Origin of the sequence: Methyloterricola oryzae, from assembly GCF_000934725.1 — a bacterium.
In the GTDB taxonomy this organism is placed as follows: Bacteria; Pseudomonadota; Gammaproteobacteria; order Methylococcales; family Methylococcaceae; genus Methyloterricola; species Methyloterricola oryzae.
On the sequence record NZ_JYNS01000023.1, the window covers coordinates 1 to 40,552 of the forward strand.

A 40,552-nucleotide genomic window follows, 5' to 3' on the forward strand; every position below is an offset into this window, starting at 1 on the left:
CGAACGCTTCCATAAAACCCTGTTGCAGGAGTTTTATCAGGTCGCTTTCCGCAAGAAGCTTTATCTCTCCGTGGACGAACTGCAGGCCGACCTGGATGCCTGGATCGAGCACTATAACCAGGAGCGAACCCATCAGGGTAAGATGTGTTGCGGTCGCACTCCCCTACAAACGCTTCACGCTGGAAAGGAGGTGTGGAACCAGAAAGTCGGTCAGTTGAATCTGATCTGACAACCCAGCGCACCCAAAACGGGTAACTGTCAGATCAGGTCGCGACTTCTACATATCATATGTCTCGCAAAGGGAACGCAGAACGCGAATCCGCGCGAAATTCTTGTCATTGGCTTCCACCAGCCGCCAGGGTGCGAATTCGGTACTGGTACGTGTGATCATCTCGTTCACGGCAGCTTCGTATTGATCCCATCGATCCCGGTTACGGTAATCCTCATCGGTGATCTTGTAACGCTTGTAGCTGGTCTTCTCCCGGAGCTTGAATCGCCGCAGTTGCTCGTCCTGGCTGATGTGCATCCAGAACTTCAGTAGGATGATGCCATGATCGGTTAATTCTTCCTCAAAATCGTTGATTTCCGAATACGCGCGCATCCATTCGTCCGGCCTCGCGAAGTTTTCCACCCGCTCAACCAGTACCCTACCGTACCAGCTACGATCGTAGATGGTTACGTTGCCATCCCGCGGCAAATGCCGCCAGAAGCGCCACAGGTAATGATGGGACTTTTCTTCGTCGGTAGGCGCAGCGATGGGGATGACCCGGTAGAGCCGCGCATCCATCGCCTGGGTGATACGCCGGATGACTCCGCCTTTCCCTGCTGCGTCCCAACCTTCGAATACGAGAATTGTGGAACGCTTTTTTTGCCGCGCCATCCGGGTCAGTTGGTTGATTCGCCCCTGGTGCAGAGCCAATTGCTCCTGGTAGACCGGCTTTTCGAGCTTCTGGTCCAGATCGAGGGAATCAAGCAGATTGGCGCCGGTTCCTACGAAAGGTTGAGGATTAGTCTGCCTCGGTTCGCCGTCCTGAGCCGCCGTTAATCTCGCATTCACCCGCTCGATCAGGTGCCTGGCGATAGTCAGCCGCCGGTAGTGGGGATCGTAACCGTTGATGATCAGCCAGGGCGCTTCGCCGGTGCTGGTCTCACGCAAGACGCGCTCGGCGATACCAATGAACTTTTTGTACAACTTCAAGTGCTTCTTGTCGGTCTCCGTCACGCGCCAGCGAGTTTCCGGATTCTCCTCCAGCTTTTCCAGCAAATGCTTTTGTTGCTTTTTGGACAGATGCAGCCAGCACTTGATGATCAGTGCGCCGTCATCGGTGAGTTCCCTTTCCAGCTTATTGATATGCACGAGCTCCGCATCCAACTGCGCGTTGTCCAGTTTCTCTCGGATCCGGTTGGCCATGGGTGGGCCATACCACCCGACAGCGTAGATGCCGATTCGCCCCTTCGGCGGCAAAGTCATCCAGTAACGCCAGTGATGCGGGCGCTCGGATTCCTCATCCGATGGCATACCGAAGGCATGGGTGCGCATGAAGCGCGGGTCCAACCATTCATTGAGCTTGTTGAGTACATCGCCTTTACCTGAACCGTCGACACCGGCGATCAGGATGACGACGGACGTCCCCGAGGATTCAAGCCGCTCCTGCATTTCCAGCAGTTCGTTGCGGAGCTGCGCGATTTCGCCGTCGTATTCCTGTTTGGCAATCTTGCTCTTCAATTCAGCGACTTCAAACATTCCATGCCTCCTCAACGCCTCAAATCAAAACACCGCATTGGAACACCACTTGACCTCGAAAAGCCGGACAAGCATGTGGAAAACCTGTACTGCCGCCGTGCGAAAAACCAAGTGCCTACGTTATCCACAGCCTCCCCACACAGCAGCCCTATGCCTGCTCACATCATTGTCTATTCATATTGCTTTGAAATATAGAAATATTTCGTGCTTATACCGGAAACGTCACCGACTAATAAAAGTCATAAAGCTTTTTCTAAACCAATTTTATTGATGGCACTGTTGAAAACCTGGATCAAGAGCTAATCTGAACGCCAGCAAAGCCTTGCCTCAACAGCGTTTTGCCTATCGGACTATCACCACCAGGGGGTTCCCGCCATGACCGGCTTCTCGCTCTTTGTGCTTTTCCTTTTCGGACTTTCCATCGTGCTAGTGGTGATGAGCGTCAAGTTCGTGCCACAGGGCAGGGAGTTCACGGTCGAACGCTTTGGCAAATACACCGCGAGCCTGAAACCTGGCCTGAACATCATCATGCCGGTCATAGACCAGATCGGCGCTCGTCTTAACATGATGGAGCAGGTTCTCGACGTACCCTCCCAGGAAGTGATCACCAAGGACAATGCCATGGTCCGTGTGGACGGCGTGGTGTTTTTCCAGATCATCGACGCCGCCAAGGCCGCCTATGAAGTCAGCAATCTGCATCTGGCCATCAACCAGTTGACCATGACCAACATCCGAACCGTCATGGGTTCCATGGATCTTGACGAACTCCTTTCCAAGCGCGACGAAATCAACATACGCCTGCTGACGGTGGTGGATGAAGCGACCACGCCTTGGGGTGTCAAGGTAACCCGCATCGAGATAAAGGACATTGCCCCGCCCCAACACCTCGTGGACGCCATGGCCAGGCAGATGAAGGCCGAGCGCGACAAGCGCGCCGCCATCCTGGAAGCGGAAGGTTTGCGGCAGGCAGAAGTTCTGAAGGCGGAAGGCCAGAAGCAAGCGGCCATTCTGGAGGCGGAAGGTCGCAAGGAAGCCGCATTCCGAGATGCCGATGCCCGAGAGCGCCTGGCAGAGGCGGAAGCCAAAGCCACCTTGATGGTCTCCGAAGCCATCGCCAAAGGTGATGTCCAGGCCATCAACTACTTTGTGGCGCAGAAATACGTGGAAGCCTTACAGAATATCGCTTCTGGGCCGAGCAACAAGGTGGTAATGATGCCTTTGGAGGCCAGCAGCCTGATCGGTGCCCTGGGAGGAATCGGAGAACTGACCCGGCATCTATTTGACAAGAAGCCGGACGCCTAGCCATGTGGCTCGTGCAGATCGTCTTCTGGCACTGGTGGGCATTCGCCGCCTTGCTGCTCATCGTGGAGCTCTTGGCTCCAGGCATGTTCTTTCTTTGGATGGCGGAGGCCGCATTTGTCACCGGAGCCTTGCTCTGGCTCATGCCTGCCATGTCGCTGGAAGGCCAGTTGATCGCCTTCTCTGTGCTCGCGGTCGTCAGCATCGTGTTGGCACGACGTTTCTACAAGACAAATCCCATCAAGAGCGAACAGCCCCTGCTCAACCAGCGGACTGCGCAATTCGTCGGAAGGGTGTTCGTTCTGGAACATCCCATCGTCAACAATTTCGGGAAGATACGGGTGGACGACTCCCTGTGGAAAATCCAGGGCGATGATTGCCCTGAGGGTAGCCGGGTCAAGATCGTCGGTGTCGAAGGCTTGGTACTGAAGGTCGAGAAAATCGTTCCACCGGCTACCTGATTAAAACAAGATAAAAAAGAAATTAACGCTTGTAACTAGTTGCCGAAAATCGCTGAACAAATGGATTATTTATTTATAATTCATTATCTTGTATAAATTCTAGTCTGTGGAATACGCCCAATTGGCGGCTGCTGAACCTGTGGATAAACAGCCTGGTCATCCTTGTCCAGGTAGTGGTGAGTCTCCATCCACAGGCTTTTCCAGGGTCACAGGGAGAGTTGACGTACCAATTTCCGCAGTGATTTGAGGGTCTGGAGCGAAGCGGGCCGTCCGTATCGAAGAACCTGGAAGAGGTCGGTGATGCGGCGGAACTGCTCGGCGTGTTCGGGAAAGAAGGGGCTAACGCGCTGGCAAAAGCTCGAAGCGCCCTCCGCCGGGCGCTTTTCGAAGCCCCGCCTGGCCAGTTTTTTCAGGAACTTCCCATAAGCGATTTGCACCGGGTCATGGGTTCTGACGCGGCGTGGAATAATCAGCAGGGCAAGTGCCAGCAGCGGTAAGCCACCAAGGATCGCAAGCCACCCGGCGAGACCGCGCCAGTCAGCGATGCCCAGCAAGCGAAGCAGGTTGTCTTGGTTCTGCGGGCCGTAGCTCAAGACCCAAAGGTTCCATTGATAGTCGAGGCTGTTCCAAAGCAGCCGAGCTTGCTGGAGCGCGGATCCCAAATCAAACTGACCTTCCCCTGAGCGGGAGCCGAACGGGTTGAAGCGGATCTCGCCGGCGGCTACCTGCGTGTCCACATCCAGGCCAAACTCGATACGCTCCGGCGCTACGGCCGCGGTGGGGTCGATTCGGGTCCAGCCCGTTTCTTCCAGCCAGACCTCGGCCCAGGCATGGGCATCGGCCTGGCGGACTTCGATGAATCGCCCCACGGGATTCCAGAGCCCGCCCTGATACCCGGTGACCACCCGTGCCGGTACGCCCGCCAGGCGCATGAGAATCACGAAGGCGGTGGCGTAGTGCTCGCAGAATCCCTTGCGGGTGTCGAACAGAAAGCTGGCTACCGGATCTCCCGTGGTGAGCGGTGGGTTCAGCGTGTAGTAAAAGGGCTGCTGCCGGAAATACGCCAGGGCGCGATTTACCAAATCTCGGTCGCCAGGACTGGACTTTCTCCAATCATGAATCAGTTCGGCCAGCTGCGGATCGATGTGGTCTGGCAATTGCGTGCCACGTTCTTTTTCCGTTTCGCTCAGGGGACCCGTGGAATACTGCGTGTGGGAGGCCAGTCGAAATTGCCGGCGTTCCGTGATCTTGTTGCGATCATGAAGGACGAATTCCGCGCTGCGTTTGATATCTGACGGAAACTCGTTGGGCAGGTCCAGGGCGAAAACCCAACGCTGCTGACTGGGCTCGAGAATTACGGAGTAGCGCACGGCCGGCCCCGACATGACGATCTGGGGACTGGTGTCTTTAAGGGGCTCCCGTGATAGCACCCAGCGCCGCCCGTCGGTCTGCCAGAAAACCGGACCCCGCCAATAACGCAGTTGGGGTGGAGGCGGCTGACCATCGAACCGCGCCCTGAATGCCAGTTCCAGCGACAAACCCAGCTTTCCGATAGAACCTGGCTCGATCGTGTCGGACAGCCCCGTGGTGGCGCGCGGTTCATCGTCGGGAAGCTTCCACAGAGGGCCCGGGATCCTTGGAAACAGCACGAAAAGCAGCAGCATAAGCGGCATCGCTTGCAGCACCATCAAGCCCGCCATGCGCAGTTGTTGGGCCGGCGTAAAATCGGGCGTGCTGTTGAGGCTGATCAAGGTCGTCACCAGCAGGACCGCGACCATCAGCGTATACAGCGCCATGGGAATGCTTTGGGAAAACAGATATTGCGTAACCGCAACGAAGAACGCCAGAAAGATCGCGAGGTAAGCGTCGCGATAAGTTCGAAGCTCCATCAGCTTGAGCCCCAAGCCGACGGTGAACAGGGCCGCTCCGGCTTCCCGCCCATAGAATTTGTGGTACTCGCCGAACACGAGCGCGGCTCCCGCCACGGTCACCAACAGCAGAACCCAGCGTCCGGGCAGCTGCAGCATCCGGTGCGCAGCGGCCAGCCGCCACGTCACCAGGCTGGCGAAGAACGCCATCACGGGCGCTGCCAGGTTGAATACATGGGGTGCCGCCACCAGCGCCACTGCGATGGTCAGCAGTTCGATGCTGCGGCGGTTGGCTTCGACGGAAAATTCCGAGGGGTTCATGCAGGAAACAGGGCCAAAACTTCCAGGCAACGCAAGCGATGCGCCGAACCCAAGCTGGCCGGCACGGTCAGGTGGGGAAGCCGCAGGGTGTAGCGCAGACCGGCCTGTTCCGCTTCCAGTATCCATCGGCATAGCTGGCTCAGACGTTCTTCCACGGAGCCTGCCACCGTGGAAAAATCCAGAAGCAATTCCCCGTTTCTGGCATTTTCATAGGCTTTCACGTGCACGCCCTGACCTTTGGCGACCCCCTTCCAGTGAATGCGGCGCAGCGGGTCGCCCGGTTGGTAGCTCTGAAAGCCGCGAAAATCATCAGCTTCGCTGAGCTGCGTGCCCTTGCCCCAAGCGGTTTCGGGGAACGGCATGCCGGCCTTGGCGGGGCGCGGGTAGACCAGTATTTCCACCGCCAGATTATTGGGTGACCACGATCGGAACAGCCCCAGGGGAAAGCGGCTGGATACCGTCACCCTGGGCAGGCGCATCCTTCCTCGTCGCGGAGCGGGCACCGCCAGCCGGATACGCGCATTGGACATCGCCGGGACATCGGTCGTGACGGGATCGATCGAGGCGGTTTGCAACTGCAGGGCGATGCGCGGAAAGCGGGAGGGGTTGGACAGGTATACATCGAATCGGGCCAGTTCGCCGGCGAATACGGCCTTGCCGCGCACGGCGCTGAGTTCCAGACCAGCCAGATTGCGAAATCCGTAAAGTATGCCCAGCACGGCGATACTGACCATCAGGAAGCTGAGAATGAAGGCCAGATTGTTGCTGTAGTTGGTGGCCACCAGCAGTTGGACCAGCAGCACCGCGGCCAGTCCAAAGCCTCGACGGTTTGGAAGGATAAAGACCCGCCGCTGGTTCAGCATGATGGGCCCCTCGACGGGATTTTCACCGCGAAAGAAGCGGCTCAGCGCTAGCCGTTCACGCAGGCGCATCATGAGGCTCTCAGGGAATGGGCACCTGGGTCAGGAGGGGCGTAACGCAGTCGCGGGCAGCGTTCAATACGGCTTCAACCGGGTGCAGCCGATGTCCGGCCACCGCCGGCAGCACAGCTTGCACGTCTTCCGGCAGCACCGATTCGCGGCGGTCGATGAAAGCCCACGCCTTGGCGGCATGGAGCAGAGCCAGTCCCGCGCGCGGCGACAATCCGGCGAGGTAGGAACCTGATTCGCGCGAGTAGCGGATCAAGGCTTGCACATAGTCGATCAACGCATCCGCGACATGCACACGCTTGGCCCTCTCCATCAGATCGTGCAGTTGGGATTCGTCGAGACAGGGGTTCAACTGTTCCAGCAGAGTGCCGCGATCTTCACCCTTGAGCAGGGCGCGCTCGGACAGGCTGTCAGGGTAGCCAAGCTCGATGCGCATGAGGAAGCGGTCCAGCTGAGATTCGGGCAGGGGGAAGGTGCCGATCTGCGTGTTCGGATTCTGTGTGGCAATGACGAAGAAAGGCTCGGGCAGTGGCCGAGTTTCCCCTTCCACCGTCACCTGACGTTCCTCCATGGCCTCGAGCAGGGCGCTTTGCGCTTTTGGGGTGGAACGGTTGATCTCGTCCGCCAGGATCATCTGGTGAAAGATGGGGCCGGGCTGGAAGCGAAAACTATGGTTGCGACCATCGTAGATCGAGGAACCGACGATATCGGCGGGCAGCAGATCGCTGGTGAACTGGATGCGCTGGTACTTGAGGCCGAGCAGGTTGGCGAGGGTGTGGGACAGCACAGTCTTGCCGACCCCGGGAACATCCTCGATGAGCAGGTGTCCTCTGGCCAGAAGACAGCAGACCGCAAGCCGGATCTGGTGGTCCTTGCCCAGAATGACGGTACCGGCGGTTTTCAGGAGGGAGTCGAGGAGAACAGGCATCGCGGCGGGTCCAGCGACATTTTCAGAGACAGTATAGAACCTGTCTGGAGACCAAGGTTCCTGATGCTTTGAGGCCGTCAGCGCCAAGAGTGTCTATTCGGATGTCGATGCGCTATTCTTTCCCTTCAGGATGAATTCCGCAATGTAATCGCGGGCCTGAAGTTAAGTCCTGCAGCAATCCTGATTAGAAGCTGCTTCGCAGAGTCGATGACACCGGTTTGTATTGAAATTTCCCCCACACACGCAGCAAAGCTTCTCGCAGCCATCGTGTGTTTTCTCGGATTGATGCACATCGCCGGTAAGATATCGGCGCTCGCCTTTGGCCATTCCTATTGGCACGGTCTGATTCCACTGTTCGATCTGGACGAGGAATTCAATGTACCTTCCGTCTACTCGGGCCTTGCACTGGCACTTTCAGCGGGTCTTCTGGCGATTACGGCTTTCGCCGAGGCCAAGCTTGGTCGCATCGGCCACCTAGCTTTCTGGGCCTTTCTCGCGTTGGTGTTCCTCTTCCTGGCAACCGACGAGCTTTTTGAGCTGCATGAGCGTTTGGCAAAGCCGGTGCGGAGTGCGCTGAATACCACTGGCGCCTTTTACTACGCCTGGATCATCCCTTATGGCACCGTGGTGTTGCTATTCGGCATATTCTGCTTGCGCTTTCTTGCCCGGTTGCCAAGGAACATCAGTGTCCCCATGGTTTTGGCCGGAACTGTCTATTTGTCGGGTGCCATTGGTATGGAGATGATCGGCGGAGCCTTGGCCGAAGAATTGGAGAGGCCCGAACAGAATCCCGGCTATGTGATTGCCAGTACCCTCGAGGAGTTACTGGAGATGGCCGGAGTCGTCATCTTCATTCATACGCTCCTGCGCTATTTGGCCTTGTTGGGCGTCCGCATCGAGTTCGGGAGCGGGGTAACTGCCGATTGAGGACTTGGGTCGGGCGGCTCACCACTCGTTTTTCATGCCCCAGGGCGTCGATCCATCCACAAGGGGTGCCTTGATGCCCTTTTTCTCCATAGCTTCCAGCGTCTTGTAATAAGTGGCTTCGTGCATCAGGGAGCCGCCTTTGGAGTAAAGGGCGACATAGCGTGCCACCATGTCTACTTCGACGCGAAAATCACCGCCCGCGTCCTCCGTACGGCGCGCGTTGCCATTCCAGTCCACGAAAAAACCAGGTTCTACCGACATCTGTAAAAACTCCCGACAAGTTGAAAACGGTCTTCCGGGTCGTTTGCAAGATGTAAACCAGTTTTCGAATATCCTGTCCAAGGCATTGAAAATAATTGGGTGTCAGCGAACCCGGCAGGAAAATCAACTGTCGCAAAGACAGCAATCAGCGCGCTTCAGCCGGTGCTTTGTTACGAATGGGTAAAATGCGGCGTGTTGGCGACCGGGTTAAACTCACATGCGGTTCTAAAACGAACTTTTAGCGGGGGTTGGGTATGTGGCGGATTTTGATGGTGTCGGCTCTCTTCGTTTTTCTCAGTGGCTTCCGGGCGCCCGATGGCGAGATCATTTCCGAGGGGGACCCGGTGAGCAAAGTCCTCGAGCATCTAGGGCAGCCGCTGCACGTGTCGGAAGATGCCGTACGCCAGATCGGCAGCGACTGGGTCAAGCGCGAGACCTGGACATACAAACTGGAACGGGAAACCTATTACCTGACCGTAGAGGGAGGCAAGCTGGTGGCCGCGCGCTGGAGCCGGGTTCAATGAAGCGGCGAAACCCGGCTCCAAGGCGGGTTTATTCGAGTGTGGCGTGGGTTCCGTCGCAGACGGGCTGATCCTTGGTGTGTTTGCAGCCGCAGAACCAGACTTTCCTGGCTTCCGTCACCTCGTAGGGAACGGGGGAAAACGGGCTTCCCTTGTGGGAGCCGTCGCAGAAAGGCTGGTTGGCTGAACGACCGCAGGCGCACCACCAGTATTTCCCAGGCTCCAGATCGATTCCGTAAGGGCCTTTCTTCGCAACAACGGGTTCGCTCATTCGCGTTTCCTCCAGAATCTGATAAGACCGGCCCAGTGCCGGACGCACGCAGTGTAGCGAAAGTGTCGGCTCGCAGCTACAACGAGCCAAGGCCCCTGTTTGGCGGCGACAAAAGCGCGTTTCAGATCGCCTGCAGGTTGGCGTAAGCCAGCATCAACCACTTGGTCCCGGCGTCGGCGAAATTGACCTGCACCCGGGCCTGGGCCCCGTCGCCTTCTGCCTGCAGAATCACACCCTCGCCGAATTTGGCGTGGCTGACGCGCTGCCCCAGCTTGAAGCCACCCGCACCGCCCTCAGCCTGCGGCACCGCGACGACGGGGCGGCTGACGTTGCCGCGCATGCGTATCTCCTGAACGTGTTCCGGGGGGATTTCGCGCAAGAAGCGCGAAGGTCTGGGATAGGATTCCTTGCCGTAGAGCCGGCGCGATTCCGCGTGGGTCATGTACAACTGGCGGCGCGCGCGGGTGATGCCCACGTAACAGAGCCGCCGCTCCTCTTCCAGGCGTCCGGTTTCCTCCAGCGATTGCATGCTGGGAAATAAGCCTTCCTCAAGGCCCACCATGAACACCAGATCGAACTCCAAACCTTTGGCGGAGTGCAGGCTCATGAGCTGCACGCAGTCCTCGAAGGGATCGCCCTGGCTTTCACCCGCTTCCAGCGCCGCGTGGGCCAGGAACTGGTCGAGGCGGCTCAGGCCCTCGTCCGCTTCCGCCTCGTTTTCGAACTGGCGGGCGGCATTGACCAGTTCTTCCAGGTTTTCCACCCGAGTCTCGGCCTGCTCGCTCTTTTCCTTGCGGTAGTAATCGATGAGGCCTGAATGCTGAATGACCTGATGCACCTGCTCGAACAAGGGCCGCTCCCGGGCCTGCCGAGCCAACTCATCCGCGAGCGCGAGAAAACCGGCGAGCAATCCGCGCGCGCGCGCCGGCAGGGATCCGCCCTGGCTGAGCAGTTGCGCCGCCTGCCACAGCGAGCAGGCCTGATCCCGCGCCAGTTCACGCACCGCATCCAGCGTGCGTGCACCGATGCCGCGGGTGGGGGTGTTGATGATGCGCTCGAAGGAAGGGTCGTCGTCCCGATTGGATAGCAGCCTCAGATAGGCCAGCGCGTCCTTGATCTCGGCGCGCTCGAAAAAACGCAGACCGCCGTAAACCCGGTAAGGAATGCCCAGCGCCATGAGCTTTTCCTCGAACTGGCGCGACTGGGCGTTGGAACGGTAGAGAATCGCCGCTTCGGATCGCCGGTGACCCTCCTGCGCCCACTGGCGGATGCGGTCCACCACAAAATAGGCCTCATCCTGTTCGTTGAAGGCCGCATACAGCCGGATGGGCTCGCCGCCGCCACCGTCGGTCCAGAGGTTCTTGCCTAGGCGGCCCTCATTGCGGGCGATCAGGGCGTTGGCCGCGCCCAGTATGTTGCCGGTTGAGCGGTAGTTCTGTTCCAGCCGCACCAGCTGGTGGGCCGGGTAATCCTGCTGAAAGCGGTACAGGTTCTCGATGCGCGCGCCGCGCCAGCCATAGATGGACTGGTCATCATCGCCCACCACGAAAAGGTTGTTCCGGTCCCGGGTCAGCAGGTTGAGCCAGGCATACTGGATGCTGTTGGTGTCCTGGAACTCGTCCACCAGTACATGACGGAAGCGCCTCTGGTAATGGGCCAGGGGCTCCGCGTTATCCCGCAGGAATTCATGGGCGCGCAGCAGCAGTTCGGCGAAATCCACCAGGCCGGTGCGATCGCACTGTTCCTCGTACACGCGGTAGACGCGCTGCAACTGCCGTTCGAACGGATCGTAGCTTTCCGCCAGGTGGCGCGCGCGCAGGCCTTCGTCCTTCTGCGCATTGATGTACCACTGGATCTGACGGGGCGGCCAGCGCGCCTCGTCCAGTTCCAGATTCTTCAGGATGCGGCGGATCAGCCGGTACTGGTCGTCCGAGTCGAGTATCTGGAAGGTCTCGGGCAAGCCGGCTTCCCGGGCGTGCCGGCGCAGCAGCCTATGCGCCAGCCCGTGGAAAGTGCCCATCCACATGCCGCCGGCCGGGAAATTCAGCAGGGTTTCGATGCGTCCGCGCATTTCCCGGGCGGCCTTGTTGGTGAAGGTAACCGACAGAATGCTGTTGGGTGAGACTGCCTCGACTTGCATCAGCCAGGCGATGCGGTGCACCAGCACCCGCGTCTTGCCGCTGCCGGCGCCCGCCAGTACCAGCATGGCGGTGGGCGGCGCGGTGACCGCCATGCGCTGCGCGTCGTTCAGCGGCTCAATGATGGGGGTAATATCCATGGGTCCATTTTACCGGAATCGTCTTGCGCTATTTCATTTCAGCCTGCACAATCGAAAAGCTGTCCCAATACATAAAAGAGGAGGATTGTGCGATGAATTTTGATTTCAAGAAGATGACCAAGAAAGAGATCAACGTCGGCCTGAAAGACCAGAAGATTCGCTATGGAGCCGGCGCCGCGCTGATTCTGCTGTCGGTAGTGATGGGCAATGTGCTCTTGTTGATCGTGGGTGGCGTCCTGGTGGCCACCGGATTCATGCGCTGGTGCCCCGCGTATTCCGGGATGGGCAAGAGCACCGTCGATCCCAACGATCCTGTACCTGCTCCAAGTGTCCCTCATGGCGAGGGAGAACAGCACTAAACGGATTCCGGGGCAGGTTTTCGGGCCTGCCCCAACGCATCAATCCTCGCGTCTGTATTCCCCTTCTATGACATTGGTCGTCTGGCCTCCAGCCTGCTGTGGGTCCACGCCGTAGCGGTGTTTGACCAGATAGGCGGCGAGGGTTTTGCGCGTGGACGGAATTAGGCAGATGAGGGCCATCAGGTCCGAGAGAAATCCGGGCACCAGCAAAAGAACGGCACCGGCCATGATCAGCATGCCGTCCATCAGTTCCGCGGCTGGCAATTCACCCCGCGCCAGACAGGCCTGCACCTTTTGCCAGGCTGCCCAGCTTTGAGTCCTGAGCAGATATCCGCCCGTTGATGCCGCCGCGAGCAGCAGCAATAGGGTGGGCAGAAAGCCCAGCGTGCCCGCCACCTTGATCAACAGGTAAATCTCCAGGATGGGCAGGGCAAGCAGGGCGATGAGCAGCCCTTGCGCTATGTTCATTCGAACCTCGCTGTGTTTACAATGCAAGCCGAGACTTTTGCCATGAGCCCGGAATATTGTCTAGTCCTGTCTACCTGTCCAGTCGGTGATACGGCCACCAATCTGGCCCGCCTGCTGGTGCAAGAACGGCTCGCTGCCTGCGTTAACGTACTGCCTGGCCTGACTTCCATCTACCCCTGGCAAGGGGCGATCGAAAGTTCGCAGGAAGCGCTGTTGTTGATCAAGACCGAGAAAGCCCTCTACACCCGACTGGAAACCCGCCTGCGCGAGCAACACCCGTATGAACTGCCGGAGATCGTCGTCATTCCGGTCGAACGCGCCCTACCCGATTACCTGCAATGGATAAGCCAATGGCTGCACGACACGCCTTCTCCCTGATCCTGTTTCTGCTGGCCGCCTTGTCCGGCCAGGCCTACGCGCTGGATGAAAAGGACGTGTTGCCGCAGGAGCAGGCCTACCCCTTCGCCGCGCGCATCGACGCGGAGGGGCGTTTGCTGCTGACCTGGGACATTGTTCAGGGCTATTACCTCTACCGCAACAAGTTCAAGTTTACCCCAAAAACGCCCGGCATCAGCCTGGGCGATCCCATCTTCCCCCCCACCGAGAAGAAGCATGACGAGTTTTTCGGGGAGATGGAAATCTACCGCGGGCATCTGGCGATTCCGGTGCCTTTGACTCGTGAAGACCCGTCAGTCCGCCAACTGGAACTGGAGGTGCGCTGGCAGGGTTGCGCCGATGCAGGCATCTGCTATCCGCCCTTTAAACAACGGGTGACGGTCGATCTGCCGCAAGGCGCTGCGCCGGCGGACACGGGCTCTGGAAATGCCTTATATAAGTTGATCCAGCCGGCCCGCAAGGCCGGTGGCGGGCTCCAGCCGGACGATCTGCTGTCGGCTGACCAGGCCTTCCAGTTCCTGGCGGAGGTCAAGGACGAGAGGACCCTTCGGGTCAGCTGGCAGATCGCGAAAGGCTACTATTTGTATCGGGATCGCTTCCGTTTTTCCCTGGCAGGCAACAAGGCTGTGACCTTGGATGAACCGAGCCTGCCCAAGGGAACCATGAAGCAGGAAGAGGACGGGCCGGTCGAAGTGTTTTACGGCGAACTCGCCTTCGACTTGCCCTTGCGCAGGGCCGACAGCACGGCGACCACCATAGAGCTGAATGCCCGCTATCAAGGCTGTGCCGAAAAGGGTGTGTGCTATCCGCCCGTGAATAAAACCGTGTCACTGGAGATTCCGCCTGGCGGGACCACCGGGGCTTCAACGCAAGCTAGCGGACCCAAAGAGGAACTCGCCGCTCCCGAACAGGATCGCATCGCGGCCTCACTCAAGACCGATTCCACCTGGCTGGTGGTGGCGAGTTTCCTCGGCTTCGGCCTGTTGATGGCCTTTAGTCCCTGTATCTTCCCGATGATACCGATCCTGTCCGGCATCATTGTCGGGCAAGGGCATGCCGTCAGCACCGGCCGCGCCTTCATGCTGTCCCTCAGCTATGTGCTGGCCGCGGCAGCGGCTTACACCGTATTCGGCGTGCTCGCCGGCCTGTTCGGCAGCAACTTGCAGGCGATCATGCAGGCGCCGGCCGTGATCGGATCGTTCAGCGCGCTGTTCGTGGTCCTGGCTCTGTCCATGTTCGGCCTGTTCGAACTGCAGGTGCCGCTGTTCATTCAGGAACGGGTGGCCTTACTCAGCCGCAAGCAGAAAGGCGGAACCTTGCTGGGGGCCGCCGTCATGGGCGCATTGTCGGCTCTGCTGGTGGGCCCTTGCATGGCGGCACCCCTGGCCGGGGCGCTGATCTATATCGGCCAGACTGGCGATGCCGTGCTGGGTGGTCTGGCTCTATTCGCCCTGGGCCTGGGCATGGGCGTGCCGCTCCTGATCATCGGCGCGTCGGCCGGCAAGTTGCTGCCCAAGGCCGGAGTCTGGATGGAAGCGGTCAAGTCCGTCTTTGGCGTGGGCATGCTAGCGGTGGCCGTGGGGCTGCTCGAGCGCATCCTTCCGACAGCCCTCAGCATGCTGCTGTGGGCCCTGTTGTTGATCGTGTCCGCCATCTACATGCACGCCCTCGATGCACTGCCACACGGCGTTTCCGGTTGGCGCAAGCTGTGGAAGGGCCTGGGCGTGGCCATGCTGGCCTACGGCATCCTGCTGCTGATCGGCGTCGCCACCGACAGCGACGATCTGCGCCAGCCCTTGCGCGGTCTGGCCATGACTGGAGGAAAGGAGCAGCCGGCGACAGGCCTGCAGTTCAGGCGTGTAAAATCGGTGGCTGAACTGGATGAGCAGCTGGCTGCCGCCAAGGCGGCCGGCCGCTGGGTAATGCTCGATTATTACGCGGACTGGTGCGTCTCCTGCAAGGAAATGGAGCGCTACACCTTTCGCGATGGACGCGTGCAAGCCCGCTTGGCCGACGTCATCTTGCTGAAAGCCGATGTGACGGATAATAGCGATGACGATTCCAGCCTCCTGAGTCGCTATCGGCTGCTCGGCCCGCCCGCGACCCTGTTTTTCGCGCCGGACGGCAACGAGCGCAAGCAAGCCCGCCTGGTCGGTTATCTGGAGGCGGACCCGTTCTTGAGTCATTTGCAAAAGGTACTGCTATGATGCGCGCCCTTCTCGTCGTCCTTGTTGCGTTCCTGGCTCTTGCGGCCGGCGTCATGGCACGTTCGCGCCAGGGCGAGACGCCGCCCAAAGTAACCACGGTGGACTTGGCTGCCCTGAGTTTTCCCGACCTGAACGGGCAATCCGTGCGGATGGATCTATGGAAAGGCAAGATCCTGGTGGTGAATTTCTGGGCCACCTGGTGTCCCCCCTGTCTGGAAGAAATGCCGGCTTTCGTGAAACTGCAGGAGGAATATGCCAACAAGGGCCTGCAGTTCGTCGGCATTGCCATCGACGACGGCGATTCGGTGAAGGACTATCTCAAGGTCACCCCGGTCAACTACCCGATTCTCATCGGCGAGAATGGCGGTGAGGACTGGGCCGCGAGCCTGGGCAACCACGCGCATGTGCTGCCGTTTTCCGCCGTGTTCGATCCGGCGGGCAAGCTGCTCCACGTGGAAGTCGGAGCTTTTGACCGTGAAGAAGTCATCAAGGCGGTGGAGCCTCTGCTTAAGGCCAGCGCGCCTTAAGGCGGGTACATCGTATCTCTATCCTGCAGCCCTCGTCAGCTCAGAACCTGGCCTGAACGGCACCGTTGTGGACAAGTTCACTGCCATTCGGCAAAATAACCTTGCAATTTCTGGGAGCTGCCCTAGATTGGGCTGATCCCTCGGCGCAGGTCCGTGCCGACACGATCGATGACCTCAGGTCGTCGATTCGGAAATCGCCGGCAAATGCGAGTTTTTCGGCGAAAACTGCTGAAAGATCCATGAAGGATCGGATTCAGTGACCACCTACGCCAACGTGCAGAAATTCGGACGAACGGTTCATTCATCCATGACTAACATCCTGGTGCTCAACGGCCCGAACCTGAATCTATTGGGCTTTCGGGAACCGGCAATCTACGGTAGCCAGACCCTTGGGGACATCGAAAACCGATTGGCGGCGATGGCGCAGCGCTTTGGAGCAGTCATCAGCTTTCTGCAGAGCAACGCAGAGCATGTCCTCATCGATCGCATACACCAGGCATTTCGGGAACAGGTGGATTTCATCCTGATCAATCCCGGCGCTTTCACGCACACCAGCGTGGCGCTACGCGACGCCCTGCTCGGAACCAAGATTCCGTTCATCGAGGTGCACATGTCCAATGTCCATGCGCGCGAACCGTTCCGAAAGGTTTCCTATTTGTCCGATATTGCCAAGGGCGTTATTTGCGGGCTTGGTGCGCTGGGTTACGAGCTGGCGCTGCAGGCTGCCCTCCACGCCATTCAAGAAAAGAGCTGAGAGTCATGGATATTAGAAAAATAAAAAAGCTGATCGAGTTGATCGAAGAGTCCGATATCGCTGAAATCGAGATCAAGGAGGGCGAGGAATCGGTGCGGCTGAGCCGCTATTCCTCATCCCAGCCGGTGATGATGACCGCGCCGGCCACCATGGTGAGCCAGGCGGTTCCAGGGCCAGCGCCCGTTGCCGCTGCGGAGAGCGCTCCGGCAGAGGAGGCGATCAGCGGCCATGTGGTACGTTCGCCCATGGTGGGGACCTTCTACCGTTCGCCGTCGCCCGGCGCCAAGACCTTCGTCGAGGTAGGGCACCGGGTCAATGTGGGCGATACGCTCTGCATCATCGAGGCCATGAAGATCCTGAACCAGATCGAGGCCGACAAAGCCGGGGTGGTCGCCAAGATCCTGGTGGAGAATGCACAGCCTGTGGAGTACAACGAGCCGCTTTTCGTCATCGAATAAGCCTCGCTGCCGCTGGCGCGTGAACCCCTTAGACTCCATCAGGTAATCAGTCATGCTTGGTAAAATCGTTATCGCCAACCGGGGCGAGATCGCCTTGCGCATATTGCGCGCCTGCCGCGAACTTGGCATCAAGGCCGTGGCCGTGCATTCCGAGGCGGACCGGGATCTCAAGCACGTTCGTCTGGCCGACGAATCCGTGTGCATCGGGCCCGCGCCTTCGCGGGAAAGCTACCTCAATGTTCCAGCCATCATCAGCGCCGCCGAAGTCACCGACGCCGTCGCCATCCATCCGGGCTATGGCTTCCTGTCGGAAAATGCCGACTTCGCCGAGAAGGTGATACAGAGCGGCTTCGTATTTATAGGTCCCAGGCCCGATACCATCCGCCTCATGGGCGATAAGGTTTCCGCCATCGAGGCTATGAAGAAGGCAGGCATTCCCTGTCTGCCCGGCTCCGACGGGCCACTGGGCGAGGACTTTGACGAGACCTTGAAGATCGCGCGCCGCATCGGTTTTCCGGTCATCATCAAGGCGGCCGGCGGCGGCGGTGGGCGCGGCATGCGCGTCGTGCACAGCGAGGCGGCGCTGCATAGCTCCATCAGCCTGACCAAGGGCGAGGCCGCGGCCGCATTCGGCAACGATATGGTGTACATGGAGAAATTCCTGGAAGATCCGCGCCACGTCGAATTCCAGGTGATCGCCGACACCCACGGCAACGTCATCCATCTGGGCGAGCGTGACTGCTCCACCCAGCGCCGCCACCAAAAGGTGGTGGAAGAAGCGCCGGCGCCGGGCATCAGCGAGGAGAAGCGGCGCGCCATGGGCCAGCGCTGCGTGGAGGCCTGCCGCGAGATCGGCTATCTGGGGGCGGGGACGTTCGAGTTCCTCTACCAGGACGGGGAGTTCTATTTCATCGAGATGAACACCCGCGTGCAGGTCGAGCATCCCGTAACCGAGATGGTCACCGGCTTTGATATCGTCAAGGAACAGCTGCGCATCGCCGCCGGCGAAAAGCTGTCCATTACCCAGGAGGACGTGCAGCTCTGCGGGCACGCCATCGAGTGCCGGATCAACGCGGAGGACCCATCCACCTTCATGCCCTCCCCCGGGCTGATCGAACAGTTCCACATGCCGGGCGGGCCGGGAATACGGGTGGAGACGCACATCTATAATGGCTACAAGGTGCCGCCCTACTACGACTCCATGATCGGCAAGCTCATCGCCCACGGCGAGACGCGCGCCAGCGCCATCGCGCGAATGCGCACGGCGCTCAACGAGATGGTGATCGCCGGCATCAAATGCAATATTCCCTTGCTGCTGGACATCATCAACGACAAGGCTTTCCAGGAAGGCGGGCAGAACATCCATTATCTGGAGCAGAAGCTCGGGCTCAAGCACTGATGTGGCGACAGCTCTCGGTGGCGACGGAGGAGCGCCTGGCCGATGCCGTGGCGGACGCCATGAGCGGCCTGGGGGCCTTGTCCGTCAGCCTGCAGGATGAGGGCGATCAGCCCCTGTTCGAGCCCAAGCCCGGGGAAACGCCCGTCTGGCAGGATACGCGGGTCGTGGCTCTGTTCGAGCCCGATGTGCAGCCGGAACTATTGCGGGCTGCCCTGGAGAGTCGTTTCGGGGCCCACTCCCTGCATGCCTGGCGCGTCGAAGAAATACAGGATCAGGCTTGGGAGCGGGCTTGGTTGGAGCATTTCAAACCCATGCGCTTCGGCCGGCGACTGTGGATCGTTCCCACCGGGTTCGCCGCGCCGGAACAGGAGGATGCGGTATGCGTGGCGCTGGACCCGGGGCTCGCGTTCGGCACCGGCACCCACCCAACCACGGCCTTGTGCCTCAGGTGGCTCGACGGAATGGATCTGAAGGGAAAGACCCTGATCGATTACGGCTGCGGCTCGGGTATTCTGGCCGTGGCAGCGCTGCTGCTGGGTGCGGAAGGGGCTGAAGCGGTGGACATCGATCCCCAGGCCTTGACCGCCACCCGAGACAATGCCGAAAAGAACGGCGTCGCCGGGCGCTTGCGCTGCCGCTATCCCAAGGAGATTGGCCCGGTCCAGGCGGACATGCTGGTGGCCAACATACTCGCCAACCCGCTGCTGGAACTGGCGGAAGAATTGGCCGCGATGGTTCGCCCTGGCGGAGCGCTGGCCCTCTCCGGTATCCTGCGCGAGCAGGCGGATGCGGTGAGCCAGGCCTATGCACCTTGGTTCCGTATGGACCCGCCGGAATTCGAGGAGGACTGGACGCGCCTGAGCGGTGTCCGGCGCGAGGAGTGACCCATGTACACACAGTGCCCGACCTGCCGCGCGACCTTCCGCATCGACATCAACAAGCTGCGCGAATCCCGTGGCAAAGTGATTTGCCGGGATTGCCAGACCCCGTTCAACGCACTGAATGCCTTGGCGGAGAGTCCCAAGGACTTCCCCAAGGCGCCGCCAATCCGGAGGCCGGTTGCATCCCCGGCAGCCGGCGTCGAAGGTCAGGATGCCCAGCACGCAATGCTCCCGCCGTTGCGGGGGGGCGGATTGCCGTCCTTGCGCGCTGTCGGCGGCTTGGTTGCCAGGCCGCAGCGGACTGAGCGCGATAGGGAAGATGAGGAGCCGCGCGGTCCCGAACTGGGCAGCGGCCTGTGCTGGTGGCTGGGCGCTCTGGCCATGGCGGTCCTGCTGGTGTGGCAGGTGAATGTGTTCGAAGGCGCGCGCCTGGCTCAAAATGAGCGGGTCCGGCCTTGGTTGGAACTGATGTGTGAAAGCCTGGGTTGCGAACTGAGCCCCTACAAGGACACGCGCCAGATTCAGGTGGTGGACCGCGCCTTGCTGCCAGCGCCGGATGATGTCGATGGCTATGAGTTCCGTCTCATCATTGCCAACCAGTCGGCCTTGGCGCAGGCGTTTCCCTCGATCCGCCTGGTGCTTTCGGAACTCGGGGGCCGCCCATCCGCGAGTCGTACCTTTTCTCCTGATGAATACCTGGAAGCGCCGCGCCCCGGTAAAATGCCGGTGGGGAAACCCTTCGAGATCCGCCTGCTGATCGCCAAGCCCAGCAGCGAGGTGGGCGGGTTCAGTTTCGAACTGATTTGATGCCATCCATGCCACATGCCATAAGGCGAACCGAATCCATCGGGGATTTGAAAAACATGAATTACGATGCTTGTGTTGCTGCAAACCGCTCTAGCCTGTTACGGGTCCTGCTCGTGCCCATGCTTCTGGCGCTACTCACCGCGTGCACCAAGGTGCCGGAGGGCGTGCAGCCGGTCGATGGCTTCGAATTGCAGCGCTTTCTCGGTAAATGGTACGAGATCGCCCGCCTCGATCATGGCTTCGAGCGGAACCTGCGTAACGTCACCGCCGAGTACGTCGCGGCAGATGGCGATGAGATCAAGGTCATCAACCGTGGCTATAACGAAAAGAAGGGTGAATGGACCGAGGACGACGCGGTGGCCAAGATGCTGGACGACCCGACTATCGGCAGCTTGAAGGTTTCCTTCTTCGGGCCGCTGTGGGGCGGCTACCACGTCATTGCCCTGGACAAGCAAAATTACCGTTATGCCATGGTCACAGGTCCCAGCAAGACCCTGTTATGGATACTCTCTCGCGACAAGACCCTGGACGACAAGGTCATGGGTGATCTGATCAATCAGGCGGGCAAGGCGGGCTACGATACCAAGCGGCTTATCTTCGTCAAGCAGGATGACCCGCCGGCCGAGGATACGGTCGATGCGGCGCCCGCGGGCGACAAATAAGGCTTCCGGGCGCGGAAAGCAAGGCTAAGCCAGGAAGCGTCCGGGGGATTTTGCCTCGGCTGCCTGGCGCTTTTCCTCCGCGCGCCTGTGGTCCTCGGAGTAGACCAGAAACACGAACAAGCCGATCAGCCCCATCAGGATCCAGTACTTCACCCAGAACAACAGGTGCATGAGGCGCAGCAGGTGCGGGTGGTGCACCAGAAAGGTATTGATGGAATAGACGAGTTGTTCTAACACCCGGAGACCTCCCGCGCCTGAATTCCGGCGACGTCCGATTGTGACAAGTGGGCGCGACCAGGGCAAGCCGCCTGAATTCGACCCCCGCTTACCGGCATAAAGTTCCCTTCGTCTTTCGCTTTCACCCCAGGTGTACCGATGCATGAATTGAAGCTCAAGAGAAACGAAGAGAAGCGCCTGCGTTCTGGGCATTTGTGGATCTTCAGCAACGAGGTGGACATTGCCCAGACGCCGCTCAAGGGCATGCCAGCAGGGGAACTGGTGCAGGTGCTCGATTCCCGGGGCGCTGGCCTGGGCGTGGCCTATGTCAACCCGGATACGCTGATCTGCGCCCGCTTGCTGACGCGCCGCCAGCACGCGAAAATCGATGAGGCCTTTTTTCGCGAGCGGATCCAGACTGCCCTGCACCTGCGCGAGCGCGCGTTTGCGAAGCCCTACTATAGGCTGGTCCACGGCGAGAGCGACGGCCTGCCGGGATTGGTGGTGGATCGCTTTGACCGTGTCTTCGTGGTCCAGACCAACACCTTGGGGATGGAACGCCTGCAGCCCCAGGTTTTTGCGGCCCTGGAGGCCCTGTTCGATCCCAGCGCGCTGCTCCTGAAGAACACCTCGGCCCTCCGGAGCCTGGAAGGTCTTTCCGACGAAACCCGCTTGGTGAAGGGCGAGTCCCTGCAGCCCTTTGTCATGGAGGAAAATGGCGTCCGCTTTCAGGTGGACCCGGTGTCCGGGCAGAAGACCGGCTGGTTCTTCGATCACCGCAGCAACCGCGCCCTGGCCGCCAGTCTGGCCAAGGGCCAGCGTGTGTTGGACCTGTTTTCCTATTCAGGCGCCTGGGGCATCCAGGCTGCGGTGGCCGGCGCTACCAGGGTGGATTGCGTCGATGCCTCGGAGTCGGCTCTTGGCCTGGCCCGCGAGAATGCGCGCCTCAATGGCGTGGACGACCGGTTGACCGTGGAGCGGGAAGACGCCTTCGAATTTCTCAAGCGCGCGCGCGAGGAGCGGCGGCACTATGGGCTGATCCTGCTGGACCCCCCGGCCTTGATCAAGCGCAAGAAGGACGCCAAGGCCGGCATCGAGGCTTATCGGCGCTTGAACCAGGGTGCCCTGCAGTTACTGGAGCCCGGTGGCATCCTGGTTTCGGCATCCTGCTCCTACCACCTGCAGCGGGAGACGCTGCACGATCTCCTGCGCGCAACCGCCCGTCATGGCGACCGTCACCTGAGCTTCATCGCGGAAGGCAGCCAGGCTGCGGATCACCCGGTGCATCCGGCGATCCCGGAAACCCAGTATCTGAAGGCCTTCTTCTGCGCTGTATCCGCCAGCCTATAGCTCATGGCCGGAGCGAACTCAGAGGCCAGGTTCCCTGGCCAGGGCCGGGCTGATCTTCTCCTTGAGTTCCTTGTTTTCGCCGTAGATGAACAGGGCGCGCAGGCCCTCCGCCTCCGCCGTCTTGTAGCCTTCCTCCTCGCCCAGGCACAGCAGCGCAGTGGACCAGGCATCGGCCCAGGTGGGATCGTCGTGCAGCACGGTCACCGACAGCAGCTTGTGGTTGACGGGCTTTCCGGTCTTGGGATTAATGATATGCGAATAGACCTGCCCGCCCTGCTCGAAGAAATTGCGGTAGGTTCCCGAGGTCATCACCGCCACGCCGGCCTGCTGGTGCAGTGACAAAATCCTCTGCACCTCGCGTGTGAAGGGCGTCGGCTTCTCCACCGCGATCCGCCAGTCTTCGCCGTTGGCCTTGCGGCCGCGCACTTTCATCTCGCCGCCGATTTCGTCCATGTAGTTCTGGATGCCGCGCGACTCCAGGATCTTTGCGACGGCGCCCACCGTGTACCCTTGCGCGATAGAGGAAAGGTCCACCGCAAGATCCGGGTCGCGCTTGCGCATCCTGTTCTGGCCGGCGTCCAGTTCCAGCTTGTCCATGCCGATGTGCGGCAGCAGGGCCGCGATCTCCCGGGGCTCCGGCACCCGGGTCTGGTGCCGCGAGAAGCCCCACAAGTCGAATAGCGGCTTCACGGTCAGGTCGTAGCAACCCGCCGATTTGGCATGAACTACTTGGGCAATCGACACAAGGTTGAAGATCTCCGGCGAAACCGCCTGCCATTCGGTGGTCTTTTGCCGGTTGAAGCGCGTGATTTCGGAGTCTTCGCGGTAGTTGGACAGTTTCAGGTCGATGTCGGCAAAAGTTGCCTCCACCTGTTTCTGAAGGTCTGCGACCGTCTCCGCCGGCGCGTCGGTGACGGACTTGATGTGGTAGGTGGTGCCCTGAACGGAACCGGAGATCTCGACTTCTTTCGGGCCTTGCTGGCATGCGGCGAGAAGCGCCGCCATAAGCAATGGGAGCGAACGTTGCGCGGGTGGATTCATGGGATAGGCAGGTGGGATATGTCAGGGGTGAAAAGGCCAGATGACGGGTATGACGCTCACTGAGACGACGCCCATGATCAGATTCAGTGGCACGCCGAAACGGACGAAATCGCCGAAGCGGTAACCGCCCGGACCATAGACCATGAGGTTGGTCTGATAGCCGATGGGCGTGGAAAACCCCATGGAAGCCGCGATCATCACGGCGATGACGAAAGGCCATTCGCTGACGCCCAAACGCGTCGATAGGGCGAGGGCCAGAGGGAACATTAGTACCGCCACCGAGTTGTTGCTCAAGAGTTCCGTCAGAACCACCGTCAAGAAATAGAAATAGGCCAGCACCAGCCAGGGGTTGTCGCCGGCCAGGCCCAGGAAGCCCTGGGCGATGCCGCCGGCCGCGCCCGTGATCTCCAGGGCCTTGCCCAGCGCGAAAGAGGCGGCGATGGCCAGTAGCACTTGTCCGTCGATGCTTCTTCGCGCCGCAAGGACGGAACAGCAACCGCTCAAAAGCATGGCCGAAGCACCCAGCAGCGCGGCCTTGAGCATGCTCAGCCACTCGAAGGTTGCACTCATCACCACCGCACCCAGGATCAGCCAGGCCAGCCAGGCGCGGTCATGCCGCACGGGCAGGTAATCGGACACCTGGCTGATCAACAGGAAGTCGTTGGAATTCCGGTGTCGCTCCAGAAACGGGGGGCGCACGTCCAGCAGCAGAGTATCGGAGGGCTCCAGGGATATCTCGCCGATTTTCCCCGGCAGGCGCTGGCCGTTGCGCGCCACGGCGATCACCGAGCCGCCATAGACCATGCGGAAACGTCCCTGCTTGATGGTTCTCCCCACCAGTGAGCATTGGGGCGAGACGACCGCTTCCACCAGCACGCGTTCCCGGTGCTTGCGGTCCGCCAAGCTGAAGGCGTGTTCGCCGGCGGGACGCAACCCGCGGATGCGCTGCAGTTCCACCACGGAATCGCTCACACCGGCGAATACCAGGCGGTCACCGGCATTCAACCGTTCGTAGGGTCCGACGGCGGGCAGAATCTCGTCGCCGCGTTCGATTTCCACCAGATAGAGGCCTTGCAGATGGCGCAGCCCGGCCTCCTCCACGCTCTTGCCCACCAGCGGTCCGCCCTCTTCCACCACCATCTCGGTGGTGTATTCCTTGGGATTCTCGAACACGGCGCTGGCGGGCAGGCGCTCCGGCAGGAACCGAGGGGCGAAGGCCAGCATGTAGGCGATACCCACCAGGCTGCAGGGGATGCCGACCCATGCGATATCGAACAGGCCCAGGGCGGGCCGGTGCGCCTGGACCAACAGGCCATTCACGATCAGGTTGGTGCTGGTGCCGATTAGGGTTATGGTGCCGCCGATCACGGCGCTATAGCTCAAGGGGATCAGCAGTTTGGAGGGGGAGATCTGCAGGCGCTTGGCCCAGGTCAGCACCGCCGGCAGGAAAATGGCGACGAGCGGCGTGTTGTTCATAAAGCCGCTGACAGCCGCCACCGGAATGGTCAGCCGCGCCAGGGCTCCGCGCACGGTTTTGGGCCGGCCCAACACGTGCTGAACCAGCAGATCCACGCCGCCGGTCTCGCGGATGCCGCTGACAACAACGTACATCAGCGCCACGGTGATCATGCCTTCGTTGGAAAAACCGCCCAGAGCCTGTTCCGGCGTCAGTACGCCGGCTATCAGGAGCACGACCACGGTGCCGAACAAGATCAGCTCCGGCGCGGCGGCGCTGACCAACAGAAACATCAGGCAGCCGGAAATGACGCCTATTGTGAGCCATGCGTGGCCTGTCATGCGGATCTATCCCCTCACCCTGCCTCGAAACGCCGCCGTATCACCGCGGCAACCCGATAAAAAACAGGCATTTTAAACAGGCTGGCCCCTGAAAGCGATGCGAAGCCGCGCCCACTCAGGCACCGATGCGTTCCTCGATCTCCCGCTTGAAATTGAGGAAGTGCCAGGTTTGCAGCCGTTCGGCCGTTTTTTCGCCCAGCGCGCTCGGTGGCACGTCGATTTCGCTGATATACAGCGGGTGCGCTTCGCCTTCCTTTCGCAGATCCGCCAGGTGCCCTGCAAGCTCCCCGAGCCCATCGTCTTCCGACGAAAATTCCCGATGGTCGCACTGCAAGGTGTAGCTGGTACGACCGTCGTCGCGCTGGCGACCAATGATCCGGAGGTTAAGCTTCCTTGCAGCGGCAGTGGGCTTGTAATCCAGCTGACTCAGCACGAAGTCGCCACGGCCATTGGCGTCCAGCCGAAAGTACTGAATGCCGCGTACCGGTGTGGGGAAATGGTGCCTGACAGCGGCGATATACAAGGCATAGACCCCGAGCAGGTGCAAAGGCCCGGACCGTGGATGGGTCCGGTGAAAAAGGCTGCCCTTTTCGTCCAGCACGTAGATTTCGGTGGATTGAGCCAGCGGCAGAGCATAGATCTGGATCACACCCTCGCTCGACTGGGCGAACATCTGCGGTAAGGGCGAGCCCTCCAGTGCCGCGTGGTCGAACACCACCGGCCCGTATTCGAGCCTTGGGGTCGCCAGCTCGCCTAGCAATTGCGATTCGTCCGCCAGGGGCCGGAAATTCAGTTGGCCAGAGCGCTCTTCGAACAGGAACAGGGAGGTGCCGCCCCGGATGACGTAGCGCGCGCGGGACGATGCCTTGAATACGGCATGCAGTTGCAGATAGACCTCCTGCACCCGCAGGGCGATGCTGCGCGAGCGCACGGAACCGAAGCTGGCGCATTCAAACGGCGGGGCTTGCGGCGGTTGCGGAAACGGCGAGAGCGCCTCGCACAGACACGTGAAGAAGCCGTCCAGGTTTCGGTAGCGCGAGACGCGGATCTCCTGCCAACTGGTGAGGCTGATGCAATCCACGGTATGGATTAGATTGCTCCGTGTCGCGCCGAAGCTCAGCGCATCGAAGCGGTTGCTGGTCAGTTGCAGTCCATCCTTATGGTCTGGGTCCGGATCGTGCCCGATATTGATGAAGACCGCGCTGGACAGCACCTTTGAAGGTGAGTCGAAGGCGCTCAGGTCCTCGCGGGCTTGCTGAAACTTGCAGAGAAACGCACTCAAGGTATCCATGTGACTCTTGAAGTCGCGCACGCTCATGCAACTGCCGGCGGTCTCCAGGGTCACGCTGCCGGACCGGGGCTGGAAATGGTTCACCACCAGCCAGGCCATGATCTCGAGCAGACTATGGGCCGCTTTCAAGGGGTCTGGCTTGTCCCGGTCCGTGGACTTCACCGTGCCGCTGTAGACGGCCCAGCCCAATTCACCATCAGCCAGGCGGACCTCGTGCACGCTGAGGTCCTCGCTTTCCAGTTTTTCGTAGCCGTCGTTGCTGAGGATCTCGACTTTGCCCGGTTTGCGCTCGAGGGCAGCGCGCAATCGGCGGCCGAGCAGCACCAGTTCCTGAGATCCTGGCCCTTTCGCGATGGGGTGCTCCTGGGCAAAGCGGTCGATGGCCTGATAGCTCGACATCAGTTCATGGCTGATGCGTTGCTGTTCCTCAAGGGCCTGTCGGATGCGCCAGCGCCGCCGGCTGTCCAGTTCGTGGACCTGCTGCGGCCCCCAACCCCATTCGCTCAGCATGGCCCGAAGGATATCGCGCCTTTCCAGCTTTTCGGCGCTTGCGGCGGAGGGCTGGCTCATGACCTCGTTGATCTTGAGGTAGAAGCACTGGCGTGCCAGCGTCAGGCGCTCGGTCTCGCCGTGCGCCTGCAGATAGTCTTCCACCTTGCGGTACATCAGGATATACGAGTCCAGCGCATGGATGTCGAGAACACCGGCATGCACCGACGCCTTCAGGCGTGTGCAGAGCCAGTCAGGCCGGGGAAACTCGCTGGCGTAGCTTTCCATCAGCAGCAACTTGAGCAGCGACTTGTGCGGTGAGCTGATGGCCTTGTACAGATGCCAGAGGGTGCCGCCCAGGAACTCTTCCGGGGAAATCTGCTCCAGGCCGCCCAGGTCGACGATATCCTGGAAATTGATGAAGCGTCTATGGCGCAGGTGTTCCAGATAGGCGGTGTACAGATCTTCCTGATCTGGCGGGACCAGCCACCAGCCGGGGACGCGGCCGGCGATGTGCACGCTGGTGCGGTAGAACTCCTCCAGTAACAGGTGGTGCTGGATGCTGCCGCAGCTCTCGGTGGAGATGGGTTCGCCCTGCCCGGAACGGAATTCATCGGGATTGATGAAGAAAATATGGGCCTCCAGCCCCAGGGTGGCCGCCCAGGCTTCGATGGCGGCGGCCTTCTGCCTGAGTTCCGATAGCGGTTCGGCTTCCAGCCCTGGTTCATGGCATAGCCAGATATCCAGGTCGCTCTTCTTCGCCGAATAGGCGATGCTGCCCACGCTGCCCATGAGGAAAATGGCGTGAATCGGTTGGTCGTAGAATGCGTGCTTCTTGTAATCGAAACTCTTGGAAAGCTGGGCGGCGGCCTGCAGGGCGGCCCTGCCCGGTTTGAAGTCCGGAATGCCCGCCGGCGTCTCCGTGGTGACGAACCCGGGCAGCAGCGGATGGTTGGTGTGGAACAAGAGAGGCAGCAGGTCCAGGAAAGTCCTTTGCCTGACCGAGAGGGAGGCCTGAATACGCCGCAGTTGGATTTGATGAAGGTTCTGGAAGCGCCGGATGACGGCGAGGAGATCCTTCTTGTCAATTTCCTCGCCCAGCGGGCGGAACGTGATGGGTTGTAGCCCCTTGCTGCTCACGAGTCGGTGGCGGTTACCGCCTCCTGAAGACGTTTGAGCAATTTGCGCGTGTCATCGCCCTTGCGCCACTCGGCGCAGGTGAAGGTGACCGACCAACCCTCTGCCCGGCTGGTCAGTGCGATACGGTCGTGCCCAAGCTTCTGGGCCAGTGACTCCGCGTCCTTCAGCGGGGTTTCCGGCAGCACCAGGAGGAAGTTGTCGTCGTCCAGGCGTCCGATCTGGTCTGCCCAGCGCAGCTGCATCTTGAATTCCTGGCTGATGGTGCGCAGGGCAGTGTGCTGTGCGGCCTGGGATGCGGGCGGTGTCAGGTTCAGTCGAATGGCGGACAGCGGGTTGCCGTAGCGGCGGCTGCGGGTGATCTGCGCATCCAGTGCCTGCAGGATGGCGTTGCTGCTCATCAGGCCGGTTTCGCCGTCGCGGGTGTCCAGCACCTTGAGTTGCTCCTGCATCTGTCGCAATTCCTCCGCCAACTCGAACTGGCGGGTCACATCGATGAAGAAATGTGCCTCGGCGCCTGCGGGCAAGGGCTGGCGCAAGCGCTGCCAGTGCCGCACGGAACCGTCGGGCAGCTTGATCTCTATTTCCGGGGATTTGTCGTCGAACAGAACGCTGAGGCCATTGCGGCGGGCGGCCTCCACTTCCAGGCCGGTCATGGCGGCTGCGGTAGTCATAAGTGCCTGCGCCAACGCTTCGTTTGCCCAGGCGATGCGCGGTCCCTGTATCAGCATGACGCCGACGGGGGCCTGGCTTAGCGCCAGGGCCGCAAGACTTGGATCGGGTTCGGACATGCAAGCTCCAGTGAGAGAAATGGCTAAACTCGCCTTCAGATGGCGATGGTTTGCCCGGTGGTCGAAACGGCACTGCGCCTCGCGGCGGCTAAGGTCTCACGGAAAGCCTGGCGTCCTGCGCCCCCAGGTCCGATTCGTCCGGGGAATGCAACAAGGTATAGATGGTTTCCAGCGCTCTGTCCATCAAGGGCTTCCGCGCTTGAGGGACGATCGTGGTCTCGCCGCGGCGGATCTCCATGGCCAAGGTTCGCAGCGATTTTACCGCCACCTGGATTCCTGCCTGGTTGACGAATATGTAATAGGACGTCTTTGGGCTGTACCAGGACAGCTTAGCCCGCAGCTTCTGGTTCTTGTCCTTGTCGGTGAACTCGAAGGAAGCGCCCAGCTTGAGGGCCTTTAGTTCGTCGACGATAGCCAGCAATACGGGGTCCGCATCGCGTAGGAAGGGATGTTCGCGCGCTTCCGGCGTTTCCACTTCCACGTCCTCCCAGATGGGCTTGGGCGGCGGTGGCGGTACCTTCTTGCGTTCCTTTGGCGCGGCGGGGGCGACGGATTCGTCCGGCATCTCCATGGCGGCGCGCTGGCAGGCGGCCAAGTCGGCGAGCAGTGCGTTGGTGTTGACCTCGGGGTCGCCGATCACGGCCAGGCCCTTGCGGATGGCTTCGTCGATCTTCTGCTGGCGCTCCTTGAGCTGCTGGCGTTCCGACTCGCTGCGCTTGGGCTCGACGCTCCACAGCACGTCGTCCACCAGGCCGAGGGCCTGCTTCCACTCCTCGCTGTCGGGACCGCTGCGGAGATTGGTCAGCACCATGAGGTTGGCCCAGGGTCCCAGCAGCAATTCCTCCACGGCCTTGGGCAGGCTGCGGTTCCAGGTGCGGTCGACGATTTCCTGGGAGACGGCCTGGCGTGCCTCGCGCAGCCTTTCGCGGCCCTTGGCGGTCTCCACCACGCGCTTTTCCACCACCTTGGACTTGCGACTGAAACCTTCGAGGAACTCACTGAAGTCTTCCAGCAGCAGCGTGAAGATTTCGGTGTTGTCCTCGAAGTTGTGCACGATCTCATCGACGATGGACTGCATCTTCGCGAAGATGCCCTGCTCGTCGGCCTCGTCCGCATTGCACAGGGCGCCGGCCTGGGTCATGGTATTGAGCAGGCGGCGCGCCGGATGTTTGCTGCGGAAGAAAAACTTCTTGTCGAGCAGGGCGACCTTGAGGATGGGGGTGTGCAGGTGGCTGAGCAGCGCCTTGACGGAGTCCGGCAGGGTGTTGTCGTTGAGGATGAACTCGAACAGCATGCCGACCAGATCGATGATGTCGGCGTCCGCGGAGTTGATTTGCTGCTCCTTGACCAGCTCGCCCAGCCGCGCCACCTGTTCCGCGAATGCCGCCTTGACGGCGTCCAGGGGCAGGTGCGCCATCTGTTGCCTGCTGATGGGCGGGACATTGACCTGCAGGGTGTTGAGGGATGCCAGCAGGTCCGGCAGGTTGGTTTGGGCGGCCGTGGCCATGGTCCCGCCGAACTGGGCAGGATGCATATGGCGGCGGGCCAGGATCTCCTGGATGCTGTGGAATATCTCGCGGTCCAGACTGGATTCGTTTTCCTCGGGGCGGGCCGCCTCCTGCGGCTGCACCGGTTCCTCGGCGCGACCCTCCTGCGCCGCCTGGCCCTCGGCCGATCCTCCGCCGGGTTTGTAACCAATGGCCTCCAGGGACAGGTTGGGCAACACGCCGGCCTTGATGAGGCGATCATTGAAGGCGTCGTAGAGAGCGCCGGCCTGGTGCAATACGCGTTGGTCGAATTCCGACACCAGGGCGACGCGGATCTTGTGGCTGATGGGGATGTCTATGATCTCCAGCGCGGTCTGCAAGGCGTCGCATACCTGGGCTGGCGAACCTGGCAGCGCCGGGTTGTATTCGCCCAGCTTGACCCCGCCGTTGACCACCGCCAGTCGGTGATTCAGGGCGAACAGATGCGCCGAATACTCGTTGTTGGCCCGGTGCAGGATGTTGGCGTAAGCCAGGGATATCTCGTAATCGTCCTTCTCGATCAGGCTGAGTTGATCCACATTGGTGGCCCGCACCACGCTGCGCAGGGGTTCTACCTTGCCTTGGGAGAAGTTGACGAAGCCGCGGTTGATCTCGTTGGTGAAGGTGCGCTGGATGTCCGTTTGCCGCAACAGGAACTCGTGCATCACCTCGAAGCAGTGGTTGCGCACGGCATTGGTCTCGGCGTTCTCCGCGAGCCCGAGCATGAAGTCATCCATGCTGGAGAACATTTCCCGGAACAGTTCGGTAAACTTCTCCACCATGAACGACTGGCACTCATGCAGCACGTCCAGATAGCGCACCAGGGTGCCCGGGCGTTCGTGCTGAGTATAGGAATCTTGATCTGTCATGGACGCTGCATCGAAGGGTTATCCTGTGCCCTGGGACAGCTCCCGGGGAATTCCGTGCCAGACATTATAGCCATCCAGGCGGGAACACTTGATCTCCTCCCGGTGACCGCCGCCCGGTTTCCCGGTCACGGCGATCAGGGCGCTGCGCGGGCCGCCTCGGCTTGGCTGGCCTGGGCCGGGCCGGGCTTGAGGCCGTGGGGATGGAGGATTCCGGCACGGTAGCCCAGCAGCAGCAGAAAGAACAAGGCGAGGGACATGCCGATGCGTGCCGTGAGGGCCTTGACGGTGCGCGGCGAGCGCTCGCGATCCTTCAGCAAATAGACCATGGCCGTGCCGAGGCTGGCGATGATCATGATCAGCACGAAGACGATGAGGGTTTTTGTCAGCATGGACGTTCTCGCGAGGCTCGGGAGGCCGAAATCCGGCCAATTTTGACGTAACGCCGAAAACGGTAAATTAAAGCTTGCGAAATTATACCTTTAAACCGGGCTGGGTAGCCTCTATTTCTACATTGCTGTTGATCCCCCTGTTTTTGTCGCTGGGCGCCTGGCAGCTCCGGCGGGCGGAGGAGAAGATCGCCTTGATGGAGTTGCGCCGTGTGCACGAGCAGGACCCGCCCATGCGCCTGACAGGGGCGCAGGGGGACGCGGAGCCGCTGCGTTACCGCCGTGTGCAGGTCGAGGGTGATTACGACCCGGCCCACCAGTTCCTCCTGGACAACCAGCTGCAGGAAAACCGGGTGGGCTATCACGTATTGACGCCCCTGCAGATCAGAGGCGCCGGTGTGGCGGTTCTGGTCAACCGCGGCTGGGTGCCGCAGGGGGCGAGCCGTGCCGAATTGCCGGACCTTGCTCTGTCGCAGCAGGCGCCACACGTCAGTGGCCGGGTGGAGAAATTTCCATCGGTCGGGTTCAAGCTCGAGGGCGCGGAAATCCCAGCGCCAGGCTGGCCGTCGCTGGTTCAGGTGGCCGACGCGGAGCAACTTTCACGCCGGCTTGGTTATCGTGTGCTGCCGTATCAGGTATTATTGGACTCCGATCAGCGCGATGGATACGTTCGAGACTGGCATCCCGCCAGCCTGGACCCCGGCAAGAACCGGGGCTACGCGCTGCAATGGTTTTCCTTTGCCGCCCTGGTGGCGGCTTTATACGTCTGGTATGGGTTCAAGCCAAGGCCTGTGGCCGGGGCTTGAGCGTATTCGCGGCGGGCTTTGCTGTGCGCGAGAGCCCATACGGCCCTATTTAGGTGAGCAATTTCAACGTGACACAACCGGCTTCCCACCTTCGGCGCAACCGCCTGGTGATCGTGACCATCGCGCTCATCTGTATCGTTCCCTTCGGAATAGCCTGGTACATGGCCAGGAATCCGGAGCTAGTGCAGGACCGCCAAAAGTTCAACTACGGTCATCTCATTTCGCCCGCGCGGCCCTTCGCTTACGATGAGTTTTTTGCTCAGCCGTTCACGGCCGCGGAGAACCTGCCGGAGGTCAAGGGCCGCTGGGTGCTCATCCAGGTGTCCGGTCCCGAGTGCGGCGACGTGTGCCGCGAGACGCTTTACAAGACCAAGCAACTGCGGCTGATGCTGAACAAGGAACTGGCCCGCGTTCGCCGTATCCTCCTGGTACCGGCGGGGAAGGCGCCGGCAGGACTGCAGGAGATAACGGCGGCAGATCCGACCCTGCTGGTCGCGGGTTTCTCCGATCGGTTGCGGGGTCAACTGAAAGAAGCCAGCGGCACCGACCTGCCCGAGGGAACGGTCATCCTCATGGATCCTTTCGCCAATGTCATGATGTGGTATGCGCCGGGCTTTGACCCCTATGGCGTCTTGCGTGACCTGCAGCGCTTGCTGCGGGTATCCCAGATCGGATGATCCGGTCCAAGCTAACCCAATAAGAAGAACATGTTCAAACCGTTGAGCCTGATTTCCTTGCTGCTGACCCTGTGCCTGATGGCCATGGGCACAGCCCTACGCGTGTCCGACGCGGGACTTGGCTGCCCCGATTGGCCGGGCTGCCTGGGCGAGATCGTGGTGGACGCGCTGCCGCAGGCGCAGCCGGACGCCGAGGCATCCGCCAACCTGCTGGCCGAGGCCCATCGCTATCTGGCCGGGGTACTGATCGCCCTCCTGGCGCTCATGACCCTGACGTCGGCCTGGGCGCGCCAGGCCAGGCTGCAGGCCTTCGCGTATGCGGGCATGGCGCTAGTCCTCGCGGGCCTGCAGGGCGCCGCCGACCTGTTCGCGCGGGACTTGTTGGTACTCCCGGTGTTCAGGACCTTGCACCTGCTGGCCGGAGCGTTAACCGCTGGCCTCCTGTTTCTGGCCTATTTGAGTCAGTGCGGCCTCCGGCAGGCACCGGTCGCAATGCCCGGCTGGCGCTGGTTCGCCCGTTTGGGCGTGCTCCTGCTCCTGGCGCAGATGCTCCTTGGCTGGTGGGCCAGCCTCAACCATGCCGGGTTGGCCTGTCCTGACTTCCCCACGTGTCTGGGCTCCTACAACCCGCCCGTGGATTATGCCGGCGCTTTCGCGGCGCCCCTGCACGACAGCCTGGCGTTCACCGGGCCGCTCTCCTACTCGGCGCGGGCTGCGATTCATTGGACCCACAGGATCGGGGCTGTGCTGGTGTTCCTGTGGCTGACCGTCCTGGCCATGGGCATCAGTTCCAGGCGCAGCACCGTTGCATTGGGTCGCGCGGCGGTGATTCTCAGCTTCCTGCTGCTGGTGGAGATCAGCTTGGGCGCTGGCATCGTGCTGCTGCGCTTGCCGGTGGCGGCAGTGGCCCTGCACGGCGCGGTGTCCTTGCTGCTGCTGCTGAATGTTCTTTTTGTCGCCGTGCTGCTGCGCGCCCCGAGGCCCGCAGAGGAGCCGATGCGGCGCGAAGAGCCGCCGGCCGCGGAGCCCGCCGCTCTGGAGGCCATTCCCGCAACGGTATTGCCCACGCCGATCGCGCCCCCGGCCGTGCCGGTGCCACTGCCTGGCGAGGGCCTGTTCGAGCGGCTCAAGAGCGGCCTGGGCAAGACCCGCGGCGGATTGACCGGATTCCTGTCCAATCTGGCCCTCGGCAAGAAGGCCATCGACCGCGACCTGCTCGAGGACATCGAGGCGCAGCTGTTGATGGCCGATATCGGCGTGACCGCCACCGCGGAGATCATCGCCGATCTCACCGACAACCTGGAGCGCAGCGAACTGAAGGACGTGGGCGTTTTGACCGGCCGCCTCAGGGAGCATCTCTTCGAAATCCTCGAGCCCTGCAGCTTGCCGCTGGAGATTCGCAAGGAGCACAAGCCTTTCGTGATCCTGGTGGTGGGCGTCAACGGCGTGGGCAAGACCACCACCATAGGCAAGCTGGCCCGGCGTCTGCAGAACCAGGGACTCAGCGTCATGCTGGCCGCGGGCGATACCTTCCGCGCGGCGGCGGTGGAGCAGTTGCAGACCTGGGGCGAGCGCAACGAGATCCCCGTCATCGCGCAGCATACCGGGGCCGATTCGGCATCCGTCATTTTCGATGGGGTGCAGTCGGCTCAGGCCCGCGGAGTGGATGTGCTGATCGCCGATACCGCGGGCCGATTGCATACCAAGTCCAATTTGATGGAGGAACTGAGCAAGATCAAGCGCATCATGGGCAAGCTCGACGCGACCGCGCCTCATGAGGTGCTGCTGGTGCTGGACGCGGGAACCGGCCAGAACGCCCTGTCCCAGGCCAAGCAGTTCAACGAGGCGGTGGGCCTGACCGGGCTGGCGTTGACCAAGCTGGACGGCACCGCCAAGGGCGGCGTGATCTTTGCGCTGGCCAAGCAGTTCGGCATCCCGATCCGTTACATTGGCGTGGGCGAAGGCATCGACGACCTGCAGGACTTCAAGGCGCGGGAATTCATCGATGCCCTGTTCGCCAGCGATTGAGGCGCGGGTCCGGGCGCGCTGCCGCTACGGCCATGCTCAGTTTCGATAAGGTATTCAAGCGTTACCCGGAAGGCGGCGAAGCCTTGGCCGGGGTGAGCTTCGAGCTGGAGCGAGGCGAAATGGCGTTTCTGACCGGCCATTCCGGCGCCGGCAAGAGTACGTTGCTCAAGCTGATCCCGGTGATCGAGCGTCCGACCCGCGGCCAGATCTTCGTGGACGGCGTGAATGTGTCGCGCGCGCCCAATCGCGAGATTCCGCGCATCCGCCGCCGCCTGGGCCTGATCTTCCAGGATTTCCGTCTGCTCCACGACCGTACCGTATTCGACAACGTCGCCTTGCCTTTGATAATCGCCGGTTTCGGGCCGGCGGAGACCGGGCGCCGGGTCCGCGCCGCCCTAGGCAAGGTGGGGCTGTTGAGCAAGGAAAAGCGCTATCCGGTCGGACTCTCCGGTGGCGAGCAGCAACGGGTGGGCATCGCCCGAGCCATCGTGCATAAGCCGCCGGTGATTCTGGCGGATGAGCCGACGGGGAATCTGGATCCGGAACTGGCGGCGGAAATCATGGAACTGTTCCGGGAATTCAACCAGGTGGGCGTCACCATCTTGATTGCCAGCCACGACTTGTCCCTGATCTCGCGCATGGGAGGCCGCCTTTTGCGGCTGCAGCAGGGTAAGCTGATGGAAGGAGTCGAAGCGGCGTGAGGCGCGAGCCACGCTTCGGACCGGGGCGCGACCACAACGCCGCGCCGGTCGTCAGGGCGCCCTGGCTGGAGCGGGTGCGCAGCTATTTCTTCCTGCACGCGCACACCCTCATTGCTAGCCTGGGACGGCTTTACGCCAAGCCATTCGGGTCCGGCCTGACCGTCCTGGTGATCGCTATCGCCCTGGCCTTGCCGGCCAGCTTCCACGTGCTGGTCAAGAATGCCCAGCGCGCCAGTGGCGAACTGGAGATCACCAACCTGATTTCCGTCTATCTCAAGCCCAGCGTCAGCAACGAGACGGCCCGGAAGGTCGCGGACAAGCTGCGGGAACGGCCTCAGATAGCCGAGGCGAAACTGATCAGCAAGGAAGCGGGGCTGAGCGAATTCAAGGAGTTCAGTGGGTTCGGGGAAGCTTTGCAGGCGCTGGATTTCAACCCGTTGCCGGCGGTGGTCAGCCTGCGTCCCAAGGAAAGCCTGCAGGCCCCGGCGGATGTGGAAAAATTGCTGGCCGAACTGCGCGCCCTCCCGGAGGCGGATTTTGTCCAGGCGGACACCGAATGGATGCGCAAGCTGCAGACCGTGCTCAATCTTGCCCGCCGCAGTGTCGGTGTGCTGGGCGCCATGCTGGGTGCCATGGTCTTGCTGATTGTGGGCAACACCGTGCGCCTGGAACTGCAACACCGGCGCGAGGAAATCGAGGTCGCCAAGCTCATGGGAGCGGGGGACGGTTTCATCCGCCGACCTTTTCTCTATACCGGAATGTGGTACGGCGTGCTGGGCGGCATCAGCGCCTGGTTGATGATCGCCATCATGGTCCTGTTTCTGCAGGGCCCGGTGACGGAACTCACGACGTTGTACGGCGGTGAGTTTCAGCTGGAGTCGCTGGCCTGGAGCGAGGTCGGGCGCTTGATCGCCTATTCCGGCGCCCTCGGGGCGGCCGGTTCTCTGGTCGTTGTGGTCTACTATCTGAGGAAGCTCGTTCCCACGTAGGCAATGGCCGAGAAGCAGGTTCGCTGAATTGGATTCGCTAAGCGAAGTCCTTTTGAATCCGGTTTCACTCGGCACATCCTATACCCTCGCCCTTCGGTTCAGCCTGCGGCTATTCAAATTCGCTTCCAAGGACAAAATCGTGGCGAAGGACTGCTGCTGCCGGGAACATCGGTCCCGCGGAGTGCTCCTGTAGGGTCGCCGACCGATGTCTTCGCGCCTTCCCCCTCGGAGGGGGAAAGTCGGGATGGGGGTAGAAGGCCGGGACGAAGAAGAAACGTCGAAGTTCGCTGTAACCGTCAGGGTGCTACCCCTACCCTGCCTTCCCCTCCCCCTGAGTGGTGGAGGGGAATGACATGTTTGAACATTTACCGCAGAAATAGCCTACTCTTTGGCCCATTCCTCGGGCTGTTTTCACCCCTTAGGCCGGGGCATCCACACGGATGCGTTGGTCGTGACGCTGCGCTGCCTTGGGCAGGCTGATGCAAAGAACGCCGTCCCGGTAGCGCGCGCGGGCCAGATCCTCATTCACCGCCGCAGGCAGGTGGAAGGTCCTCTGAAAGCGTCCATAGGCCCGCTCGCGGATGAACTGGCGGCGCGCCGCCGCATCTTCCGGGGCAACACGTTCACCGCGCACCACCAGTTTGTTGCCTAGCACCTCGACATCCAGGCGCTCTGCCTGCATGCCGGGCACTTCCAGGCTCAGTTCCACACTGTCGGCGGTTTCCCACAGTTCGGCGGGCAGCACCGCCCAGTGCGCGGCGTGATGCCATTCGTCCACAAGCTCGCCAGCCGGCGGCGCGAAATGGGTCAACGCCTGGCGCGCCCGCTGGCGCAGGGCGTACCAGCCCTCGTCGGCGCTGTCGTCGTGAAGCGTGGCTTGATGGGCGTCTTGCTCCGGACTGATCATGAACTCCTCCAGCGGCATGAGGCGCGGCAACTGCCGCGCGCTTGTCACTATACGACTGGAGCCGGGTTCCGTCAGCAACGACAAAGGAAAAAAGGAAGCCCCGCTGTCGCGGGGCTTCTTTCGCTCATCAGGTAAATCACGCGGGTCTAAAAGTCCACGCGGACTGAGGTCTGCCACATATCGGGATTGAGGCCATTGAAGCATCCAATGGAGTCGCTGGCGGTTTGGGTGGCGGGATAGGTACACTTGCCCGCAGAGCCGGTGCTGGTACTGAACACGTGAACCCAATCCGTAATGATGCGCACATGGGACGTCAGGTACCAATTTAAGCCAATGGTACCCGCGGCCAAGGCGCCGCCATTGATATTCTTGGTATTCATGTCCAGGCTGTCGAAGCGCACGGCGAGTTCCCAGGCACCCCAGCCATTGCCAAAGATGAAGTTGTGGTTGGGGGCGAGCCTTCCCCAAGTCCCTTTCTTTTCGTCATAGGGCCGATGTTCGCCGGTCAGTAACCAACCGCCTTCGACGTAATAGCCGGTCAGGACGTCGTCACTGTCGTAGCCTTTTCCAGACGGTTGGGCCTGCATATATTCGGCAGCCATGTGCACGGGGCCATAGGAGCCTGCCAATTCCGCGCCGAGCATGGCAACTTCCTTGGCTTCAAAGCCGGCTCCCGGGTTGGTCAGATTGCCTGTGTTGGCCCAGTTAGTTCGGTCGACATTGGTATCCGGCGCAGAAACGTATTGCCAGCCGCCGTCGCGTAAGGTGCCGTCCGGATTGTAGTTGTTATTGATACTACGCCAGGAACCCCACAAGCCGGTGTGCAGGAAGTTCCCCTCTTTATCCATGTAAGGCACCAAAGTTCCACGACCCACGAGCTGATAGCTGATATCACCACTAAAGGCGTTTCGGTTGATATTGCCGTTGGGATTGTTGGAACTGGTGCCAGGAGCTGGCGCGCCGAGCGACTCCGTGGTGATGCCGCCGCGAATCGTGTAGGGCATCTGCCATGCCTTGTCGTAAGTCTCTGCGGTAACGCCCAGCTGGTACTTGCTGTTTGGCCCTGCCTCGATGAAGGCATTGTTGGGCAGTGAACGTTCATTGAAGAGCAGGTAGTTGTTGCTCATCACCGACTGCATGCTTTTGCCTTCGTTCTGCTGACCGATGGTGATCGCAAACGGCTTGAAGTGCACGTACTTGAGGAACGCGTCAGTCACACCCTGGGTGCCGCCGTTATTCCGGGCCCAGTCATATTCAAAACGATATTCGTAGTCCTTGAAGATGGTGCCGTCGGTGTACAGACGTGCGCGTCGTATCCCGACGCCATTGGACAAATCCGCACCGGCGGGGCTGTCTGGATCGTTCCAGTTGACCTGACTTTCGATCTGCAGCCGGCCACCAATCTTGGCCTTGAAATTCCCGTCATCAGAGGACAGCTCCAGGCCATTTTCACCCAATTTGACATGGGCGCCGTCTTTGGCTGGCGCGGCCGCGACCTGAGCCTTGTCCAGCTTTTCGTCAATGCTTTTTAAAGAGGCCTGTTTCTTGTCCAGTCGTGCCTCGATGGCTTCCAGTTCCACCTTTTTCTGGTCAAGCTTGCGCTCCAGCTCACCCGCGTCGGCGGTGCTCGACTTCGAACCGGCAGTCTCGTCTACCTTCTGAAACTCGCCCAGACGGACTCGATTCTTTCCTGGCGCGGTGAAGACCTGCTGGGTCTTGGTGTCCACGTACAGTTCCAGGGCCTGTGCGGGAATCACGCCGCCGGCCAGAATGGCCGCCACCGCGAGTGATGCATTGTTGGCTTTCATGGGTCTCTCTTATCGTGTGTTTGAAACGGTTCCTGGCCGGCGTTCATCCCCTATGGAACGGCCGTGGCATGGTGCCAGTGATGAATGACCGCGTTGTTGCGGTTGCGGCGAATTTTGTGACAGTTGTGTGACAGTTTGATGACAGTCCGCCGTCCGAGCCGACCGAAGGGGAAAATCACGCGCCGGTTGATGCCAAAAAGGGAACAACGCTGACAAAACTCGCCGATTGTTGCCTGGCTGAACGCCAGTAATGGCGCGGGGTCCAGGACGTGAACCAGTTCAAAAAAATCGCGTTTCCCCTGCTTGACATGATGGGGGGGGTGTGACAAAGTGTCGCGCACCAAAGGGAGGGGTGACGCCAGCGTTTTACGCCGGCGGAATAACCGAAGGACTGTTTCACCAAAGAACGATGCCTCGGCTTACGCAAGTGGGTCGGGAATTAAATCAACTAGAGAGGTATTTAACTATGGCTGCAACGACTGCAAGCGGCGTCGCCGCGCAGGAGAAACCGCTTCTTGATATGAAGTGGCTTGCCTTCGCTTTCACGATCTACACCGTGTTCTACATGTGGGTTCGTTGGTACGAAGGTGTTTATGGCTGGTCCGCTGGTCTGGACTCTTTCGCTCCGGAATTCGAAACCTACTGGATGAACTTCCTGTACACGGAAATCGTCCTCGAGGTCACCACGGCTTCCATCCTGTGGGGCTACATCTGGAAGACCCGTGACCGCAACCTGGCTGCCATCACCCCGCGTGAAGAGCTGCGTCGCAACATGACCCACCTGATCTGGCTGTTTGCCTATGCGTGGGCCATCTACTGGGGCGCTTCCTACTTCACCGAGCAGGACGGCACCTGGCATCAGACGATCGTGCGCGACACCGACTTCACCCCGTCGCACATCATCGAGTTCTACCTGAGCTACCCGATCTACATCATCACCGGTTTCGGCGCGTTCCTGTACGCGAAGACCCGCTGCCCGTTCTGGGCCGAGGGCCTGTCCCTGCCGTACCTGATCAC

At 60.9% G+C, this 40,552-nt stretch carries 39 protein-coding genes; 22 read left to right on the plus strand and 17 right to left on the minus strand.

Annotation, left to right across the window (positions count from 1 at the left end):
- The coding region (locus EK23_RS19265; protein ID WP_045227038.1) for an integrase core domain-containing protein at positions 1-229 on the plus strand (229 nt) is incomplete at its 5' end.
- Between the two features lie 48 nt (positions 230-277).
- Here EK23_RS19265 and pap read toward each other — a convergent pair.
- A complete protein-coding gene (gene pap / locus EK23_RS19270) occupies positions 278-1,744 on the minus strand; it encodes a polyphosphate:AMP phosphotransferase (protein WP_045227039.1) in 1,467 nt (488 codons plus the stop codon).
- A 375-nt stretch (positions 1,745-2,119) separates the two neighbouring features.
- On the opposite strand from pap, the gene EK23_RS19275 reads away from it, so the two are divergent.
- Positions 2,120-3,046: an SPFH domain-containing protein gene (locus tag EK23_RS19275; RefSeq protein WP_045227040.1), complete on the plus strand. Its 927-nt coding sequence runs from the start codon at positions 2,120-2,122 to the stop codon at positions 3,044-3,046.
- Between the two features lie 2 nt (positions 3,047-3,048).
- Complete coding sequence (locus tag EK23_RS19280) at positions 3,049-3,504, plus strand: NfeD family protein (protein ID WP_045227041.1); 456 nt, start codon at positions 3,049-3,051, stop codon at positions 3,502-3,504.
- A 206-nt stretch (positions 3,505-3,710) separates the two neighbouring features.
- On the opposite strand, the gene EK23_RS19285 is transcribed toward EK23_RS19280, so the two are convergent.
- The 3 genes from EK23_RS19285 to EK23_RS19295 are packed head-to-tail and all read right to left on the minus strand — an operon-like array spanning position 3,711 to position 7,550.
- A complete protein-coding gene (locus EK23_RS19285; RefSeq protein ID WP_045227042.1) occupies positions 3,711-5,693 on the minus strand; it encodes a transglutaminase TgpA family protein in 1,983 nt (660 codons plus the stop codon).
- Positions 5,690-6,628 (minus strand): DUF58 domain-containing protein, encoded by a 939-nt coding sequence (locus tag EK23_RS19290; protein WP_045227043.1) that lies wholly within the window; start codon positions 6,626-6,628, stop codon positions 5,690-5,692. The genes EK23_RS19285 and EK23_RS19290 overlap by 4 nt, the downstream gene beginning before the upstream one ends.
- 7 nt (positions 6,629-6,635) lie before the next feature.
- A complete protein-coding gene (locus tag EK23_RS19295) occupies positions 6,636-7,550 on the minus strand; it encodes an AAA family ATPase (protein ID WP_045227044.1) in 915 nt (304 codons plus the stop codon).
- Positions 7,551-7,757: 207 nt separating this feature from the next.
- Between EK23_RS19295 and EK23_RS19300 the strand changes: the two genes are divergently transcribed.
- Positions 7,758-8,477, plus strand: a complete 720-nt coding sequence (locus EK23_RS19300) for a DUF8692 domain-containing protein (protein ID WP_145998747.1) — start codon at positions 7,758-7,760, stop codon at positions 8,475-8,477.
- 18 nt (positions 8,478-8,495) lie between these two features.
- Here the strand turns inward: EK23_RS19300 and EK23_RS19305 are convergent, their stop codons facing one another.
- Positions 8,496-8,738, minus strand: a complete 243-nt coding sequence (locus tag EK23_RS19305; protein ID WP_045227045.1) for a hypothetical protein — start codon at positions 8,736-8,738, stop codon at positions 8,496-8,498.
- Between the two features lie 254 nt (positions 8,739-8,992).
- On the opposite strand from EK23_RS19305, the gene EK23_RS19310 reads away from it, so the two are divergent.
- Positions 8,993-9,262: a DUF2845 domain-containing protein gene (locus EK23_RS19310; protein WP_045227046.1), complete on the plus strand. Its 270-nt coding sequence runs from the start codon at positions 8,993-8,995 to the stop codon at positions 9,260-9,262.
- A 28-nt stretch (positions 9,263-9,290) separates the two neighbouring features.
- Here the strand turns inward: EK23_RS19310 and EK23_RS19315 are convergent, their stop codons facing one another.
- Together EK23_RS19315 and uvrD are read right to left on the minus strand one after the other, a co-directional pair.
- The gene (locus EK23_RS19315) at positions 9,291-9,530 is read right to left on the minus strand and encodes a CDGSH iron-sulfur domain-containing protein (protein ID WP_045227047.1); all 240 of its coding nucleotides are present in this window, start codon (positions 9,528-9,530) and stop codon (positions 9,291-9,293) included.
- A gap of 121 nt (positions 9,531-9,651) precedes the next feature.
- Positions 9,652-11,808 carry a DNA helicase II gene (uvrD, locus tag EK23_RS19320; RefSeq protein WP_045227048.1) on the minus strand — a complete coding sequence of 719 codons (2,157 nt, stop codon included), beginning with the start codon at positions 11,806-11,808 and terminating at the stop codon, positions 9,652-9,654.
- Positions 11,809-11,900: 92 nt separating this feature from the next.
- Between uvrD and EK23_RS19325 the strand changes: the two genes are divergently transcribed.
- Positions 11,901-12,167, plus strand: a complete 267-nt coding sequence (locus tag EK23_RS19325) for a YgaP family membrane protein (protein WP_045227068.1) — start codon at positions 11,901-11,903, stop codon at positions 12,165-12,167.
- Positions 12,168-12,206: 39 nt separating this feature from the next.
- Here the strand turns inward: EK23_RS19325 and EK23_RS19330 are convergent, their stop codons facing one another.
- Positions 12,207-12,635, minus strand: coding sequence for an FxsA family protein (locus EK23_RS19330; RefSeq protein WP_045227049.1), 429 nt, complete (start codon positions 12,633-12,635; stop codon positions 12,207-12,209).
- A 42-nt stretch (positions 12,636-12,677) separates the two neighbouring features.
- Here EK23_RS19330 and cutA point away from each other — a divergent pair, with 42 nt between their 5' ends.
- From cutA to EK23_RS19375, 9 genes are all read left to right on the plus strand, one after another.
- A complete protein-coding gene (gene cutA, locus EK23_RS19335; RefSeq protein WP_045227069.1) occupies positions 12,678-13,013 on the plus strand; it encodes a divalent-cation tolerance protein CutA in 336 nt (111 codons plus the stop codon).
- On the plus strand, positions 12,986-15,238 hold the full coding sequence (locus tag EK23_RS19340) for a protein-disulfide reductase DsbD (protein ID WP_045227050.1): 2,253 nt from the start codon (positions 12,986-12,988) through the stop codon (positions 15,236-15,238). Before cutA ends, EK23_RS19340 begins: the two co-directional genes overlap by 28 nt.
- The gene (locus EK23_RS19345; protein ID WP_045227051.1) at positions 15,235-15,765 is read left to right on the plus strand and encodes a TlpA family protein disulfide reductase; all 531 of its coding nucleotides are present in this window, start codon (positions 15,235-15,237) and stop codon (positions 15,763-15,765) included. The genes EK23_RS19340 and EK23_RS19345 overlap by 4 nt, the downstream gene beginning before the upstream one ends.
- A gap of 307 nt (positions 15,766-16,072) precedes the next feature.
- Positions 16,073-16,519 carry a type II 3-dehydroquinate dehydratase gene (gene aroQ / locus EK23_RS19350; protein WP_045227070.1) on the plus strand — a complete coding sequence of 149 codons (447 nt, stop codon included), beginning with the start codon at positions 16,073-16,075 and terminating at the stop codon, positions 16,517-16,519.
- 5 nt (positions 16,520-16,524) lie between these two features.
- Positions 16,525-16,977: an acetyl-CoA carboxylase biotin carboxyl carrier protein gene (gene accB / locus EK23_RS19355; protein ID WP_045227052.1), complete on the plus strand. Its 453-nt coding sequence runs from the start codon at positions 16,525-16,527 to the stop codon at positions 16,975-16,977.
- A 52-nt stretch (positions 16,978-17,029) separates the two neighbouring features.
- The gene (gene accC, locus EK23_RS19360; protein ID WP_045227053.1) at positions 17,030-18,376 is read left to right on the plus strand and encodes an acetyl-CoA carboxylase biotin carboxylase subunit; all 1,347 of its coding nucleotides are present in this window, start codon (positions 17,030-17,032) and stop codon (positions 18,374-18,376) included.
- The gene (gene prmA / locus EK23_RS19365; RefSeq protein ID WP_045227054.1) at positions 18,376-19,260 is read left to right on the plus strand and encodes a 50S ribosomal protein L11 methyltransferase; all 885 of its coding nucleotides are present in this window, start codon (positions 18,376-18,378) and stop codon (positions 19,258-19,260) included. The genes accC and prmA overlap by 1 nt, the downstream gene beginning before the upstream one ends.
- 3 nt (positions 19,261-19,263) lie before the next feature.
- On the plus strand, positions 19,264-20,064 hold the full coding sequence (locus EK23_RS19370; RefSeq protein ID WP_045227055.1) for a zinc-ribbon and DUF3426 domain-containing protein: 801 nt from the start codon (positions 19,264-19,266) through the stop codon (positions 20,062-20,064).
- 56 nt (positions 20,065-20,120) lie between these two features.
- The gene (locus tag EK23_RS19375; protein ID WP_045227071.1) at positions 20,121-20,726 is read left to right on the plus strand and encodes a lipocalin family protein; all 606 of its coding nucleotides are present in this window, start codon (positions 20,121-20,123) and stop codon (positions 20,724-20,726) included.
- Positions 20,727-20,750: 24 nt separating this feature from the next.
- On the opposite strand, the gene EK23_RS19380 is transcribed toward EK23_RS19375, so the two are convergent.
- Positions 20,751-20,963 carry a hypothetical protein gene (locus tag EK23_RS19380; RefSeq protein WP_045227056.1) on the minus strand — a complete coding sequence of 71 codons (213 nt, stop codon included), beginning with the start codon at positions 20,961-20,963 and terminating at the stop codon, positions 20,751-20,753.
- Between the two features lie 138 nt (positions 20,964-21,101).
- Here EK23_RS19380 and EK23_RS19385 point away from each other — a divergent pair, with 138 nt between their 5' ends.
- Entirely contained in the window at positions 21,102-22,292 is a 1,191-nt protein-coding gene (locus tag EK23_RS19385) for a class I SAM-dependent rRNA methyltransferase (protein ID WP_045227057.1), read from the plus strand.
- Positions 22,293-22,310: 18 nt separating this feature from the next.
- Here the strand turns inward: EK23_RS19385 and EK23_RS19390 are convergent, their stop codons facing one another.
- The 6 genes from EK23_RS19390 to EK23_RS19415 all read right to left on the minus strand — a co-directional run bounded on the left by EK23_RS19390 (position 22,311) and on the right by EK23_RS19415 (position 31,622).
- Positions 22,311-23,333, minus strand: coding sequence for an FAD:protein FMN transferase (locus tag EK23_RS19390; RefSeq protein ID WP_045227058.1), 1,023 nt, complete (start codon positions 23,331-23,333; stop codon positions 22,311-22,313).
- Between the two features lie 21 nt (positions 23,334-23,354).
- Positions 23,355-25,130: an SLC13 family permease gene (locus EK23_RS19395; protein WP_045227059.1), complete on the minus strand. Its 1,776-nt coding sequence runs from the start codon at positions 25,128-25,130 to the stop codon at positions 23,355-23,357.
- A 115-nt stretch (positions 25,131-25,245) separates the two neighbouring features.
- Positions 25,246-28,050, minus strand: coding sequence for a class I adenylate cyclase (locus EK23_RS19400; protein WP_045227060.1), 2,805 nt, complete (start codon positions 28,048-28,050; stop codon positions 25,246-25,248).
- Positions 28,047-28,838, minus strand: a complete 792-nt coding sequence (locus EK23_RS19405) for a GGDEF domain-containing protein (RefSeq protein ID WP_045227061.1) — start codon at positions 28,836-28,838, stop codon at positions 28,047-28,049. Before EK23_RS19405 ends, EK23_RS19400 begins: the two co-directional genes overlap by 4 nt.
- An 88-nt stretch (positions 28,839-28,926) precedes the next feature.
- A complete protein-coding gene (locus EK23_RS19410) occupies positions 28,927-31,233 on the minus strand; it encodes a DUF1631 domain-containing protein (RefSeq protein ID WP_045227062.1) in 2,307 nt (768 codons plus the stop codon).
- 134 nt (positions 31,234-31,367) lie between these two features.
- Positions 31,368-31,622, minus strand: a complete 255-nt coding sequence (locus EK23_RS19415) for a twin transmembrane helix small protein (RefSeq protein ID WP_045227063.1) — start codon at positions 31,620-31,622, stop codon at positions 31,368-31,370.
- Positions 31,623-31,750: 128 nt separating this feature from the next.
- On the opposite strand from EK23_RS19415, the gene EK23_RS19420 reads away from it, so the two are divergent.
- The 5 genes from EK23_RS19420 to ftsX all read left to right on the plus strand — a co-directional run bounded on the left by EK23_RS19420 (position 31,751) and on the right by ftsX (position 36,820).
- Positions 31,751-32,425: an SURF1 family protein gene (locus EK23_RS19420; protein WP_235282214.1), complete on the plus strand. Its 675-nt coding sequence runs from the start codon at positions 31,751-31,753 to the stop codon at positions 32,423-32,425.
- A 68-nt stretch (positions 32,426-32,493) separates the two neighbouring features.
- Entirely contained in the window at positions 32,494-33,102 is a 609-nt protein-coding gene (locus EK23_RS19425) for a redox-active disulfide-containing membrane protein (protein ID WP_045227072.1), read from the plus strand.
- A 30-nt stretch (positions 33,103-33,132) separates the two neighbouring features.
- On the plus strand, positions 33,133-35,130 hold the full coding sequence (ftsY, locus tag EK23_RS19430; RefSeq protein ID WP_045227065.1) for a signal recognition particle-docking protein FtsY: 1,998 nt from the start codon (positions 33,133-33,135) through the stop codon (positions 35,128-35,130).
- Positions 35,131-35,162: 32 nt separating this feature from the next.
- Positions 35,163-35,831: a cell division ATP-binding protein FtsE gene (gene ftsE / locus EK23_RS19435; RefSeq protein ID WP_045227066.1), complete on the plus strand. Its 669-nt coding sequence runs from the start codon at positions 35,163-35,165 to the stop codon at positions 35,829-35,831.
- A complete protein-coding gene (gene ftsX / locus EK23_RS19440) occupies positions 35,828-36,820 on the plus strand; it encodes a permease-like cell division protein FtsX (RefSeq protein WP_097991041.1) in 993 nt (330 codons plus the stop codon). The genes ftsE and ftsX overlap by 4 nt, the downstream gene beginning before the upstream one ends.
- A 418-nt stretch (positions 36,821-37,238) precedes the next feature.
- Here the strand turns inward: ftsX and EK23_RS19445 are convergent, their stop codons facing one another.
- Together EK23_RS19445 and EK23_RS19450 are read right to left on the minus strand one after the other, a co-directional pair.
- On the minus strand, positions 37,239-37,727 hold the full coding sequence (locus tag EK23_RS19445) for an Hsp20/alpha crystallin family protein (protein ID WP_045227074.1): 489 nt from the start codon (positions 37,725-37,727) through the stop codon (positions 37,239-37,241).
- A gap of 146 nt (positions 37,728-37,873) precedes the next feature.
- Positions 37,874-39,535, minus strand: coding sequence for an OprO/OprP family phosphate-selective porin (locus EK23_RS19450; protein ID WP_052808369.1), 1,662 nt, complete (start codon positions 39,533-39,535; stop codon positions 37,874-37,876).
- A gap of 466 nt (positions 39,536-40,001) precedes the next feature.
- On the opposite strand from EK23_RS19450, the gene EK23_RS19455 reads away from it, so the two are divergent.
- Positions 40,002-40,552 (plus strand): methane monooxygenase/ammonia monooxygenase subunit C (locus EK23_RS19455; protein ID WP_045227076.1); only part of this gene is annotated, 551 nt, incomplete at its 3' end.

What these genes read in the sequence shown, in the direction of transcription:
- pap (WP_045227039.1), bottom strand. Translation starts at nt 1,744, where the DNA reads ATGTTTGAAGTCGCTGAATTGAAGAGCAAGATTGCCAAACAGGAATAC.
- EK23_RS19275 (WP_045227040.1), top strand. Translation starts at nt 2,120, where the DNA reads ATGACCGGCTTCTCGCTCTTTGTGCTTTTCCTTTTCGGACTTTCCATC.
- EK23_RS19280 (WP_045227041.1), top strand. Translation starts at nt 3,049, where the DNA reads ATGTGGCTCGTGCAGATCGTCTTCTGGCACTGGTGGGCATTCGCCGCC.
- EK23_RS19285 (WP_045227042.1), bottom strand. Translation starts at nt 5,693, where the DNA reads ATGAACCCCTCGGAATTTTCCGTCGAAGCCAACCGCCGCAGCATCGAA.
- EK23_RS19290 (WP_045227043.1), bottom strand. Translation starts at nt 6,628, where the DNA reads ATGATGCGCCTGCGTGAACGGCTAGCGCTGAGCCGCTTCTTTCGCGGT.
- EK23_RS19295 (WP_045227044.1), bottom strand. Translation starts at nt 7,550, where the DNA reads ATGCCTGTTCTCCTCGACTCCCTCCTGAAAACCGCCGGTACCGTCATT.
- EK23_RS19300 (WP_145998747.1), top strand. Translation starts at nt 7,758, where the DNA reads ATGACACCGGTTTGTATTGAAATTTCCCCCACACACGCAGCAAAGCTT.
- EK23_RS19305 (WP_045227045.1), bottom strand. Translation starts at nt 8,738, where the DNA reads ATGTCGGTAGAACCTGGTTTTTTCGTGGACTGGAATGGCAACGCGCGC.
- EK23_RS19310 (WP_045227046.1), top strand. Translation starts at nt 8,993, where the DNA reads ATGTGGCGGATTTTGATGGTGTCGGCTCTCTTCGTTTTTCTCAGTGGC.
- EK23_RS19315 (WP_045227047.1), bottom strand. Translation starts at nt 9,530, where the DNA reads ATGAGCGAACCCGTTGTTGCGAAGAAAGGCCCTTACGGAATCGATCTG.
- uvrD (WP_045227048.1), bottom strand. Translation starts at nt 11,808, where the DNA reads ATGGATATTACCCCCATCATTGAGCCGCTGAACGACGCGCAGCGCATG.
- EK23_RS19325 (WP_045227068.1), top strand. Translation starts at nt 11,901, where the DNA reads ATGAATTTTGATTTCAAGAAGATGACCAAGAAAGAGATCAACGTCGGC.
- EK23_RS19330 (WP_045227049.1), bottom strand. Translation starts at nt 12,635, where the DNA reads ATGAACATAGCGCAAGGGCTGCTCATCGCCCTGCTTGCCCTGCCCATC.
- cutA (WP_045227069.1), top strand. Translation starts at nt 12,678, where the DNA reads ATGAGCCCGGAATATTGTCTAGTCCTGTCTACCTGTCCAGTCGGTGAT.
- EK23_RS19340 (WP_045227050.1), top strand. Translation starts at nt 12,986, where the DNA reads ATGGCTGCACGACACGCCTTCTCCCTGATCCTGTTTCTGCTGGCCGCC.
- EK23_RS19345 (WP_045227051.1), top strand. Translation starts at nt 15,235, where the DNA reads ATGATGCGCGCCCTTCTCGTCGTCCTTGTTGCGTTCCTGGCTCTTGCG.
- aroQ (WP_045227070.1), top strand. Translation starts at nt 16,073, where the DNA reads ATGACTAACATCCTGGTGCTCAACGGCCCGAACCTGAATCTATTGGGC.
- accB (WP_045227052.1), top strand. Translation starts at nt 16,525, where the DNA reads ATGGATATTAGAAAAATAAAAAAGCTGATCGAGTTGATCGAAGAGTCC.
- accC (WP_045227053.1), top strand. Translation starts at nt 17,030, where the DNA reads ATGCTTGGTAAAATCGTTATCGCCAACCGGGGCGAGATCGCCTTGCGC.
- prmA (WP_045227054.1), top strand. Translation starts at nt 18,376, where the DNA reads ATGTGGCGACAGCTCTCGGTGGCGACGGAGGAGCGCCTGGCCGATGCC.
- EK23_RS19370 (WP_045227055.1), top strand. Translation starts at nt 19,264, where the DNA reads ATGTACACACAGTGCCCGACCTGCCGCGCGACCTTCCGCATCGACATC.
- EK23_RS19375 (WP_045227071.1), top strand. Translation starts at nt 20,121, where the DNA reads ATGAATTACGATGCTTGTGTTGCTGCAAACCGCTCTAGCCTGTTACGG.
- EK23_RS19385 (WP_045227057.1), top strand. Translation starts at nt 21,102, where the DNA reads ATGCATGAATTGAAGCTCAAGAGAAACGAAGAGAAGCGCCTGCGTTCT.
- EK23_RS19390 (WP_045227058.1), bottom strand. Translation starts at nt 23,333, where the DNA reads ATGAATCCACCCGCGCAACGTTCGCTCCCATTGCTTATGGCGGCGCTT.
- EK23_RS19395 (WP_045227059.1), bottom strand. Translation starts at nt 25,130, where the DNA reads ATGACAGGCCACGCATGGCTCACAATAGGCGTCATTTCCGGCTGCCTG.
- EK23_RS19405 (WP_045227061.1), bottom strand. Translation starts at nt 28,838, where the DNA reads ATGTCCGAACCCGATCCAAGTCTTGCGGCCCTGGCGCTAAGCCAGGCC.
- EK23_RS19410 (WP_045227062.1), bottom strand. Translation starts at nt 31,233, where the DNA reads ATGACAGATCAAGATTCCTATACTCAGCACGAACGCCCGGGCACCCTG.
- EK23_RS19415 (WP_045227063.1), bottom strand. Translation starts at nt 31,622, where the DNA reads ATGCTGACAAAAACCCTCATCGTCTTCGTGCTGATCATGATCATCGCC.
- ftsY (WP_045227065.1), top strand. Translation starts at nt 33,133, where the DNA reads ATGTTCAAACCGTTGAGCCTGATTTCCTTGCTGCTGACCCTGTGCCTG.
- ftsE (WP_045227066.1), top strand. Translation starts at nt 35,163, where the DNA reads ATGCTCAGTTTCGATAAGGTATTCAAGCGTTACCCGGAAGGCGGCGAA.
- EK23_RS19445 (WP_045227074.1), bottom strand. Translation starts at nt 37,727, where the DNA reads ATGATCAGTCCGGAGCAAGACGCCCATCAAGCCACGCTTCACGACGAC.
- EK23_RS19450 (WP_052808369.1), bottom strand. Translation starts at nt 39,535, where the DNA reads ATGAAAGCCAACAATGCATCACTCGCGGTGGCGGCCATTCTGGCCGGC.